This window comes from Caulobacter sp. GW821-FHT10C03, from assembly GCF_059415485.1.
This window is the reverse complement of sequence record NZ_JBWKNI010000009.1, coordinates 167,790-215,084: the sequence shown is the minus strand read 5'-3', so window position 1 is coordinate 215,084 and position 47,295 is coordinate 167,790. Positions and strand designations below refer to the sequence as shown.

Here is a 47,295-nt window from a genome sequence, read left to right as displayed (position 1 = left end):
CTCCGCCCGGCCGCTCCGCGCCTCCCCGACCTAACGCGCCTTCGCGCGGGAGATCGCAAACCCGTGTCCCTCTCCCCCTGCGGGAGAGGGTGGCCTCCCGGAGGGAGGTCGGGTGAGGGGTCTCTCAGAACTGAAAGCGTGTGCAGCGGTCAGGCCGGGTGGAGGCGTCCCATGTCTGAGAAACCCCTCATCCGTCGGCTTCGCCGCCACCTTCTCCCGCAAGGGGAGAAGGATTTCCTCACCATCCCAGCGCCGCTTCCCCTCGCAGGATCGCTTCCGCCGCCGCCGAATGCTTGCCGCCCTCCCGGTCGTGCATGACCAGCGCCGGCAGCAGCACCAGCGGCGCCTTGCCGGTCTTCACCGCCCGCACCAGCACGCGCTTGGCCGGCGTATCCGAAAACGGCTGCACCGGGCGGATGCGGAACGAGCCGGCCTTGGGGGCCAGCAAGGCCAGCATGTCGGCCAGGCGGTCGGCGCGGTGGATCAGGGTGATGGTCCCGCCCTCGCGCACCGCCTTCAGGGCGAAGGCGGTCCAGGCCGAAAGGCCCGCGTCGGCCATCCAGGCTCCGGACTTTTCGGGGGAGGGCGCGCGCAGGGCCTTGGGGTCGTCGAAGAACGGCGGATTGCTGATCATCGCGTCGAACACCGGCAGCCCCAGCGCCCGGAAACCGGCGGCGACGTCGCCCTCGAATATCTCCACCCGATCGGCCAGCTGGTTGAGATCCGCGTTCTCCCGCGCCAGGGCGGCGGCGGCCGGATCGCGCTCCAGCCCGACGAATCGCGCGCCGGATCGGCGGGTCGCGGCGGCCAGCAGGGCCCCGCCGACCCCGCAGCCGGCCTCGATCACGCGATCGCCGTCGCTCGCGTCGCAGGCGGCCGCCAGCAGGGCCGCGTCGAGCCCGGCCCGGTATCCCGCCGCCGATTGGCGAAGCTTGACGCGGCCGTCCAGCACGCGATCTTCGGTGACGGAGGGAACTGAGGAGGGGTCTGACAACGTTTCGGGCCTTGTGCTCGCCTTGACCCTGACCTATCCCGCCACCATTGTCGCTCGCAACGGTCCTGGCGCCGCGCGTGGCGTCGCCTGAGGAGTACATGGTCTTGGACGCAGCTGCAGCGACCCTCGCCCGACAACCGGGATCGGTGGATCGTCTCGTGCGCCTGGCCTCCGCCGACATGGCGGGCGTCGACAGCCTGATCACCGATCGCATGCAGAGCGACGTGCCGGTGATCCCGGCCCTGGCCGAGCACCTGATCGCCGCCGGCGGCAAGCGCCTGCGCCCGCTGCTGACCGTGGCCGCCGCGCGCCTGGCCGGTTCCGATAACGACCACTGCCTGAAGCTGGCCGCGGCCGTCGAGTTCATCCACACCGCCACCCTGCTGCATGACGACGTGGTCGACGGCAGCCAGCTGCGTCGCGGCAAGGTCGCCGCTCACCTTATCTGGGGCGCGGCCCAAAGCGTGCTGGTCGGCGACTTCCTTTTCGCCCGCGCCTTCGAGCTGATGGTCGAGACCGACTCGATGCGCGCCCTTCAGATCCTGGCCCAGGCCAGCCGCGTCATCGCCGAGGGCGAGGTGATGCAGCTGATGCGCAGCCACGACCTCAACCTGTCGCAGGCGCTCTATCTCGAGATCATCGCGGCCAAGACCGCCGAGCTGTTCGCCGCCGCCGCCGAGGCGGGTGCGGTGTCGGCCGGCGTCGACGCCGAAAAGTCCAAGGCCCTGCGCGACTACGGCATGAGCCTGGGTCTGGCCTTCCAGCTGGCCGACGACGCCCTCGACTACGGCGGCGCCACCGAGACCCTGGGCAAGAACGCCGGCGACGACTTCCGCGAAGGCAAGGCCACCCTGCCGCTGCTGCTGGCCATCGCCCGCTCCGGCCCGCGCGAGGCCGAGTTCTGGGAACGCGCCATCGGCCGTCGCGAACAGACCGAAGCCGACTTCCGCCGCGCCCGCGAGCTGATCATCGGCACCGGCGCCCTGGACGCCACCCTCGATCTGGCCGCCGAGCACGCCGACAAGGCCAAGGCGGCCCTGGCGGTGTTCCCGCAGAACGACTGGCGCGAGAGCCTCGAAAGCCTCGCCGACTTCGCGGTCAGCCGCCGGGCCTGATGGCGCAAGGCTACAACCCCTCCGGCGACCCCCACGGTCACGACCGTCACCACGGCGCCCACGCGGCCGGCGAGGCGGCGGGCAAGGTGATCGGCGGCGGCGTCGGGGTGCTGGTCGGCTTCGCCCTGATCCTGCTGTTCTTCGGCCCGCTGCTGTGGGCCCCGGTCTTCGCCGGTCTCGGCGCGGCGCGCTTCACGTCCGGCGCCTGGCAGCCCTGGCTGGCCGGGCTCGCTGCCGCCGGCGCGGCGCTGTTCGTCCAGTTCCTGCTGCTCGTCCAGAAGAGCCCCGTGCTGCGCTACCCCGTCGTTGCGCTGTTCTCGGTCGCCTGGGTTGGCGGCCTGTGGCTGGAGCTGACCGCTCCGCCGCACGACTGGCTGACCACGGCGCCGACCTGGCATGCGCCCGGCCCCTGGAGCTGGGCCCTGATCGGCCTGGGCGTCGTCGTCTATGCCGGCCTCTACCTCCTGGCCCTGTCGCGCTTCGGCAAGGGCCGGTGGGCCAAGCGCTGGCAACTGCTGCGGTGAATTCGCCGTAAGGTCGCGTCCGCAAGCTCGACAACGGCGCGACGACGTCCCAAATCTCGGGCGGAGACGAAAGGACCGCGATGATCCGCTTCATCCTCAACCTGCTCTGGTTCTTCCTCGGCGGCTGGCTGTCGGGCCTGCTGTGGCTGCTGGGCGGCCTTTTGCTGGCCATCACCATCGTCGGCCTGCCCTATGCGGGCGCGGCCTGGCGTATCGCCGGCTTCGCCTTCTGGCCGTTCGGTAAGGAGGTCGTCAGCCGCGACCTCGTCACGGGGCGCGGCGACCTGGGCACCGGCCCGCTGGGCTTCGTGCTGAACGTGATCTGGTTCGTGCTGGGCGGCTGGTACATCGCGTTGAGCCACCTGCTGATCGCCGTGGCCGAAGCCATCAGCATCATCGGCATCCCCTTCGCCATCAAGGACCTGCAACTGGCCTGGATCGCCCTGGCCCCGATCGGCCGCACGGTGGTCAAGCGCTAGAGCATTTTCCGACGAAGTGGATACCGGTTCGTCGTGAGAAAATGCGCCAAGACAGAAGATCTGAGCTTCCGGCCTGACGCAGTAAGGACGGAGGCTCAGAAGCCGGTGAACAGCCGGTCGAGCGCGCGGCGAATGGCGTCTTCGTGGTGCGCGGCCGAACCGATACGGCGGCGCAGATCAACCTGACGGAGCGCTGTCATACTGGTCATGCTGATCAACAGGACCTCGTCATCGCGCACAAAGGCGATTTCAAACGCGCTGATAGGAGTCTCCCGTCCTCTCAAGACGGGAGCGACGATGGTTTCTGTAAGTCCCACGGCGTGATGTGACGACAGGATCACAACGAAAGGCACCGCCTTTCGCATGGCTGAGATCGGGTTCTCGTAGAGGTCGAACTGTCGCAATCACCAGGTCCGGAAATGATCCGAGATCAAACCATGCTCCTCAATGAAGCGATTGTGTTCGGCGATTGCTTCGGCGTTTTCTTCGGCCCAACGGCGGGCGCGTTCCTCGGCGCCGGCCGGGTCCACCTTCTGCAAGTGCAGCCGCAGCTGCGTCTCGCTCATGCCGGCGACCGAAATCCCCAGCCGCTGCGCCTGCGCCAGCAGTTCCGGATCGACGCCCCCAGGCGTGATGTCGAGTTCGGGCTTGCCCATGGCCCAAGGCTATCACGCCTCGTCGTCGCTCGACAGCAGCACGTCCAGGAAGGTGTGGCGGCGGTTGAGGAAGTTGCGAGTCACCTGGAAGTGCTCGGTGTCCTCGTACTCCACCCTCTCAAGCCCGCGTTCGGAGGCCTGGTAGATCCAGGCGTCCGGATAGCCCAGCAGGATTGGCGAGTGGGTGGCGATGATGAACTGCGAGCGCGCCAGCACCAGTTCATGCAGCCGCGCCAGAAACGACAACTGCCGGGTGGGCGACAAGGCCGCTTCCGGTTCGTCGAGGATGTAGAGGCCGTCGCCGCGGAAGCGGTTGTCGAAGAGCGAGAAGAAGGCTTCGCTGTGCGACTGCTCGTGCAACGGAACCGCGCCGTAGCCCGACACGCCGACTTCCTCGATGTAGCTGGCGACGTTGAAGAAGCTTTCGGCGCGCAGGAAATAGCCGTCGATCGGCCGCAGATGTCCTCGGACGCGGCGAATGTGCTGGCTGAGTTGGGAGTGCGAGGCGCGGGTGGAGAAGTTGACGTTCGCCGAGCCGCCCTCGGCGTTGAAGCCCCAGGCCACGGCCAGGGCCTCGATCAGGGTCGACTTGCCCGAGCCGTTCTCACCGACCAGGAAGGTCACACGCGGGTGGAAGGCCAGGGTGTCGAGACCGCGCACGACCGGCAGGTTGAACGGATAGGCGGACGGGTTCCAGCCCTCGCGCCGTTCGAAACGGGCTTCGATCCAGTAGGGGCGGTCGAGAGCGGTCATGCGACCTTTCGCATAGCATCGCCGTGGCGCAACCGGGAGACGCCGTGGCCCATACGAAAGCGGGGCGGTCGCGAAATGCGCCGCCCCGTTGCGTCAGTCGATCAAGCTCAGCCCGGCGAGACCATGTTTTCCGGGCGGACGTACTGGTCGAACTCTTCGTTCGTCAGGTAGCCGCCGCCGACGGCTTCGTCGCGCAGGGTGGTGCCGTTCTTGTGGGCGGTCTTGGCGATCTTGGCGCAGATGTCGTAGCCCAGGCGGCCGTTCAGGGCCGTGACCAGCATCAGCGAGTTCTCGACGCCCTTCTGGATGTTGTCGATGCGCGGCTCGATGCCGACCACACAGTTGTCGGTGAAGCTGATCGCCGCGTCGGCCAGCAGGCGCACCGACTGCAGGAAGTTGTAGGCCATCACCGGGTTGAAGACGTTCAACTCGAAGTGGCCTTGGCTGCCGGCGAAGGTCAGGGCGGCGTGGTTGCCGAACACCTGCACGCAGACCTGGGTGAGGGCTTCACACTGGGTCGGGTTGACCTTGCCCGGCATGATCGACGAGCCCGGCTCGTTTTCCGGCAGGGCCAGTTCGCCCAGACCCGCGCGCGGGCCCGAGCCCAGGAAGCGGATGTCGTTGGCGATCTTGAACAGCGAGGCGGCGACCGTGTTGATGGCACCGTGGCTGAACACCATGGCGTCATGGGCGGCCAGGGCCTCGAACTTGTTCGGGGCGGTGGTGAAGGGCAGGCCGGTGATGGCGGCGATGGCTTCGGCCACGCCTTCGGCGAAGCCGATCGGGGCGTTCAGGCCGGTGCCGACGGCGGTGCCGCCCTGGGCCAGCTGCATCAGCTTGGGCAGGGTCTGCTCGATACGCTCGATGCCGTTCTCGACCTGCTGGGTGTAGCCGCCGAACTCCTGGCCCAGCGTCAGCGGGGTGGCGTCCTGGGTGTGGGTGCGGCCGATCTTGATGATCTGCGCCCAGGCTTCCGACTTGGCCTTCAGGGCCGCGTGCAGGTGCTTCAGCGCCGGCAGCAGGTCCGAGACGATCTGCTCGGCGCAGGCCACGTGCATCGCCGTCGGATAGGTGTCGTTCGACGACTGGCTCATGTTGACGTGGTCGTTCGGATGGACGGGCTTCTTCGTGCCCATCTCGCCGCCCAGGATCTCGATCGCGCGGTTCGAGATCACCTCGTTGGCGTTCATGTTCGACTGGGTGCCCGAGCCGGTCTGCCAGACGACCAGCGGGAAGTGGTCGTTCAGCTTGCCTTCGATGACCTCGTTGGCCGCCTGGACGATGGCGTCCTTGATGGCCGCGTCGAGCTTGCCGAGCTTGTGGTTGGTCTCGGCGGCGGCGCGCTTGACGATGCCCAGGGCCCGGACGACCGGAAGCGGCTGCTTCTCCCAGCCAATCTTGAAGTTGCCCAGGCTGCGCTGGGCTTGCGCGCCCCAGTAGCGGTCGGCGGCGACTTCGATGGGACCGAAGGTGTCGGTCTCGGTGCGCGTGGCGGTCATGCGGCGGATCCTCAAGCGATGATGCGGGCGGTCTACCCCCCGAGGGCCGCCTTCGCAACGCCATGGTGCGCCGCAACGACGTTAGTTATACCGGCGGACCTCAGGAGGATCCCATGCTCGTCGCCACCACCAACGATCTGCCCGGCTATCGCGTCGTCGAACATCTCGGCCTGGTGCGGGGCGTGACCGCCCGTTCGCGCAGCGTGATCGGCAATATCGGCGGCTCGATCCAGCAGATCTTCGGCGGCAACCTGTCGATCTACACCAAGCTGGCCGAGACGGCCCGGCAGGAGGCCTACGAGCTTCTGGTGCAGCACGCCCGCGAACTGGGGGCCGACGCCGTGATCGCCATGCGCTACGACGCCAACGAGATCATGGAAGGGGTCACCGAGGTCCTGGCCTACGGCACCGCCGTGAAGGTCGAAAAGCTCTGAGCGTGGCCGAGCTCGACCGGGACGACTGGGTCCATCACGGCAAGGTCAGGGCGCGCGAGGCTGGCGGCGAGCTGACCATCGTCGTCGACGGCCTGACCACCCAGGCCAAGTACTACAAGCCGCTGATCTACGAGTTCTTCCGCAAGACCTGGCGCGGCTCACGGCCGGCCTGGGGCGAATTCTCGGTCGAGATCGGCATGGAGTTCGTCGGCGAGCCGCCGTGGCTGGATCTCGACAACCTGGCCAAGGCGCTGCTCGACGCCATCAAGGGCTACGCCTTCCACGACGACGCCCAGGTCGCCCGTCTGCTGGTCGAGCGGCGTCCGGGCGAGCGCGAGCGGATCGTGATCGTGGTGCGGAAGCTAGAGTCGCGCTTTCTGCGGGGCACGCTCGAGGGCTGACGCGCCGATCGAGATGTAGAGCACGATCAGGAAGGCCAGGTATCGGCCCAGGCTGGACGGCTCGGCGTCCGGCGCCAGGGGCACGAAGCCCAGCAGGATCAGGTTGGCGGCCGCCGCGCCCGGCAGGGCGAAGGCCATGGCCGGATAGAGCCGCCGGCTGCGGGGAATGCGCAGCAGTCTTGCTGTGGCCTGGAAGGCGAAGGTGACCAGCGCCGCCGCCAGGAAGGCGTTGGCCGCGTAGAACCAGAAGGCGCGCTCGATCAGCTCGGCCCCGAAGGCGCCGTAGAACAGCGTGACCGCCAGCCAGGCGCCCAGGCCCGCTCCGGCCAGGATGCAGACGTTCCGTTTCGACACGCGCGAACTCCCCCAGTATCGCTACTGGGGGAAAGCCTGCACGGGCCGTGCCGGATCAGGTGTTCCAGAATTCCAGGAAGCCCCAGGCCGCCAGCACGATGGAGAAGCTGGTGAAGATCAGGGCGGTGACGGTGAAGGCCAGCTTGCGCAGGTCGCTCCAGCTGTCGACGCGACGGCCGCCGCGCCAGATCACCGGCGCCATGATCAGGGTGAAGAGGCTCAGCACCGTGGCGATGAAGGCGCAGGCCGAGGCCGTCAGCAGCCAGCCGCTGGGCCAGCCGAAGACCACCGCGGCCACGTCTCCCGAGCCTGCCGCAAAGGCGGCCACGCAGGCGATGGCCACCAGCCACAGCACGGCTTGGGTGGTCTGCAGCAGGCTGGCGCGGGCCTGGCTGGTGGTCTGGCGGGTATCGCGACGGCTGCGGACGAAGACGCCGGCCAGGGTGGCGATCGAGGCCAGGGCCGCCAGGAGGGTCGCGCCGGCCAGTACGCTGGTGCGGAGAAGCGCACCGACCCGTTCGTAGGCGGCCGCGCCCGATGGCGCGAAGAAGCGCGCGGGCGCGCCGTCCTGGCGCTGGAACACCAGCAGGTCGGCGCCGTCGGCGGCCTTGAAGACGTCCTGGCGGTCGGTCGGGATCCAGAGGCGGGTGCGGCCGTCGCTGGTGATCGCCAGGCCGCCCTGGGCGCTGGCGCGGACCTTGGCGACGCCGATCAGGCGATCGACGAAGCCTTCCAGCCCGCCATAGGCGCGGCGGTCGGTCAGGTAGTCGCCTTCATAGGCCAGCGCTGCTTCCGGGCTCAGGGGCGTGAACGCGGGCACGGCGCGGGCCGGCGCGTAGAAGCGCTCGACGATCGAGGCGGGCAGGGTGGCGGGCAGGTCCTGGCCGGTGTCGGTGTTGACCGAGATGAACACGCCGAGGCCAAGGTCGGGGACCAGCACCATGTTGGAATGGAACCACAGGGTCGCGCCGGCGTGGCCGAAGCCGCGGCGGCCGCCGGGCAGGGGGATGTCCTGGAAGCCGGCGTTCCAGCCGGCGGCGCCGGCGGCCGGGCGATAGCCGGCCGTGCGGAAGGCCTGGGCGGCGCGCTGCGAGAAGACGGTGCGGCCGTCGATCGTCCCGCCGTTCAGCAGCAGGGTCATGTAGCGGGCCATGTCGGCCGCGGTGCTGGAGGCCGAGCCGGCCGGCGCGATCTGGCCGACGAACTCCACCGGCTGGGCCTCCAGGCCCAGCGGCGTCCAGCGGTAGCCTTCGGCCAAGTCGGCGGCCAGGGCCGGGGCCATGGGCGCGGGCAGGTCGTCGCGCCAGGCGCGCGGCTCGCGGAAGGTGGTGCGTTGCAGGCCGGCCGGCACGATCACCCGCTCGGCGATCAGGTCTTCGAACGGCTTGGCGCCGGTGTTGGCCAGGGCCGCGCCGACGAGGGCGACGCCGTAGTTGGAATAGGCCGGCAGCACGCCGGGCTCGCGCACCCGGTTGGGCCGCTCCTGGCGCAGATAGACGTCGAGCGGGCGCACGCGGCGCTCCTCGCGCTCGAACAGCTGGCCCAGGACCCGGTCCTCGAACCCGGCGGTGTGGGTGTAGAGGTCGCGCACCCGGATCGGCGTCTTCTTGCCCTGGTCGCGCACCTGCAGCTTCTCGGGCAGGTAGACGTTGATCGGCGCGTCGGGACGGATGCGGCCGGCGTCGATCTCGTTCTGCAACGCGATCCAGGTGAAGGTCTTGGAGATCGAGCCGATGCGGAACAGCGTGCGGTCCGGATCGACCGGCCGGCCACGCGCCAGGCTGGCCGCGCCATAGCCCTTCTTCAGCACCACCTGGCCGTTCTGGACAACCGAGATGGTGACCCCGGCGATGTGATCCTCGGCCATGGCCCGGCGCACCGCGCCGTCGACGAAGGCTTCGAGCTCGGGGGCGGGCAGGGGCGTGACGCCTGGAACGGCGGCGGCCGGAGGCGGCGTGATCGGGGCGACAGGCGTCGCTGGCGCACGGCGGAAGGTCGGCCTGGGCGGTGTGGCGGCGGGAACTGAGGGAGCCGTGGGCGCGGGCGTCGCGGTCGCCGTCGGCGCGGCGTCCTGACTGGTGGCGGCGTTCGCCCCCATGAGCCAGAGGCCGACGATCGCCGCGCACCGCACGGCCTTGGACGACATACGCAACGTCACGAACCCCACCTCTTCGGCTAACGCGTCAGAAGGGTCTTCTTAGGCCAATTCGTCAGGCGAGGGACACCGGCGTCGGGAAGAAAATCACGACAAGCAGTGTGCAGCTGTTCAATTTTCCGCCGATGGCGGCGCGGCGTTCGGCGCGGGCGCCGGTTTGCGGGCCTTGGCGAAGGTGTAGAGGGGCAGCAGCGGCCGTAGTTCGGGGCCGATCCACAGCTGCGGCTCCGAGGGCGGGCTGGCGCCGGTGTCGATCTCCTTGCGGGCAACGCAGGCCTGAACCGCTCGTCCCAGGACGGCGAAGTCGCGCGCCTTGCCGATCTCGCCCAGGAAGCAGTCGTCGAAATAGGGGTAGCGGTCGCTCTCGCCGCAGCCGAACGAGGTGCGGTCGGGCCGGGCGGCGGTCAGGATCATCCGGTCGTCGCGTTCGAGCGAGGGCACGAAGACGCCGGAGAAGCAGGCCGAGATCACCACGATCGACGGCCGGCCGGGGCAGGCGCCGTCGACCATCGCCGCCAGTTCCTGCGGGCGCAGCAGCTTCTTGCCCATGATCACGCCCTGAGGCGCGCCGTGCGAGGTGATGTAGACCAGGCAGCCGCCGGTCGAGGTCTTGGCCGCCGATCTCAGGCCGTCCTCGATCGCCTTGGCGTTCGAGACGTTCAGTGTCTGGTTGCGATAGCGCTTGGGGCGGACCGAGAACTGCGTCGGCGTCGGGAAGCCCAGGCCGACCAGGTTTTCGGCGACATCGCGGCGGGCGTTGTCGAAGGCCTCGGTCGAGCCGCCTCCGTGGGCGCGCCAGTCGCCGGCGATCACCACCGAGGCCCAGTGGTCGAAGGGGCTCTCGGCCCGAGCCGGCGCGATCGCCAGACAGGCCAGGACCAGTCCGACCAGAAAGCCCGCCGCTCGCCCCATTCCGCGTGATCCCTATTTCTTGAACTTGGCGAAGGGCGTCGGCAGGGCCGTGCCCGTGGAGGTCGCCAGCAGGCGGCCCTCGGCGTCATGGAGTTCGCCTTCCATGAAGCAGACCGTACGGCCCCACTTCACCACCCGGCCGACGCCGAGCAACGGGCCGGGCAGGGCCGGCCGCAGGAAGCTGGTCTTCATCTCGAGGGTGGGCACGACGTGGGTCATGCCCGAGGTGATCAGACCGGCCACCGACATGCATTCGTCGAGCATCGCGCAGACGAAGCCGCCCTGGATCTGGCCCATCGGATTGGCCAGCAGGTCGGCGCGAGCGTCGAAGGCGATCTCGACGCGGCGCTCGGCCTGGCTGACGGCGATGAGCCTGAAGCCCAGCGTCAGGGCGCTGGGCGGTGCGTTCTTCGAGGCGTTGAAACGCGCGAGGATCGCCTCGTCGGTAAGAGTGGACCGCTCCTCCGAGACGACGTCGTTCAAGGCCTACTTCTTCCGGAACTGGTCGAGAGAGATGATCTTCGGCGCTTCGTCGCCATCGGCCGGAGGCGGGGTCGGCTCGGGTTCCGGCTCGACCGGGGCCGGCTCGATCTCCGGGGCCTCGAACTGCAGGGCGAACTGCACCGACGGATCGTAGAAGCGGGTCACGGCCGAATAGGGGATCGACAGGCGCTTGGGCTGGCCGCCGAACTTCAGGGTCACCGAGAAGAAGGTCTCGCCGGGGGCGAGGTCCCAGTACTGGTGCTGCAGGATGATCGTCATCTCGTCGGGATACTTGCCGAGCAGGTCCTGCGGGGCCGAGACGCCGGCCGCCTGGGTCTTGAAGGTGATGTAGAGGTGGTGCGGCTCGGGCAGGCCGCCGGGCGCAGCGGCTTTCTTCAGCGCAGCCTTTACGACGCCGCGCAGGGCGTCCTGGGCCATGGCCTCGTACTGCATCAGGTCTTCGGTCGGAGGAGTGCGGGCCATGGATCTTCGATTAAGCAAAAACGAAATTCGAAGGGCCAGCGTAACCCGTCGCGAGCCTCCGGCAAAGGCGCCCGCATGCGGTAGGCGCATACTATTTTAGAGAGTGTCGCATCTGGCCCGGCCGTCGAAGGTCCCGGCCGTCGGGAGCCTGGCCGCAATGCTCCTGCCTCGCGAGAGTTGAGCCCGACGCAAGACGCGCCGAACGAGCGGGTGATCAAATTTCAGGATGAGCAGGAAAGTGGAGGGATTCTGTTGCCAGGCTCCCTCCGGGCCCCGCCTAAGGATCTGAACCCCTAGGACTTAAGAGGCGAATTCACCTGCACCGCATTACGCAGCGACGGCGAACTCTTCAGCGAAGTTATCGTTCGCATTTAGTTTAATGGCCCGAAACGGTGGGCCAAGCCGAGAGAAAGCATACACCTTTACACGTCTGTCGATGCTGATCGGCCCCATGCAGTCCCGTGATAACTCGGGAAAGATTTGGTGGAGCCGCCGGGAATCGCACCCGGGTCCAGTCCGCTTATTACGTGCGCGTTTATCCCCATAGTTCGGCCGAAGCCGGACAATCCCAATATAGGGCTTCGCACCCCAGGAGGGAAGGGGAAGCGTCAAACGCTCCCCAGGCTGAGGCGGCCTTCGGCCAGGCGTCCGGTGACGACCGCGCCGTGGTCCTCGAATAGTTTCAACGTCTCGCCGACCAGGACGTAGGCGCCGGTGAAGACGCCGCTGGGCTCGGCGTGCACCTCGACGAAGCGGCCGTTGGGGCGAAGCTCCAGGCTGTAGCGGCCGTCGGGCGAGGACCAGACGCCGGAAACGGGGAGGTGGTCGATCATCATGGCAGGATCCTCCAGGCGGTAGCGGACGAGAACAGGGCGGGCAGGGCGGTCGCGACGGCGGCGGCCGCCAGCAGGGCGGCGGCGAACCAACGCGGAGCCGCCGTCGCGCGACGGGGCGTGTGGCGGGTCATGGCCTGGCTTTGATTTGGGGCTTTGGTTTTGGGGGAGCGCCGCAGGCGGCTGCGGCGGTACGAGGCCACTATGCCCCGGCCGGCCGTCCAGTCGGTAGAGTGATGCTCCGCATTGATTGCACGATCCTACGGATCAGCGCGGCGGGGCGGCGGCTTCCGGAGGCGTGACGGGCGTGACGGGCGGCGGTTCTGGCTCGTCGTCATCGACCACCGGCACGGCCGGCGGCTGCGGGCGGTTGGAGGTTCCGGCCTTCAGCTGGCCGCCCTGGGCGATCAGGTCGGCGTAGGCCTTGGACTGGCGCGAGAAGTCGCCGCCGCGCGGCAGCACCGCGTCGAACAGCGGATCGCGTCCGGCCGCCGCTCCGACGACCGCCGAGAGCACGCCGGCGATCGAACCGACCTCGGCGTCGTCGCAGGCGCGGCGCAAATGGCGGGCCTGGCCGGGGACCAGCAGGGTGACGTCCCAGGAGACGCCGTCGACGCACAGGGCTTCGATCGAGCCGCCGCCATAGTCGACGATCACGCTGCGGGGTTGGCTCCAGGCGCGGTCGCCGGCCAGGGCCTTGAAAGCGGCGATGCGTTCGCCTGGCAGTTCGGCGTTGATGTCGACCCGGCGGCCGATCTCGGGGGTGCAGCAGCCCAGGCCAGCGCGGGCCTGGACGAAGGCGCGGCCGTCGCGGCGCACGGTGACGCGGATGACGGCCTGGCGCACGCCGCGGGCGGGGCGGGCCCAGGCCTCCAGAACCAGTTCGCCGCGACGGACCAGCTGGATCTGCAGCGGCTGCAGGCCCCACAGGCGGTAGAGCAGGGGATCGACGCCGTTGTCGACGGGAACGGGCTGTTCCTTGCGTCCCAGCCGTCGGCCCGACAGCGGCTCGACCTCGGAGGCGGGGCGGGGGATCTCGTTCGACCACCAGACCGCCGGATCGGGCGGCGGTGGGGCAGGGGCAGGGGCAGGGGCGACGGGCGCGACCGGCTGGGTCTGGACGGAAAGCATCAGGGCTCCCGCTAAGACGGCCGGTCCGATCACGCCCATGGCCCGTTACATCCCTTCGACGCCCCGCTCGATGGAAAGGACGCCCGTGCGGGAAAGTTCCACCAGGCCGAGCGGGCGCATCAGATCGAGGAACTTGTCGATCTTCGACGGCGCGCCGGAAATCTCGAACACGAAGCTTTCCAGCGTGGTGTCCACCGGCTTGGCGCGGAAGATCTCGGCGATGCGCAGGGCCTCGACGCGGTTGGGACCCGAGCCGCGCACCTTGACCAGGGCCAGCTCGCGCTCGACGCCGTTGGGGTCGCGGGTCACGTCGTGCACGCGGCGCACGTTGACCACCTTGTTCAGCTGGGCCTCGATCTGGTCGAGCACCTGGCGCGTGCCGCGGGTGACCACGGTGATGCGGCTGGTGTGGGCCTTGCGGTCGGTCTCGGCGACCGTGAGGCTTTCGATGTTGTAGCCGCGCGCGGCGAACAGGCCGACCACGCGATGCAGCACGCCCGGCTCGTTGTCGACCAGCAGGGCGAAGGTCGCCGTCTGCTCGGCCTGCTCGTTGGGGCTGAGGTCGTAGGCCGAGGCGGGGGCGGGTTGGACGTTGGCGGTCATCAGGCGCGCTTCTTTTCTGCTTTGGCCACGTACTGGCGGAGCACGCGGTTGATTTCGGTCTGATAGGGCTTGCCGCCCGCGTGTTCCTTGAACCAGCCCACGATGTCGGCGTCGAGCGCTACCGCGTCCGGGTGGGCCAGGGCCTGACCTTGCCCTGGACGCCGCGCCAGGCGGGCGTTTTCATGCGGCGCTTCGGGAATGTCCGTCGTGTCGATCAGGTCGTCGGGCAAAGCGTCCAACCTAGCCAGTCGTTCGCGTTGCTCTTCGCTAAGCGTTGTCTTGTTCATAGACCTTGCGCTCCCAGGGAGTCGCCTTTCGCGCGCTGATGATGCGAACGCGTTCCGCGCCAGCATCGCCGACATAGATGTGAACCACCAGCAGCACCGTCACAAGACCGACTACGCCCACGGCATGCCAGCGTTGTTCGTAGTCGACCACCCTATCCGGGTAGATCACGTGCAGCGGGTCCGTCCAGACCATGGTCGCGTCCTCGAAGGCTACGTCATGCTTGGAAAAGTTGGACTTCGCCTTTTCCGGATCCCACTCGAATATCGGCATGGGCGCATTTTCACTCAATGCGCCCATGAATTGTAAAGCTTAGACCAGCCCCGCGCCGTCCTCGCCTATGACGTTACCGATGTCCTCGACCTCGCCCATGATCATCTCATTGTGGGCCTTGCCCGAGGGGATCATCGGCAGGCAGTTTTCGTGCTTCTCGACGCGGCAGTCGAAGATCACCGGCTTGTCGCTGTTGATCATCTCCAGGATCTTGGCGTCCAGCTCGGCCGGGTCCGAGCAGCGGATGCCGACGGCGCCGTAGGCCTCGGCCAGCTTCACGAAGTCGGGCAGGCTGTCGGAATAGGAGTGGCTGTAGCGCTCGCCGTGCAGCAGCTGCTGCCACTGGCGGACCATGCCCATCCATTCGTTGTTCAGGATGAAGATCTTGACCGGCAGATCGAACTGGATCGCCGTCGACAGTTCCTGGATGCACATCTGGATCGAGGCTTCGCCGGCGATGTCGACGACCAGGCTCTTGGGGTGGGCCAGCTGCACGCCCAGGGCGGCGGGCAGGCCGTAGCCCATGGTGCCCAAACCACCGGAGGTCATCCAGTGGTTCGGCTCCTCGAAGCGGAAGAACTGGGCGGCCCACATCTGATGCTGGCCGACTTCCGTGGTGATGTAGACGTCCTTGTCCTTGGACAGTTCGTACAGGCGCTGGATGGCGTACTGCGGCTTGATGACCGTCTCGGAGCGCTTGTAGGACAGGCACTGGCGGGCGCGCCAGGCGTCGATCTGGGCCCACCAGTCTGTCAGGGCGCCCTTGTTGGGCTGGTGACCGGCGGCCTTCCAGGCTTCGATCAGGTCTTCCAGAACGCTGCCGGCGTCGCCGACGATCGGCAGATCGACGCGGACGTTCTTGTTGATCGACGAGGCGTCGATGTCGATGTGGATCTTCTTGCTGCCCGGCGAGAACGCGTCCAGGCGGCCGGTGACGCGGTCGTCGAACCGGGCGCCGACGCAGATCATGACGTCGCAATCGTGCATGGCGTTGTTGGCTTCGAACGTGCCGTGCATGCCCAGCATGCCCAGCCACGCCGGATCGGCGGCCGGGAAGGCGCCCAGGCCCATCAGGGTCGAGGTGACCGGCGCGCCGGTCAGGGCCTGGAACTCACGCAGCGCCTGGCTGGCCTTGGGGCCGGCGTTGATGACGCCGCCGCCGGTATAGAAGATCGGCCGGCGGGCGCCCGCGATGATCCGGGCGGCCTCGGCGATGCGGCTGGCGTCGCCCTTGATGCGCGGCGAATAGGCGTGGCTCGAGGCGACTTCGGACGGGCCGTAGTATTCGCCCTTGGCGAACTGGACGTCCTTGGGGATGTCGATCAGCACCGGGCCCGGACGGCCGGTGGTGGCGATCTTGAAGGCCTCGTGGATGATCTGGGGCAGGTCGCGGACGTCTTTGACCAGGTAGTTGTGCTTGGTGCACGAGCGGGTCATGCCGACGGTGTCGGCTTCCTGGAAGGCGTCGGTGCCGATCAGGTGGGTGGGGACCTGGCCGGTGATGACGACCATCGGGATCGAGTCCATCAGGGCGTCCATGATGCCGGTGATGGCGTTGGTCGCGCCCGGGCCAGAGGTGACCAGGACGACGCCCGGCTTGCCCGAGCTGCGCGCGTAGCCCTCGGCGGCGTGGGTCGCGCCCTGTTCATGGCGAACCAGGATGTGCTGCAGGCGCGGCTCGTGGAACAGCGCGTCGTAGATCGGCAGGACCGCGCCGCCCGGATAGCCGAACAGGACTTCGACGCCCTGGTCCACGAGGCCGCGAACCACGATCTCGGCGCCGGTCATGGCGCGGTTGGCGGCATCGGCGGGAGCGTTGCTCTCGATGGTCTGATGGGCGGTCATGGCGGAAGTCCCGGATGGACGTGGAAAGCTGGGCTTTGGGGTGCGGCGAAAAAGAAAAAAGGCCCCGAAGGACCTTTGTGCGCGCGACCGATCTATCAACGTGACTTCGAGGTCACGCCGTGAACGGCCGCTCCATAAGTACGATCATGGTGGTGCGCACGAGTGTTGCTCCAAATGGATGATCGGGGAATGCCATGCTCGCCTGAGGGCGTCAAGGCGCGGTTTGACGCAAGAAACGACCCGTGGCGGATAAGTCGCAATGGGTCTGGCGCGAATTTCAGCCCAACGTCTCAAGAAGCAGGGCAAGAGCTTGCTCGGCGAAGCGCTGCATGTTCGCCCGCCGATCATCCATCCCGGTCTCGATGGTAAGACTGACCTCTCGCTCCTGGCCTACGACCGCGAAGCAGGCATGCCCCGCCGCGTCGCCGTAGCGATTGCCCTCAGGCCCGGCGGCGCCGGTCTCCGACAGGCCCCAGGTCGCCTTCAGGTTCTTGCCGGCCACGCGGGCCAGGAGAATGGCGTAGGGTTCGCTGGCCGAGCGCAGCCCGTCCATGGCCTTCTGCGGAATGTCGAGCAGGGTGAGGCGCGCTCGGGCCGTGTAGACGACCGCGCCGCCGGCGTAGAACTTCGAGGCCCCCGGCGTCGCCAGCAGCGCCGACGAGATCAACCCGCCGGCGGAAGACTCGGCGACGGCCACGGTCTCGCCGCGCTCGGTCAGACGAGCGGCGACGGCGGCGGCGAGGCGGGCGAGTTCGGTCATCGGAAAATCCTGTGGCGGGCTGGTCCAGGCCCTTACGCCAAGTCGCCCGGATCCTGCGAGCCTTTGTGCAGTGGGTCGAGCTTTCGCCAGTCCGGCGTCTGGTTCCTGAACCAGGTGAGTTGGCGCTTGGCGTAGCGCCGGGTCTCCTGGCGGGCGGCGTCCAGGGCCTGGTCCAGGCTGGTCTCGCCGCGCAGGTGGGCGGCCAGTTCGCGATAGCCGACGGCCTTGAGGGCGGGCAGGGCGGGATCCAGGCCCCGCGTCTCCATGGCCGAGACTTCTTCGAGGGCGCCGTTCTCGACCATCAGGGTCAGACGCGCATCGCAGCGGGCGTAGAGCTCGGCGCGGGGCGGGTCGAGGACCACGCCGCGCCATTCGCCGGCCTGCAGGACGGGCCGGGTGTCGGCCTGCCATTCCGACAGCGCCCGGCCGGTGGCCACGGCCACGGCGTGCGCGCGGACCAGCCGCTGGCGGTCGCCGCTTTCGATGCGAGCCTCGGCGGCGGGGTCCAGAGGGCGCAGCAGGTCGCGGAAACCCGCCTCGCCCTGGGCGGCGTAGAGCAGGCCCGAGATTTCCCGCTGGCTTTCTGGCACCGGCGGCACCTCGGCCAGGCCGTGGGTCAGGGCGCGGAAGTAGAGGCCGGTGCCGCCGACGACGATGGCGGGCCGGCCGCGAGCGGCGATGTCGTGCAGGACCCTGACGGCGGCCGCCTGCCAGCGCCCGACCGACCAGCCGTCGGCCACGTCGGCGACGCCGAACAGGTGATGCGGCGCGCGGGCTTCCTCCTCGGGCGAGGGGGCGGCGGTCAGCACCCGCAGGCCGGCGTAGATCTGCATGGAGTCGGCGTTGACGATCTCGCCGCCGGTGCGTTCGGCCAGATCGAGGGCATAGGCCGACTTGCCGCTGGCCGTCGGTCCGGCGATCATCCAGACGCGCGAGTCGTCAGCGAAGGGCGTTGCGACGGTTGCGTATGGGGCGGCTTGGTCCATGAAGCGTACATACATGATTGCGGCCGCGATGGTCGCCTCCCTGACGGCCGGTCCGGCGTTGGCCGCGGTCACGCCCAACAAGCCCAAGGCTCCCTCGGCCGCCGCCGCCGCCATGGCGGCCACGCCGGCGCCCGACCTGACGCCTCAGGAGAAGGCTGGCTGCGGCGCGGTGCTGGTGATCCTGGGCAAGGTGGCGACCAGCTATCCGCAGGTCTTCGCCAGCAAGGGCGCCGACGGGCGCGGCATGCAGTTCGTGCTCGAAGCCTTCGGGGCCAAGGGGCGCACGATGATGGACGAGGCCTTCGAGGACGGCGCCGAGAAGGGCGTCAAGGCGAGCAAGGTCTACGAGGACGGGCTCGACTTCCTGTTCGAGAACGTCAAGCCGGCGCCGGGCGAATCCGCCGAGACGGCCGGTAAGCGCGCGGGCGTCGCCCTGCTGCAGCGCTGCACCGGGATCGAGGCGGGCTGAGCGGGTTCGCTCTGCAAGTTGCTTGACGGGGCGGGGCGACTGGCTTAGCCGCCCCGTTCATGCACGTCCTGACCCTCGTCGGCCCGGAGGCCGAAATCCTCGCCGCAGCTCTGTCGCTCGGCGAGGTCGTCGCGCTCGGCCCCGACGCGATCGACGTGACCTTCGACGTCGATCCGGCCCAGGTCCGCGAGCGCGTGATCGCCGCCATCGCCGACAAGCCCGTCGACTTCGCCATCCAGCCGGCCCTGAACCGCAGGAAGCGCCTGCTGATCGCCGACATGGACTCGACGATCATCAACGTCGAATGCCTGGACGAGCTGGCCGACTTCGCCGGCGTCAAGGACCAGGTCTCCGAGATCACCGAGCGCGCCATGCGCGGAGAGCTGGCCTTCGAGGGCGCGCTGCGCGAGCGGGTCGGCATGCTGAAGGGCCTGGCGACCACGGCCCTGCAGACCTGTTTCGACGAGCGCGTGCGGCTCAACCCCGGCGCCGAGACGCTGGTGAAGACCATGGCCGCGCACGGCGCCCGCTGCGCCCTGGTCTCGGGCGGTTTCACCTTCTTCACGAGCCGGGTGGCGCAGGCCGCCGGCTTCCACCTGAACCGGGCCAATACGCTGATCGAGGCCGACGACGCCCTGACCGGCGAGGTCGGCGATCCGATCCTCGGCAAGGAGGCCAAGCTGGCCGCCCTCAACGAGGAGACCGCCGCCCTGGGTCTGACCCCGGCCGACGCCCTGGCCGTGGGCGACGGCGCCAACGACCTGGCGATGATCGAGGCCGCCGGCCTGGGCGTCGCCTATCGCGCCAAGCCGATCGTGGCGGCCCGGGCCCACGCGAAGGTCGATCATGCCGACCTGACGGCGCTGCTCTACTTCCAGGGCTATCGCGCCGAGGAGTTCGCCCAGTGAGCTTCCCGCGCCGCGTCGAAGCGGTGGTCTTCGACATGGATGGCCTGCTGCTCGACACCGAGACCGTCTATCGCGCCGCGATGATCGACGCCGGCAAGGTGTTCGGCGCGCCGATCACGGCGGCGACCTACGCCTCGATGGTCGGCAAGACCAATCCCGAGTGCGCGGTGATGCTGCGCGAGCTTTATGGCGAGGACTTCCCCGTGAAGCCGTTCTTCGAGCGGCTGTGGACCGACGTCGAGCTGCTGCTCGAAGCCGAGATCCGGCTGAAGGACGGCGTCGAGGAGATCCTCGATCACCTGGACGACCTGGGCCTGCCACGCGCCATCGCCACCTCGAACGGCCTGCCGGCGGTGGAGCGGTATCTGGGCCGCTTCGACCTGCTGCCCCGTTTCCACGCGGTGGTCGCGCACCATGACGTGACGCGGCACAAGCCGTTCCCGGACCCGTACCTGCTGGCCGCCGAGCGGCTGGGCGTCGATCCTACGCTGTGCCTGGCGCTGGAGGATTCCCATCCCGGCGTCCGCGCGGCGCACGGGGCGGGGATGATGACGATCATGGTCCCGGACATCCTCGATCCGACCGAGGAGATGCACGAGAAGTGCGTCCACATCGCCGACAGCCTGCACGTCGTGCTCGACCTGCTGAAGCGACAGGCCTGAAGGTTCAGGCTTTCTTGGCCTGGGGATCGGCCGCCTCTTCCTCGGCGCCCCAGGCGGCCAGGAACTCGGTGAGCGCCGGCAGGCCCATCGGCCGGGCGATGTGATAGCCCTGGGCGATGTCGCAGCCCATGACCTGCAGCATGGCCAGAGCCTCGCGCGACTCCACGCCCTCGGCGACGACCTTGAGGCCCAGGCTGTGGGCCAGGTCGACGGTCGACTTGACCAGCAGGGCGTCCTTGGCTTCGCGATCCATGCCCATGACGAAGGCCTTGTCGATCTTCAGTTCGTCGGCGCGGATCTGCTTGAGATAGGCCAGGGACGACAGGCCCGAGCCGTAGTCGTCGATCGACACGGCGACGCCGGCGGCGGCGAACTGCTCCAGCACCTGCAGCGCCACGGCGGCGTTGCCGACCACGGCCGTCTCGGTGATCTCGAAGCACATGCGCGCGCCGGCCTGGGTGACGCGCTCGATAGCCTGACGGGCGAAGCCGAGGTCGTCGATCAGTCGGCCGGAGATATTGACCGACATCAGCAGGTCGTGGCCGGCGGCGCGCAGCACCTGCTGGTCGGCGATGGCCTGGTCGATGACGTAGTCGGTGAGGGCGCGGATGTGACCGGTCTCCTCGGCCATGCCGACGAAGAGGTCGGGACCCAGGAAGCCGCGGGTGGGGTGGATCCAGCGCACCAGGGCCTCGGCCCCGGTGATCGCGCCGGTGCGCAGATCGAGCTTAGGCTGGTGGTTGAGGAAGAGGGCGCCGGTGCGCACGGCCTCCAGCATCTCGCTCATCAGGGAGAGGTTGCTGGCCGGATCGCCATAGGCCGTCTCGTCGAAGGCGGCGGCCTTTTTGCCGGCGTCGCGGGCCTGGTCCAGGGCGATCATCGCCTGCTCGATCAGGCGGTGTGGGTCGCTTTCGCCCTGGCGGCCGGCGGCCAGGCCGTTGCTGACGTGGATGTCCACGAGGTCGCCGCCCAGGCGCACGGGCGCTTCCAGGATCGGCGTTGCCGAGGTCACGACGGCGACCGCCTCGTCGAGATCGGTGAAGCTGGAGACGACGCAGAGGGTCGAGGTGGTCAGCCGCCCGACCATGACGTCGGGATTGTGCGACCGGACCCGCTCGCCGATCTCGACGATTAGTTCGGTGGCCAGGGCGTAGCCGATGGCCCCGCGCACGAAGGTGAAGCGGTCCAGGCCCAGGGCGCCGATGATCACCGGCTGGCTCGGATCGGCGGCCATGCGGGCGGCGATCTCGGTTTCCAGGGCGTGGCGGTTGGCCAGGCCCGTCTCGGCGTCGTGCATGGCCAGGTGGGTGATCCGCGCCTCGCGGTCGCGGATGCCGTCGGCCATGCGGTTGAAGCTTTCGGCCAGGCGGCCGATCTCGTCGCGGGTCTGGACGGCGACCTGGACCTCGCGGCCCTGTTCCAGCTCCCGGGCGGCGGCGTCGAGCTCGGCGATGGGGCGGGCGAGGCCCCGCGAGAGCATCCAGCTGGCGGCGATCACTAGGGCCGCGCCGACCAGGCCGGCCAGCGCCACGGCGGCCAGCAGCAGCCGATAGGGCGCCAGGGCGAGGGCGAGGGGATAGCGCAGCACCAGGGCCGAGGCGCCGCCGCCCAGCGCCTTCAGCGGCTTGGCCAGCACCAGTTCGTCGCCGGCCGGACCCTGGACGCGGCCGGGGGCGCCGTCGCCCTTCAGGGCCTGGGCGACGAAGGCGGTGAGGGCCGGGGTCTGGCGGTCGGCGTCCTGGGCGCGCCACGGCTCGCCGTCGCGCGCCGTGGCGCGGCTGAAGACGTCGGCGTCGAGGCGGATCGCCGACAGCCGTTCCAGCGCCCGCATCTCACGGTCGTCGAGGCGGACGCCGAACACGACCCAGCCGGTGAGGGTGGGCGACAGGATCGGCGCCGAGATCAGCTGGTAGGGCTCGCCGCCGACCATGAAGACGCCGCCGGCGCCATCCTCGGCGTCGAGGGCGGTCCACAGGCGTTCGACGTCGAGCTTGGACGGATCGACGCCGGTCAGCTCGCCGTCGACGTTCATCATCACGGCGAGGTCCAGGCCCATGCGGCCGCGCAGGTTGGCCAGGGCGGACGTGATGGTCGGGGCGTCGCGGGTGGCGACGGCGGCGCGGAAGCCGAAGTCGCGCGACAGCAGGTCGGCGCCGTCGCGCAGGCGCTGGGTGCGCAGCGCCCAGACGCGGTCGAACACGCCGCCGGTGGCGGCCAGCTCCTGGCGCACCGCCTGCTGGGCCGTGGCCGCGATCGTCAGGTAGACGGTGACCGCGATCGCTCCCAGCGCCAGGGCGAAGAGCCCGGCGTAGAGGACGGTCAGTCTGGTCTGCAGACGGTGGAACATCGGGCGGCCCTAGTGGCTCATCGCCGCCGGGGCGCGCAGCTCGACCGAGACGTCCTGCGAGACCGCGCCGCGCAGGGCGGCGACCGGGACGGTCTTTTCGTTCTTGGGCGCGCGCAGATAGGGATGCCAGACCTTGACCACGACCGGGCCGTCCGGCGCGCCGCGGATCACGGCCTTGCCCGAGGCGTCGGTCTTGGCGGCGTACTGGGTGTCGACCACCTTGATGAAGCCGACCATCTGGTCGTGGATGTTGCAGCCGATGGCCGCCACGCCGACGGCGGGCATGCGCACGACCCGGTTCTCCTCGCGGCCGTAGAGCTTCAGCTCGAACTTGTTGCCGGCCGAGAACGAATAGACGTGGTGGCGCACCTTATCGAGGTTGGGGAACGAGACCTCGGCGCCGACCGGGGCGATCAGCACGAACGGGTTGAACTGGATGTTTTGCTGGGCGACGCGGTAAGGCCAATCGAACTTGATCGGCCCCTTGGTCGGCTGGCCGCCCGGGTAGACGGTGACGACGGCGTCGGCCACGGGCTTGCCGTCGCTCCCGCGCACCGCGAGCGTGAGGTCCGCCGCCATGGCGTGCGTCGAGAAAATCGCAACCGAAAATAGTATTGAGGCGATCTTGATCGAGCCGGCGACGATCTTGCGCATGATTTCCCCGAAGCTGAAGGACAAATTGTCGCAGCGCTGAAGTCTAACCATAGGCGAGATGTTCTAACGATTACGTAAAGTCTTGCCCCTAGCGTCGCCCGCATGGATTTCGGGGATCGGGGCGGCATGGGCGGGACGAAGACGGCGGTGCTGGCGGGCGCGGGTTGCGCCATGACGCTGGGGTGCGCGCTGTGGGGCGGATCGGCCCTGGCCGGCGAGATGGAGCCCGGGGGCAAGCTGCTGCTGACCGGCGGCGTCAGCGCCCTGGAAGGCAGCGCCGGCGGCGGCTTGTCGACCTGGGCGGTGATCGCCGGCAACGAGACCTCGCGCGGCGTCGGCGGCAAGGTCCACGCCACCTATGTCAACGTGCCCGACTACGAACTGCGCGCCTATGGCGGGGCGGTGGGGCTGTTCGACCGGGTCGAGCTGTCGCTCGCTCGCCAGGAATTCGACACTGGAGCGACGGGCGCCAAGCTGGGCCTCGGCAAAGGCTTCACCTTCAAGCAGGACGTGGTCGGCGTGAAGGTGCGGGTGCTGGGCGATCTGGTCTATGACCAGGACACCTGGGTTCCGCAGGTGGCCGTCGGCGCCCAGTGGAAGAAGAACGACCAGGGCGCGATCGTGCGGGCCGTGGGCGGCAAGGACGACAGCGGCGTCGACTACTACGCGGCCGCCACCAAGCTGCTGCTCGACAAGAGCCTGATCCTCAACGGCACGGTGCGGCTGACCAAGGCCAACCAGACGGGGCTGCTGGGCTTCGGCGGCGACAGGAACGACAGCTACCGGGCCCAGTTCGAGGGCTCGGCAGGCTGGCTGGTCAGCAAGCGCCTGGCGCTGGGGGCCGAGTACCGCACCAAGCCTGACAACCTGGGCTTCGCCAAGGAAAGCGACTGGGTCGACGTCTTCGCCGCCTACGCCGTCAACAAGACCGTCTCGGTGACCGTGGCCTATGTCGACCTGGGCGACATCGCCACCTTCAAGGACCAGCGCGGGCTCTATGTCTCGCTGCAGGCCGGCTTCTAGGAGCGCCAGATCATGATCCGCCACAACGCCCTCCGCGCGGCCCTGGCCGCTGGTTTCGCCCTCGGCTTCTCGAGCCTCGCCCAGGCCCAGGACGCCGCCGTTCCGCCCGGCGAGCAGCCGGTCGACCCTTACGTCCAGTCCAACGCCAACGCCGGGGCGACGCCGATGAGCGACAGGGCGGTGTTCGAGGCCTTCCACGGCCGCGAAGGCCTGGCCCGGATCACCAGCGATCTGGTGGACCGCAACCTCGCCGACCCCCGCATCAAGGACATCTTCGCCACCGCCGACGTCGTGCGCCTGAAGCGGACCCTGACAGAGCAGTTCTGCTACGTGCTGGGCGGCGGCTGCGACTACACCGGCAAGGACATGACCCAGGCCCACAAGGACCAGGGCATCACGCCCCGCGACTTCAACGCCCTGGTCGAGAACCTGCAGTGGGCGATGGACAAGGAAGGCGTGCCCTTCGCCGCCCAGAACAAGCTGCTCGCCAAGCTGGCCCCGATGGCGCGCCAGACGGTGGAGCGGCGGTAGTCGCCTACGGCGACCCCCTCCGGCCCTCCGGGCCACCTCCCCCAGAGGGGGAGGATCTGGTTGGCGCGGCGCTCTTCAAGATGCTCCCCCTCTGGGGGAGCTGTCGCGGAGCGACTGAGGGGGTAAGCACGGCGCTTCGTCCCCGCGCTTTCGCTGCGAGTGGATGAAGGGGAGCGGAGCGCCCGGGCGACGCCCGGAGGTGCTTTGTGTTGTTACCGTTTCGACGAAGCCAAGGCGCTCCGCGCGGTCGTTTGGCTGCCGGCTTCCCGGGCGGCGGCGCTCTTAACGCCTTACCAGGACCGCCTTCGAGGTTTCCCTGTCGGGCGGCGACGAGGAGAGGGGTGCTCTGTAATCCTCGCCCAAGCCGACGACGGGCGGGCCTGGCCAGCGCCAGGTCCCCGGACGCGACGGATCTTCCCAATCCGCCCCAATCCCGCTCGATCGCATCCCGCCGCCGCATGGTCGCTGGCCGCGCGCCCCTTCGGTGCGGCGAGACGGGGTTATTATGCGGGTGGTTTGAGCGCGTCTGATCCAGAGCGGTGAGAAAGTTGTAAGCGGCTGGATTTGTTGGGGTTTGGTTCGCCCCGGACGGGGGGGCAGCTTCGTCTGTCCCCGTCAGCCCCAATCCAAACTCCGTAAAATCCCCGCGAAAGCGGGGACCCAGGCTTTTTCTGAAACCTACGGCGCTCGACGATAAAACACCTGGGTCCCCGCTTTCGCGGGGATTTTACGGGAGAAGGGATGCGCTGAGCCCAGTCTCGCCCCCTCCGTCACGCTGCGTATCCGCAGCGCGCCACCTCCCCCGTTTCACGGGGGAGGAGCGAACTCGGCGGACAGGTCTGAGAGACCCCTCACCCGACCTCGCTCCGCGAGGCCACCCTCTCCCGCAAGGGGAGAGGGGTTACCCTGCCGGGCCCTTGTCGAAGTACTTGAAGAAGGCGCTGTCGGGGGAGAGCACCAGGGTGGTGTCGCCCTGGCCCAGCGATTGCTCGTAGGCCTGCATCGAGCGGTAGAAGGCGGCGAAGGAGGGGTCGCGGCCGAAGCTGGAGGCGAACAGCTGGGCGCGCTGGGCGTCGGCTTCGCCTCGGATCTTTTCGGCTTCCTCATAGGCGGTGGCGACGATCTCGCGGCGCTGCTGGTCGCCGATGGCGCGCAGTTCGGCGGCCTCCTGCTTGCGGGCCGTCTGCATGCGCTCGAACACCGCCTGCTGGTTGGGCTCGGGCAGGTCGGCGCGCTTGATGCGCACGTCGATGATCTCGAGCCCCAGCTGCGAGCCGGCGACCTGGCGGGCGACCTCGGTGCGGATGTCGGCCATGATCTCGGCGCGCTTGCCGGCGATCACGTCCTCGGAGTTCCGCCGGCCGATCTGCTCGCGCAGGGCGGCGTTGACGATGCGGTCGAGGCGATCGCGGGCCACGCTCTCGCGGCCGAGCTTGCGGTAGAACTGGCGCGGATCGGAGATGCGGTAGCGGACGAAGGCGTCGACGACGAGCTTCTCCTGGTCGGCGGCCGTGACCTCTTCCTGGTTGGCGGCGATGTCGATGTTGCGCTTGTCGAAGCGCAGCACCTTGTCGATCGGGGCCTTCAGGTGGAGGCCGGGGTCGAGGACCACGCGCACGGGATCGCCGAAGCGCACCACCAGGGCCTGTTGGCGCTGGTCGACCTGGTAGACGGTGGTCGACAGCAGGATCAGGGCGGCGAAGGCCGTGGCGCCGGCCGCGATCAGCGGGGTGTTGGGATTGCGGACGCGGCTCATCGGGCGGCTCCATCGACGGGCGCGGGAGCGACGCGCGGACGGAAGGTGTCGGACGGCAGGATCACCGGGGCGTTGGCGCCCTTGCTGTCGATGATGACCTTGTTGGACTTGGCCAGCACGCGCTGCATGGTCTCGATGTAGAGGCGCTCGCGGGTGACGCCGGGAGCCAGCTTGTACTGCTCGTAGACCTGGTTGAAGCGGGCCGCGTCGCCGGCGGCCTCGCGCACCACCTGCTCGCGGTAGCCCTTGGCCTGCTGGATGACGGTGGCCGCTTCGCCGCGGGCGATGTTGGCCGCCGACTGGGCGTTCTGGGCCGCGCGCTGCACGTCGCGGAACGCGTCGAGCACCGGGGCGGGGGTGGTGGCGACCTGGATGCGGACGCCTTCGATGCGCACGCCGATGTTGTAGCGGTCCAGAGTCTGCTGCATCAGCGCGCGGGTCTGGCTTTCGACCTGGCCGCGGCCGTTGGTGAGGATCGGGGTGAGGGCGGTCTTGCCGACCACCTCGCGCATGGCGCTTTCGGCCACGTCCTTGATCACGGCGTCGGGGGCGCGGACGTTGAACACGAACTTGCCGGCGTCCGACACGCTCCACTGGATGGTGAAGGACAGGTCGACGATGTTCTCGTCGCCGGTCAGCATCAGGCGCTCGGCCGGGACTTCCGCGCCGGGCACGCCGCCGACGTCGAGGGTCTGGATCGAGGTGACGGGCACGCGCTCGACGTCCTCGATGGGCCAGGGCAGGCGGTAGCGCAGGCCAGGATCGCTGGTGCGGCTGTAGGCGCCGAAGGTGGTGACCACGCCCTGCTGGTTGGGCTGGACGACATAGACGCCGGAGACCAGCCACAGGCCGACCACGGCTGCGGCGCCCAGCGCGATGGCCTTGCCGCGACCGGGGCCGCCGAAGGTCTCTCGCAGGCGGCCGGTCAGGCGATCGACCAGTTCGGCGACGTCGATAGGCGGCGGCGGAACGCCGGGCGGGCCGGGGGGGCGGCGTGTCGGGTCGGACTTGCGCCCGCCGTCGTTCTTGTCGTCGCCCGGCGGGGGCGAGCCCCAGGGGCCGGGTCCGGCGTTGTCGTTCCAGGGCATGGGCGGCGCTGTCTTCCCGTCGCTCGTTCTTGTTGGCGGAGGTTGCGGGCAACCTCCTTGGGCTTGTTGGTCCGGAGGCCGCGGGGCGACCTCCTCAGGCTTGTTGGCTGGCGGGGTTGTAAAACAAACCCCGCACGCGGATATGAGGACCCCCACGCGACAAGGCAAGACACTGACGTGACCGCAAGCTCTTCTGCAACTCCCGATGACGCCCGCGAGGCCCTCGATCGCATCGAGGATCCGGCCACGGGGCTGGGCCTGGTGAAGGCCGGCCTGGTGCAGGGGCTGGTGGTGCGCGAGGGCAAGGCCGGCTTCGTGCTGGAGGTGCCGGCCTCACGCGTGGGCGGCTACGCGCCGGTGCGCGAGGCGGCCGAGAAGGCGCTGGCGGCGCTGCCGGGGATCACCCGGGCCCAGGTGGTGCTCACCGCCCAGGCCCCGGCCGAGACGACCCGCGTGCGCAAGGGCGCGCGGGTGGCCGACGACCCGCAGGCCCAGGTCGCCCCGCCGCCGGCCTCGGAAAAGCCCGCCCACGTGCGCCACGTGATCGCCGTGGCCTCGGGCAAGGGCGGGGTGGGCAAGTCCACCGTCTCGACGAACCTCGCCTGCGCCCTGGCGGGCCTCGGCCTGAAGGTCGGGCTGCTGGACGCCGACATCTACGGCCCCTCGGCGCCCCGGATGATGGGCGTCGACGGCGAGCCGACCTTCGAAGACAAGAAGCTGCTGCCGCTCGAGGCCCACGGCGTGAAGCTGATGTCGATCGGCTTCATGGTCGACGAGGGCAGGGCGATGATCTGGCGCGGGCCGATGGCCTCGTCGGCGGTGCGCCAGCTGATCCACGACGTGGCCTGGGGTTCCGAGGCCGAGCCGCTGGACGTGATGGTGGTCGATCTGCCGCCGGGCACCGGCGATATCCACCTGACCCTGGTGCAGAAGCTGCGGATCGACGGCGTGGTGCTGGTCACCACCCCGCAGGAGATCGCCCTGATCGACGCCCGCCGGGCGGCGGCGATGTTCGCCAAGACCGCGACGCCGATCCTGGGCCTGATCGAGAACATGGCCTTCTTCGCCGACCCGGCGACCGGCGCGCCGATCCCGATCTTCGGCTCGGGCGGCGGGGTCGCGGAGGCGGAGGCGCTGGGCGTGCCGGTGCTGGCCCAGGTTCCGATCGAGATGGCCGTGCGCGAGGCCGGCGATGCGGGCCGGCCGGTGGTGCTGGCCGCGCCGGACAGCGCGGCGACCAAGGCGTTCGTGCAGGCGGCCAAGGCGGTTTGGGCGACGGTCGGGGGCTAAAACCCCCTCAGTCGCTCCGCGACAGCTCCCCCAGAGGGGGAGCATCTGCGCGGCGTAGATCCTCCCCCTCTGGGGGAGGTGGCCCAGAGGGCCGGAGGGGGTCTCCCCCGGACAAACAAAAAGGCCGCCCGGAGCGATCCGGGCGGCCTTTCCGTTTCAGAGGCTGGAAAGCCTTAGAAGGTCCAGCGGACGCCGGTCGAGAGCACGGCGCCCGAACCGGTGGCTTCGCCCTTCAGGACGGTCGTCGTGGCCGCGGCGGTGCCGGCGTACGAGACGTCGGTGCGGGTGATCACGGCCTTGTCGAAGTCGATGTAGCTGGCGCCGACGTCGAGCATCAGGTTCGGCTTGGCGGCCCAGGTGGCGCCGACGGCGTAGAGCATGCGGTCGCCGTCCGGCACGCGGGCGGTGCGGCCGTTTTCCGGCGTCGGGGTCGGGTCCTTCTGGACGCCGCCGCGCAGGGTCAGGCGAGGGGTCAGCTGGTGATCGACGCCGATGGCGATGGTCGTGATGTCCTTGTAGTCCTGGTCGATCACGGTGGTGCCGGCAGCGCGGGTGACGCGGATGGCGTCGAACTCGCTCCAGCCGATGCGGCTGACCGAGGCGTTCAGGGTGGTCTTCGGGGTCACGGCCCAGCGGGCGCCCAGGGTGGCCATCCACGGGGTGGTGATGGTGGCTTCACCGTCGAACGAACCGTTGCTGGCGGCCAGGACGCTGCTCAGGCCCGCGATCGTCACCTGGCCCTTCAGGGTGTGTTCGATCTTCGAGCGGTAGCTGGCGCCGACGGTCAGGGTCGAGGTCGGGCGGAACTGGCCGCCGACGGTCCAGCCGTAGTCCCAGCCGTCGCCGGTCAGCGACTGGCGGCCGGTGTCGGCCAGCAGCGGCGAGACCTGCGGCAGGGCGTTGGTCAGGTTCGCGTCGGCGTATTCGGCGCTGACGCCGACGCCCAGGTCGATCTGGTCGGTCAGGCGGTAGGCCACCGTGCCCTGGATGTCGATCGAGGTCAGGCGCGACTTCAGGGCGTCGTAGCGGGCGAAGTTGCCTTCACCGTACTTGGTGGTGAAGTTGTACGGGGCGGCGGTCGACAGGCCGACGACGATCTTGTCGTTCAGGCGCCAGGCGCCGGCGAAGTTCGGCAGCAGGCCGTTCAGGATCGGGTTGCTCTCGCGGGTTTCGCCGCTGATGGCGGTGGTCGCCTGGCCCGGACGGGTGATGGTCGAACCGGTGTTCTTGACGTCCGAGTTGACCAGGATGGCGTGCAGGCCGCCATAGACTTCGGCGTGCTCGACGCTGGCGATGGCGGCCGGGTTCCACCACAGGCTGGCGGCGCCGGTGTCGGCGACTTCGCCCGAATAGGCGCGGCCCGAACCGCGGACCGATTGTTCCTGCAGGTAGAAGCCCGAAGCCGAGGCTTGCGAGGCGGCGGCGAGGGCGACGACGGCCGCGCCGGCGGCCAGGAGCTTACGCGAGAGAGACATGACTGACGCACCTTCTAAGGGAGCTTGGGGAGGCTGTTCGGTCCGCCAAACGCCTTGCAGCGCTGGAGGTTGCTGTCGCCTCTAACTGATCTTTTCAAAAAACGTTGCTATTTATTCGCTTCGCGGTGAATTTTGTTCATCGCGTCAAAGAAATGGCGGCTTTTAGGCCTCACTCTATTCGTCGTTACGTCAGAAACGCCGGCTTCCCTTAGGTAAAGCCATGTATTCGCCTAAATCGCGAATGGCGCTCTTTTGACAATTTTGTCAGCTTTGAAAAGCGACGGGCGCGAGACCTGGATCCCGCGCCCGCGCCGTAATGCTTTACCTTAGGGAAGCTTCAGCCGCCGGCGAGCTTTCTGAAGAACTTCTGGCCCTGCTCGCCGCCGTTGAAATAGGCCTGCTGGCCCGGCTCGGCGGTGATCTGCTCCCAGCTGTCGCGAACTTCCTCGGCCGACAGCCCGCCTTCGCCCAGATAGACGCCTTCGGTCTCGAAGATCCGCGAGAGGGCGAAGGCGCCGGCGCCGGCGGTCAGGATCGCGCCGGTCGGGGCGTCTTCCGACACCAGGTAGACGACGCCGGGGGTGACGTATTCCGGCTTCAGCTTCTCCAGCACTTCCGGCGGCATCAGGCCCTCGGTCATGCGGGTGGCGGCCACGGGGCTGATGGCGTTGATCTTGACGTTGTTCTTGGCGCCTTCGAGCTTCAGCGTGTTCATCAGGCCCAACACCGCCATCTTGGCCGCGCCGTAGTTGGACTGGCCGAAGTTGCCGTACATGCCCGAGGACGAGGTGGTGACGACGATGCGGCCGTAGTTCTGGGCCTTCATGATGTCCCAGACGGCCTTGATCGGCTTGAAGGTGCCGAAGACGTGGACCTGGATCACGGCCTCGAAGTCGGCCAGCTCCATCTTGGTCAGGGTCTTGTCGCGCAGGATGCCGGCGTTGGCGACCAGGATGTCGATGCGGCCCCAGGTGTCGATCGTGGTCTTCACCAGGTCGGCGACGCCGGCGTCGTCGGTCACCGAGGCGCCGTGGGCGATGGCCTGCCCGCCGAAGGCCTCGATCTCGGCCACCACGGCCTTGGCGGCGTCGGACGAGCCGCCCGAGCCGTCGACGGATCCGCCCAGGTCGTTGACCACCACCTTGGCCCCGCGCCGGGCCAGCTCCAGGGCGTGCTGACGCCCGAGCCCGCCGCCCGCGCCCGTGACGATCGCCACCTGACCGTCGAAGCGAATGTCGTCCGCCATGCCCTAAGTCTCCCTCAAACGCGTGTTTGGTTTGGCGCGTTTGTGCGACCGCCGGGAGAGGGCGTCAAGGGCGCCCCCGCCTTGGGCTTCGTCGTCAGGTCTTCTTCGGCTTGGTCAGGCCGCCGGCCACCGGAGCGGTCGGCTTGTCGCGTTTGGTGCCGGCCTTCTTGCCGGGCTTCATGAACTTGACCAGCACGCGCTGGCCGACCAGCAGCGGGGCGCCGTCGGCGCTGACGACGACTTCGACGACGCGTTCGTCGCTGCGCTGGCTGGGGTCGTCGGAGGCCAGCTTGCGGGCGCCGAAGACGGCGGCGCGGCGCAGGACGCGGCCGACATAGACCTTGTCGGGGTCGCTCTCGGGCTGGATCTCGACCTCCTGTCCGGGCTTCACGTTGGGCAGGTCGGCCTCGACGATCTCGGCGCGGACGATGCGCTGGGTATCGGGCTCCAGATCGAACATCGAGGTGACGTTGAGGGTCGAGGCGCCGGCGCCGGGATTGGCGTAGCGGCGGGCGATGCGGCCGTTGGCCGGCGCGCGGATCACCGTCAGTTCTTGAGTGAAGTTGGCCTGGCCGACCTGGGCGGTGGCGACGGCGATGGCGGCCTGCTGGGCGCCGATATTGGCCTGGGCCTGGGCGATCTGGTCGCTGGCCTGGTCGAGGCGCTGGGCGGCGACGAAGTTTGAGGCCGACAGGTTCTGCAGGCGCTTGTACTCGCGCTGGGCGGTGCGCAGCTGCACCTGGTGCAGGGCCAGCTGGGCGCGGGCCGAGGCCAGGTTGGCGGCGGCGGTCTGGGCGGCCAGGCGCGGCTCGTCGTCCTCCTGCTTGGCGAGCGGCTGGCCGGCGACCACGACGTCGCCTTCCTGCACGAACACCTGGCGCACGATGCCCTGGCGGCGCGCGGCCACCTGGATCACGCCGCCCTCGACGTCGGCCTTGCCGTTGGCGATGGCCGCGTAGGGGGAGGGCTCTTCCTGGGCGGCGGCGACCTCGAGCTTCTTCTTTTTCTCGGCGGCCTGGCCCTTCACGTAGAAGAAGCCGCCCCCGAGCAGGCCGATGACGACGATGACGATCCAGAAGGCCGGACGGCGCAGGAACCTGGGCATGTGGAACTTCCCCCGGGAAATCAGTGGCTGAGCGGCGCGGGATCGGCGTCCGGCGTGCGGCGCACGTCGTCCAGGATCCGGCCGTCTTCGATGTGGATGACGCGGTCGGCATAGGCCTCGAGCCGCGGGTCGTGGGTCACGCAGATCACCGCCGCGCCGCGCTCGGTGGCGGCGGCGCGCAGCAGCTTGATCACCGTCTCGCCGCTCTTGCCGTCGAGGGCGGAGGTCGGTTCGTCGGCGAAGATCAGGTTGGGGTTCTTGGCGAGCGCCCGGGCGATGGCCACGCGCTGCTTCTCGCCGCCCGACAGTTCCGACGGGCGCTGGTTGACGCGGGGGCCAAGGCCCACGGACTCCAGCGCCGCCTGGGCGCGGCGGGCCGCCTCGCCCGGGCCGACGTCCTGGTACTTCAGCACCGTCATCACCTGCTGCTTGGCGGTGAGGGCGGGGAAGAGGTTGAAGCCCTGGAAGATGAAGCCGCAGTGATCCAGGCGGAAGCGGTCGATGCGGCCCGGCGGCAGCGCCCACAGGTCGTCGGCCTCCAGGGCCGAGACGTGGCCCTCGTCTGGCTTGAGCAGGCCCGACAGCGCCGCCACCAGGGTGGACTTGCCCGAGCCCGAGGGGCCCATGACCATGGTCACGTCGCCGTGGCGGGCGTTGAAGTCGACCCCCTTGAGCACCTCGATGAAGGTGCGGCCGGTCTTGAACCGCTTGACCAGGCCCTTGGCGGCCAGGGCGGTCTCGCCGCGCTTGTGGGCGTTGTTGTTTCCGCTCATCGCAGCAGGTCCGCGGGTTGGCTGTTCTTGAGGACGCCGAGCGACAGGAAGCCCGACAGCATGGCGATGACGACGAGGAAGACGGCGACGACCGCGACCAGCACCGGCGGGAAGTACATCGGCACGCCGCCGGCGACGGCCAGCAGGCTGACCAGCCAGGTCAGCAGGCCCGCGGCGAACACGCCGACGATCCCGACCCAGAAGGAAAGCTCCATGACGATGTTGCGCAGGTCGCCCATGGAGACGCCCAGGGCCCGCAGGGAGGCGAACTCCTTGATGTTGGCCATGATCGCCCCGCGCAGGGTCTGCCAGGTGATGGCCACGCCGATCAGCAGGCCCAGGAACGCCGAGAAGCCCAGCATGATGCCGATGATCTGGTCTTCCAGCATGGCCCCGGAATTGGCGTCGGCCAGTTCCTGGCGGGTCCAGGCGCGGAACTTGCCGTCGGCCTTCTTGTTGAGCTGGGCGGCGACGACCTCGGCGTGGGCCGGGTCGCGGATCTGCACCATCAGGGGACCGACGCGCTGGCCGGTGTCGGCCTCGCCCAGCATCCGCAGGGTGTCGCGCGACATGACCAGGGTGGGCTGGATGATGTTGGGATAGCCGGTGGTGACCACGCCGATGGTGATGGTCTTGCCGTTGTAGAGGGCCTTGTCGCCCTTCTTGACGCCCAGCCGCTTGAGCGCCGTCTGGTCGACGGCCACGGCGTAGGGGCGGCGCAGGGCCTCGATCATCGAACTGGTGTAGTCGGTCGGCACGGTCACATAGCCGGGGATGGCGTCGATGACGGTGACGTTGACGAACTCGGTCTTGCGGCCGTTGCCGCCCTTTTCGCCGCGCTTGGCGCGGGCCTCGGCCTTGGCCGTCTCCTCGGGCGAGAGGATGTTCTGGAAGCGGCCGCCCGAACCGTCGAGCGGGGCGACCTGGATCACCTCCGGGTGGCTGTAGACCAGCGGGATCATCCGGCGGGGCAGGCCCGAGGGGCCGCCGAACAGCGCCTTGGCGCCGGGGCCCAGCACCATGATGTCGGCGCGGGCGCGGTCGATCTGGGCGGTGAAGCCCTTGCCGATGCCGACGAACATGCCGACCTGCGCCAGCACCAGCAGGCCCGAGAAGGCCAGGGCGACGACGGCCGCCATGTATCGACGCCACTCGTACAGCAACGTGGCCAAGGCCAACGACATTACGGACTGCTCCCCCAATTCACGGTTGTAGGAGAACAGTGGGATCGCCGTGCGGCCAAGTTAAATCGGGGTAAGCTAAATCCCTTCGACGAAACGCCGTGCGCGAGCACGTTTGTTGCGTCGGCACGCCGACACCCGAAACAGGGCTGGCGAAACAGGGCTGGCGGCGGCGGTTCGGCTTGGTTATGAGGTGTTACATTGTACGCCGGTATCGGCATCGGCGACGCCCAGGTAATCATCCGCGTCAGGGACACGCGTTAGGCAAGGACGCCTCATGAAGATTTCGACTTTGGCCGCTTCGGCCCTGGTGCTCTCGTTCGCGGCCGCCGGCGCCGCCCAGGCCGACGAGGGGATGTGGACCTTCGACAACTTCCCCTCGGCCAAGGTCAAGCAGACCTACGGCGTCGACATCGACCAGAAGTGGCTCGACACCGTGCGCGCCTCGGCCGTGCGCCTGACCACCGGTTGCTCGGCCTCGGTGGTGTCGGGGCAGGGCCTCGTCCTGACCAACAACCACTGCGTGGCCGACTGTTCGCAGTCGCTGTCGAGCGAGGGCAAGGACTACGTCAAGGACGGCTTCCTGACCGGCGCGCGCGAGGAAGAACTGAAGTGCGCGGGCATGCAGGCCGAGGTGCTGCTGTCGATCGTCGACGTCACCGACCAGGTGAAGGCCGCGGGCGCGGGCAAGACCGGCCAGGACTTCGTCAAGGCGCGGGACGCCGCCTTCGCCACCGCCGAGCTGGCCGCCTGCGGCCAGGACAAGACCCTGCGCTGCCAGACCATCAGCTTCTACCGGGGCGGCCAGTACAAGGTGTACAAGTACCGCCGCTACGCCGACGTGCGCCTGGTGTTCGCGCCGGAATACGCCACGGCCTTCTTCGGCGGCGACCCGGACAACTTCAACTTCCCGCGCTTCAACCTCGATAGCGCCTTCCTGCGCCTGTACGAGGACGGCAAGCCGGCGGTGACCCCGAACCACCTGACCTGGCGCGCCACCGCCCCGGTCGAGGGCGAGCCGACCTTCGTGGCCGGCAATCCGGGCACCACCCAGCGCCAGCTGACCGTCTCGCAGCTGGAGACCAACCGCGACCTGATCATCCCGGTCGGCCAATTGCAGCGCTCGGAGATGCGCGGCCGCCTGATCCAGTTCGGCGAGCGGAGCGAAGAGAACAAGCGCATCGCCAACCAGCCGCTGGCCGGGGTGGAGAACAGCTTCAAGGTGTTCTTCGGCCAGCAGTTCGTGCTGAGCGACAAGAAGTTCATGGACGCCAAGCGCGCCGCCGAGACCGACCTGAAGGCCAAGGTCGCGGCCGATCCCAAGCTGTCGGCCGAGATCGGCGATCCGTGGGGCGAGATCGACAAGGCGCAGGTCGCCCTTGCCGACCAGTTCGTGGCCATGCGCCAGCTGGAGACCTCGGCCGGCGGCGGTTCGGACCTCTACGGCTACGCCCGCACCCTGGTGCGCGGCGCCCAGGAACGCGCCAAGCCCGCGGCCGAGCGCCTCCCGGAATATGCCGACACCCGCCTGCCGCTGGCCGAGAAGCGCCTGCTGGACGTCAAGCCGGTCGATGCGCCGCTGGAGCAGCTCTATCTGGAGCACTGGCTGCTGAAGACCCGCGAGTACCTGACCGCCGACGCGCCGGCGGTGAAGCTGCTGCTGGGCAAGGAAAGCCCCGAGGGCCTGTCGGCCCGCCTGGTCGCCGGCAGCAAGCTGGCCGATCCGGCCGTGCGTAAGGCGCTGTGGGACGGGGGGCTGGCCGCCGTTCAGGCCTCGGACGACCCGATGATCCAGTTCGTGCTGAAGACCGAAGGCGCGGGCCGCGAGGTGCGCAAGACCTACGAGGCCACCGTCACCGCGCCGACCGACGCGGCGGCCGAGCGCATCGCCAAGGCCCGTTTCGCGGTGCTGGGCGACAGCGTCTATCCGGACGCGACGTTCTCCCTGCGCCTGTCGTACGGCAAGGTCGCCGGCTGGACCCATCGCGGCCGCACGATCACGCCGTTCACCGACTTCGCCGGCTTCTACGACCGCGTCACCGGCGCCGAGCCCTTCGAGGCCGCGCCGCGCTGGATCGCCGCCAAGGACAAGCTGAACCCCAAGACGGTCTACGACTACGTCACCACCAACGACATCATCGGCGGCAATTCCGGCTCGCCGGTGATCGACGCCAAGGGCCGGGTGATCGGGGCCGCCTTCGACGGCAACATCCACTCGCTGGGCGGCGCCTTCGGCTATGACGGTTCGATCAACCGCACCGTGGTGGTCTCGACGGCGGCGATCACCGAGGCCCTGACCAAGGTCTACGGCCGCGAGGCGCTGGTGAAGGAACTGGTCTCGGGGAAATGATCCTGACCCCTCTCCCCTTGTGGGAGAGGGTGGCCTCCCGGAGGGAGGTCGGGTGAGGGGTCTCTCAGACATCGAACGCCGCGACAGCCGATCGGCCGTCGCGGCGTTTTGCGTTTGTGCGACCCCTCATCCGTCGGCCTTCGGCCGCCACCTTCTCCCGCAAGGGGAGAAGGATCGGGATGGTTCACATTTCATCACTGCAACACGCTGAAATGTGGAATGTTTTTCGCTGGTGTCGGAGCGCGCCCGGGGCAAGGGCGCGCGTTTCTCGCGCTTCGTGCGCGTCCACCGGCACCAGGAGAAATCGCCTTGAGCGTTTCCAGCCTGAGCAGTTCTTCGATCATGCAGCAGCTGCTGCAGTCGATGCGCAGCTCCTCAACGACGTCCGCGGCCAGCGCCACGTCGTCGTCCAGTGGCTCGTCCACTGGGCAAGAAATGCAGGTCGGCAGCGGTTCACCCCCGCCGCCGCCCCCGCCGGCCATGAGCTCGCAAGGCTCCAGCGGCGAAAGTTTCAGCTCCGAAACCCTCGGCTCGCTGCTTTCCATGCAGGAAGGCGGCACGAGCCAGATGGGGGGAATGGGCGGCGGGCAGGGGATCTTCGAATCCCTCGACACCGACGCCGACGGAACCCTGTCGAGCGACGAGCTGACCACGGCCCTGAGCAGCGCGCTCGGCGAGTCGGACGACGTGTCGTCGGCCGTCGAGAGCCTGATCTCGGACGGCGACAGCGACGGCGACGGCACGCTGTCGGGCGACGAGTTCGCGGCCCTGGCCCAGGCTTCGGGCGGCGCGGGCCCGATGGGCGGTCCGCCGCCCGGACCTCCGCCGAGCGAGAGCGCGGGCGGTGGTGAAGGCGGTGGTGGTGGCGGCGCCGGCGGCGCAGCCGCGGCCAGCCAGGTGTTCGACGCCCTCGACACCAACCAGGACGGCACCGTCTCGGCCGCTGAACTGGCCGCGGCCGACACCGACAGCAGCGACGCGGCCTCCGCCGCCTCCAGCCTGATCTCGGCCGCCGACAGCGACGGCGACGGCAGCCTGTCGAGCACGGAATTCTCCAGCCTGCTGGATCCGAGCTCCGACAGCGCTTCCAGCGTGATGGACACCTTGTCCAGCTCGAACCTGGCGTCCGAGATGATGCAGAAGCTGCTTCAGCAGCTGGCCGATGCGATGACCACCAGCACCGCCAGCGACGACAGCTCCAGCAGCTCGACCTCGACCCAGTCGGTGAACATCGCCGCCTGATCGGACTGAAGCCCTCCCCCTCGATGGGGGAGGGTTGGGTGGGGGTGGCTCGGGCCTTGCCGGCTGAACCGCCGCGTCACCCCCATCCCCGACCCTTCCCCCATCCGCCAACGGGAAGGGAGAGCGGACGTGACTGCAATTCGGCGGTGATTGTTCGCCCGGGAGGCGCCGGCGCCCGCGACGCCAAAGGTTAAGCAAGCCGCTTGCGCCGGACGCGCTTGTGTTGGACAAACTGGCCCCTTGGTCGGCGTCGCGGGGGCGTCGCTACATAATTCAAGGTTCTGCCGTTGCTTTTCCGTCCTGAGAACGTCCAGGCCCTCGCCGGCCTGGCGCTCACCCTGGGCCTCTGCTGGCTCGTCTCCGAAAATCGCAAGCGCTTCCCGTGGGTGCTGGCCGTCGGCGCCCTGATCATCCAGGTCGGCCTGGTGGTGCTCCTGTTCGGCCTGCCTCAGGCCCAGCAGATGCTGCGCGGCGTCAACGGCGCGGTCGAGGGCCTCGGCGCCTCCACCCAGGCCGGCACGGCCTTCGTGTTCGGCTTCCTGGCCGGCGGCGACCAGCCCTATCCGGTGAGCAATCCGGGCGCGGGCTTCATCTTCGCCTTCCGCGTCATGCCGGTGATCCTGGTGGTCTGCGCCCTGTCGGCGCTGCTGTGGCACTGGAAGATCCTGAAGTGGGCCGCCCAAGGCTTCGGCTTCGTGTTCCAGAAGACCCTGGGCCTGCGCGGCCCGCCGGCCCTGGCCACCGCCGCCACCATCTTCATGGGCCAGATCGAAGGCCCGATCTTCATCCGCGCCTATCTCGACAAGCTGAGCCGCTCGGAACTCTTCATGCTGATCACGGTCGGCATGGCCTGCGTCAGCGGCTCGACCATGGTGGCCTACGCCACCATCCTGGCCGACGTGCTGCCCAACGCCGCGGCCCACGTGCTGACCGCCTCGATCATCTCGGCCCCGGCCGGCGTGCTGCTGGCCCGCATCGTCGTGCCGTCGGATCCGCTGGAAAAGGGCGGCGATCTCGATCTCGCCACCGAGGACAAGACCTACGGCAGCTCGATCGACGCCGTGATGAAGGGCACCACCGACGGCCTGCAGATCGCGCTGAACGTCGGCGCGACCCTGATCGTGTTCGTGGCCCTGGCCACCATGCTCGACAAGTTCCTGGCCATGCTGCCGGCCATCGGCGGCCAGCCGCTGAGCCTGACGCGCGGCCTGGGCGTGGTGTTCTCGCCCCTGGCCTGGTCGATGGGCATTCCCTGGAAGGAAGCCGGCGCCGCCGGCGGCCTGCTGGGCACAAAGCTGATCCTCACCGAGTTCACCGCCTTCATCCAGATGGCCAAGACCGGCGCGGCCACGCTCGACGAGCGCTCGCGGATGATCATGACCTATGCGCTGTGCGGCTTCGCCAACATCGGCTCGGTCGGCATGAACGTCGCCGGCTTCTCGGTGCTGGTGCCCCAGCGTCGCCAGGAAGTGCTGAGCCTGGTGTGGAAGGCCATGCTGGCCGGCTTCCTGGCCACCTGCCTGACCGGTTCGCTGATCGGCCTGATGCCGCGGGCGCTGTTCGGGCTGTAAGGCTCTTTCCTTCCGCTACGAAAACGAACGATCCTCCCGGCCAAAACCGGGAGGATTTTTCGTTGAAGCTCTATGACAGCCGTCGCGCGCCCAATCCGCGCCGGGTGCGGTGGTTCATGGCCGAGAAAGGGATCGAGGACGTCGAGATCGTCGAGGTCGACATCTTCTCCGGCCAGCACCGCGCGCCCGACTACATGGCCAGGGCCGGCCTGCCCAACGTGCCCGCGCTGGAGATGGACGACGGGACCACGATCACCGAGTCGGTGGCCATCTGCCGCTATCTGGAAAGCGTCTATCCCGAGCCGAACCTGTTCGGCGCCGACCCGCGCGAGACGGCGATCATCGAGATGTGGGCGCGGCGGGCCGAGATGCTGGTGGCCACGCCCCTGATGCTGACCGTGCGCCACAGCCATCCGGCCCTGGCGGCGATCGAGACCCAGGTCCCCGAAGTGGCCGCCAACAACCGCGCCGCCGCCGAGAAGGGGATCAAGGTGCTGGACCGCCGGCTGGCCGACAGCCCGTTCATCGCCGGCGACCGGGTGACCATCGCCGACATCCTGGCGGTGACCGGCATCGACTTCGCGCGGATGGCTCGGTTCCGGCCGGATCCGGCGCTGGTCAACGTCAAGCGCTGGCTGGACGAGATGAACGCCCGCCCTGCGGCGAAGGCGGGGGTGTAGGTAAGGGGGCGAGGCGGAGCCTCCGTAGCCGGCCTTGCCGCCCCAAGTCTTTTCCGCTTGATTGCCCGCCGTCGCGCACGCTCAGCGTGCGGAGTTCGGAAGGTAGTCTTGGACATAGAGTTGCTGAACAGCGTGCCGGGCGGGCGCGAGCTTGCCTCATGGTTCGGCTACGCGCCGAGATTTCATGACGCGGAGGTTCTCGGACTCACGCTTGACCGGATGGGCGAGACTTGTTCGCTCCGGGTCCACGGCTTCGAAATGACCAGCGATGTTGACGCGGCAGGCTTCTATGTCTGTTCAAAACATGTGGTCGTCACGTTCCTGGTCGGCGACCTGACGACTCTGGAGCTCTATGATTTCAATCATCAGAACGCCTTGATGGGACTGTCCATCACGCGCGGTTCGGAAGGCGAGTTCCGGCTAGAATTGAATCCGGCGTACGGGCTTTCGGGCGTCATCGAGGGCCGAACCCTTGAGATCGCCCTCGAGCCCGGCATCCCGGCGGGCAGCCAACATCTGAAGCTTGGTTGACGCCAAGTCGCTTCGGCCCCGCTTGGCTCCGCCGCTGCATCCGGCGTAACCTCGTTCCATGGCCGTCTCGCTGTTCACCCACGCCGACATGCTCGACCACCGGCCGGGGCCTGGCCATGTGGAGAGCCCGGAGCGGCTGCGGGCGGTGATCGACGCGCTGGAGGACGAGGCGGGCCTCGATCTGGAGCCGTTCGAGGTGCCGCTGGTCGATCCGGCCGACCTGCTGCGCATCCATCCGGCCGTCTTCGTCGATTCGATCTTCGCCGCCGCGCCGCACGCGGGGATCCACGCCCTCGACCCCGACACGGTGATGTCCACGGGCAGCCTGATCGCCGCGCGGCGGGCGGCCGGGGCGGTGGCGGCGGCCGTGCGCCATGTGGCGAGCGGGGAGGGGAGCCGGGCCTTCTGCGCCGTGCGGCCGCCCGGCCACCACGCTGAGCCCGGCACGGCCATGGGGTTTTGCGTGTTCTCCAACGTGGCGGTGGCCGCCCGCGTCGCCCAGGCCAGCGGCCTGCAACGGGTGGCGATCGTCGATTTCGACGTCCATCACGGCAACGGCAGCCAGGCGGCGTTCGAGAACGACCCGACGGTGATGGTCGCCTCGATCCACCAGTCGCCGCTCTACCCCGGCACCGGCGATCCGTCGGAGACCGGGGTCGGCAACATCGTCAACGCCACGGTGGCGCCCGGCGCGGCCCGCGAATCCTGGCGCAAGGCGTTCGACGGGCTGATGGCGCGGGTCGACGCCTTCGCCCCCGACCTCGTGCTGGTCTCGGCCGGTTTCGACGCCCACCTACGTGATCCCTTGGCGCAGCAAAGCCTTGAGGCCGAAGACTTCGCCTGGGCGACGCGGGCCATCGTCGCCGTCGCGAACCGTCGATCCAGAGGGCGTATTGTCTCCTCGCTCGAGGGCGGGTACGACCTCGAAGCGCTGGGCCGTTCGGCCCAGGCGCATGTTCGAGCGCTTCAGGAAGGATAGGGACCCGGCGCCGCGCCCCGCGCGAGCCGGACCGTCGAGGAAAATGGCCGACGCACCGACCGCCGACCAGACCGCCTCGCCCGTGGTCCGCCCACCCGGGGCGATCGTCCTGGCGCGCCACGGCGAGCCCGCCTTGTCGCGCAAGATCCACTTCAGCGCCCAGGCCTATGGCGACTGGTGGGCGCTGTACGAGGAGGGCGGCCTGCTGGCCGGACAGACCCCGCCCGACTGCCTGCTCGACATCGCCCGCAAGGCCGACGTCATCATCTCCTCGACCCGCCGTCGCTCGATCGAGACCGCCCAGGCCATCGCCGGCGGCCGCGACTTCCCGCGCGATCCGATGTTCATCGAAGCGCCGCTGCCGCCGCCGCCCTGGCCCAGCTGGATCAAGCTGTCGCCCAAGAAGTGGGGCTTCTTCTCGCGTTTCTGGTGGTGGTTCTTCGATCACCACATGGGCCAGGAAAGCCGCAAGCAGGCCGAGGTGCGCGCCGACGCGGCCGCTGACGCCCTGATCGCCCTGTCGCAGGACGGCAGGAACGTGCTGCTGGTCGCTCATGGCTTCTTCAACACCATGATCGGCGTGGCGCTGCAGAAGCGCGGCCTGAAGAAGACGCTCGACCAGGGCTTCCAATACTGGTGCGTCAAGCGTTTCGAGCGCTCCTGAAGCCTCACAGCCGTTGCCCGCACGCGCCTGCCCAACTAGGGTGCCTGCTTCTCCCTGGAGTAGAAATGACCGACGCCGCTTCCCCTGCGCATGATCTCTCGGCCCTGAGCTTCGAGCAGGCCCTGGCCGAGCTGGAGAAGATCGTGTCCGAGCTGGAATCGGGCCAGGCGCCGCTGGAGCGGTCGATCGACATCTACGAGCGCGGCGCGGCCCTGAAGGCCCACTGCGAGAAGAAGCTGGAAGCCGCGCGCCTGAAGGTCGAGAAGATCGTGCTCGGCCAGGGCGGCGCCGCGGGCGTCGAGCCGGCCGAGTTCTCCTGATGGGTCAGGCCGCCGCGAAGATCTCGCCGACGATCGCGTTCGAGGATTTCGAGCGCGTGGACATCCGCGTCGGCACGATCACGCAGGCGCAGGCCTTTCCCGAAGCCCGCAAGCCGTCCTACAAGCTGACGATCGACTTCGGGCCCGCGATCGGCGTCAAGCGTTCGTCGGCCCAGGTGACCCGCCACTACGCGATCGACCAGCTGGTCGGACGCCGCGTGGCGGCGGTGGTGAACTTCAAGCCGCGCCAGATCGGCCCGTTCATGTCGGAGGTCCTTTGCCTGGGCTTTCCCGACGACGAGGGCGAAGTCGTCCTCGTGACGGTGGATCGCGCGGCGCCGAACGGGGGAAAGCTGTTTTGAGCGACCTTGGCAAGCGCATCGCCCAGGCGGCCGACATCGTCACCGTGGCGCTCGACGAGCTGCTGCCGCGCGCCGACGGGCCCGAAAGCCGGCTGACCGAGGCCATGCGCTACGCGGCGCTGGGTCCGGGCAAGCGCCTGCGGCCGTTCTTCGCGCTGGAAACCGGCAAGATGTTCGACCTGCCCGAGCGGCCGGTGCTGCGGGCGGCCTGCGCGCTGGAATGCATCCACGCCTACAGCCTGGTGCACGACGACCTGCCGGCGATGGACGACGACGACATGCGTCGCGGCCGTCCGACAGTGCACGTACAATATGACGAGGCGACCGCGATCCTGGCGGGCGACGCCCTGCAGACGGCGGCCTTCGAGATCATGGCCCACCCCGACACCCACGACGACGGCCATGTCCGCTCGGAGCTGGTGCGCAAGCTGGCCATCGCCTCGGGCGCGCGCGGCATGTGCGGCGGCCAGATGATCGACCTGCTGGGCGTTCGCGACGACCTGGGCGCGGTGGCGCGCATGCAGCGCCTGAAGACCGGCGCCCTGATCGCCTTCGCTTTCGAAATCCCGCTGATCATCGGCCGGGCCAAGGAAGCCGAGCGCGCGGCCCTGATGGGCTTCGCCCAGGACCTGGGTCTGGCCTACCAGATCGTCGACGACATTCTCGACGCCGAGGGCGACGTCGCCTTGCTGGGCAAGGCCGCGGGCGGCAAGGACGCGGTCAAGGGCAAGGCCAACTACGTCACCCTTCTGGGCCTCGAAGCCGCCAAGGAACGCGTGGAGCTTCTGGCCGCGCAGACCAAGGCTCATCTCGATATCTTTGGCGACAGGGCCGATCATCTGCGCGACAGCGTTGATTTCGTGCTGGACCGCCGCAACTGACCGCGCTTTCTACGAACATGCCGACGCAAACGCCTCTTCTCGACTCGATCACCTCGCCCGCCGACACGCGGGGTCTGTCGGTCGCCGAACTCAAGCAGCTGGCGCAGGAGGTCCGGGCCGAGACGATCGACGCCGTCTCCGCGACCGGCGGTCACCTGGGCGCGGGCCTGGGCGTGGTCGAACTGACCGTGGCCCTGCACCACGTCTACGAGACGCCCAAGGACATCCTGATCTGGGACGTCGGCCACCAGGCCTATCCGCACAAGATCCTCACCGGCCGCCGCGACCGCATCAAGACGCTGCGCCAGGGCGGGGGCCTGTCGGGCTTCACCAAGCGGGCCGAGAGCCAGTACGACCCGTTCGGCGCGGCCCACGCGGCCACCTCGATCTCGGCGGCGCTGGGCTTCTGCGCCGCGCGCGACGCGAAAGGCGAGGACAACGCCGTCGTGGCCGTGATCGGCGACGGCTCGCTGGGCGCGGGCATGGCCTATGAGGCGATGAACGCCGCCACCGACGCCACGCGCCAGCTGACCGTCATCCTCAACGACAACGACATGTCGATCGCCCCGCCGGTGGGCGGGATGAGCGCCTATCTCGCCAATCTCGTCTCGGGCGGCGCCTATCGCAAGGCGCGCAAGCTCGGCAAGACGGTGGTGGAAAAGCTGCCGACCCCGATCCGCGACGCGGCCCGCAAGGCCGAGGAATACGCCCGCGGCATGGTCACCGGCGGCACCTTCTTCGAGGAGCTGGGCTTCCACTATGTCGGCCCGATCGACGGCCACGACATGGACGCCCTGGTCTCGGTGCTGAAGAACGCCCGCGAATTCAAGGAAAAGCCGGTCCTCGTCCACGTCGTCACCCAGAAGGGCAAGGGCTACGCCCCGGCCGAGGGCGCGGCCGACAAGCTGCACGCCGTGGCCAAGTTCGACGTCGTCACCGGCCAGCAGCAGAAGGCGGCCGCCGGCCCGCCCAGCTACACCAAGGTGTTCGCCCAGGAACTGGTCAAGCAGGCGCAGCGCGACGACAAGATCGTCGCCATCACCGCCGCCATGCCTTCGGGCACGGGCCTCGACATCTTCGAGAAGGCCTTCCCGACCCGCACCTTCGACGTCGGCATCGCCGAGCAGCACGCGGTGACCTTCGCCGCGGGCCTGGCCGCCGACGGCATGAAGCCGTTCGCGGCGATCTATTCGACCTTCCTGCAGCGTGGCTACGACCAGGTGGTGCACGACGTGGCGATCCAGCGCCTGCCGGTGCGCTTCGCCATGGACCGCGCCGGTCTGGTGGGCGCCGACGGCCCCACGCACGCCGGCTCGTTCGACATCGGCTTCATGGGGGCTCTGCCCGGCATGGTGCTGATGGCCGCCGCTGACGAGCTGGAGCTGGCCCGCATGGTCGCCACCGCCGTCGAGATCGACGATCGCCCCAGCGCCTTCCGCTATCCGCGCGGTGAGGGCGTGGGCCTGGAGCTGCCGGCCGGTCCGGCCGAGCCGCTGGAGATCGGCAAGGGCCGCATCGTCCGCGAAGGGACCAGCGTCGCCATCGTCTCGTTCGGCACGCGCTTGTCGGAAAGCCTGAAGGCGGCCGACCTGCTGGCCGCGCGTGGTCTTTCGGCGACGGTCTGCGACGCCCGCTTCGCCAAGCCGCTGGATCTTGACCTGCTGCTGCGCCTGGCGCGCGAGCACGAGGCCATCGTCACGGTGGAGGAGGGGGCCATGGGCGGCTTCGGCGCCTTCGTGCTGCAGGCCCTGGCCCAGCACGGCGCGCTCGATCGCGGCCTGAAGATCCGCACGCTGGGCCTGCCCGACGTGTTCCAGGACCAGGACAAGCCCGACGTCATGTACGCCGAGGCCGGTCTCGACGCCGAAGGCATCCTGCACGGGGCGCTGTCGGCGCTGGGCATGGACAATGTCAGCGCCGCGGGGCGGCGGGCCTGACCTCTGATCCTTCTCCCCTTGCGGGAGAAGGTGGCGGCCCCCAGGGGCGGCCGGAGGCCGGCCCGAGGATAAACTCCTCCGCCGGATGAGGGGTCTCTCAGAAATCAGACGCCGCGAAAGCTGATCGGCTTTCGCGGCGTTTCTGTACGTGCGCCCCCTCACCCGACCTGCCTCGCAGGCCATCCTCTCCCGCAAGGCGAGATGGATCAGGCGTCGCAGGCCTCGAAGAACGCCTTCACGCGGCCGCGCTCGTCCCCGCTGGCGGAGATGCTGTGGCGCTTGCCGGCGTTAAGGATTGCAAGATCGCCCGTGCGGCGAAAATTGCCTAGCGCGGGGTCGCGCGGGGTCGTCCGGGCCAGCAGGAAGGGCCCGGTTCCGCCGTCGTCGGCGGTTTTCGCGGCCAGGCGCGACGTCTGGTCGCGGCTGGCGAGCGCTATGGCGCCGCCCGTGATCCCGCCGGCCGAGACCTCGACCGGCCCGCCCGCCGTCGGACAGGCCAGCATCAGCAGCACCTCGTCGCTGGAGGGGCGGCCGTAGGCCAGCTTGGGACCTTCGCCGGGCTCATTGAGATAGGCCCAGGCATAGGCGGAATTTGCCGCCCGCTCGTGCGCGCAGCCGGCCAGCCCGAGGGCGGTCAGCAGGGCGGCGGCGATCAGGCGGAACGACATGGCGGCGGATCTCCTTCGTCAGGAGAACGCTTCGCCGCCTAGGCGGTTTCTGCCGATCCCACCCGACCACCCTGCGGCGGTCGAGCGGGAGAGGCTTGTACGGGAAGGGCCGGACCTGTCCGGAACAGCCCCTCAGGTCATCAGAACGGCGAGAACTTCTCGACCAGGGCCTGGCCGGCCGGGGTCTTCTGCACGCGGCTGATGTCGCCGCGGCCGCCGTAGCTGATGCGGGCTTCGGCGATCTGGGTGTGCTTGATCGTGTTGGCCGAGGAGATGTCTTCCGGACGCACGATGCCGGCCACCGTCAGCTGGCGCAGCTCGTTGTTGGTCTTCACTTCCTGGGTGCCCTGGATGACCATGTTGCCGTTGGGCATGACCTGCGAGACGACCGCGGCGATGGTCAGGCTGATCTTTTCCGAGCGGCTGACGCTGCCGGCGCCGGCGTTGGAGAAGCCCGAGTTGCTGTTGACGGCGTTCGACGGGTCGAAACCGCCCGGCAGAACCTTGCCCAGGCTCGACTCCAGGCCGAAGAAGTTGCTGAGGCCCGCCGTGCCCGACGAGGTGCGCGAGGACTTGCTGGTGTTGGAGGTGCTGGCGCTGTCGTCGATCTCGATCAGCACGGTGACGATGTCGCCGACGCGGCT

At 68.9% G+C, this 47,295-nt stretch carries 53 protein-coding genes and 1 other RNA gene (1 of these 54 cut by a window edge); 22 read left to right on the top strand and 32 right to left on the bottom strand.

Annotated elements, in window-relative coordinates; translation table 11 throughout:
• Window positions 1-238: 238 nt before the first annotated feature.
• The gene (locus AC07NG_RS14325) at window positions 239-994 is read right to left on the bottom strand and encodes a tRNA1(Val) (adenine(37)-N6)-methyltransferase (protein ID WP_492857162.1); all 756 of its coding nucleotides are present in this window, start codon (window positions 992-994) and stop codon (window positions 239-241) included.
• A 104-nt stretch (window positions 995-1,098) separates the two neighbouring features.
• On the opposite strand from AC07NG_RS14325, the gene AC07NG_RS14320 reads away from it, so the two are divergent.
• From AC07NG_RS14320 to AC07NG_RS14310, 3 genes are all read left to right on the top strand, one after another.
• On the top strand, window positions 1,099-2,109 hold the full coding sequence (locus tag AC07NG_RS14320) for a polyprenyl synthetase family protein (protein WP_199228555.1): 1,011 nt from the start codon (window positions 1,099-1,101) through the stop codon (window positions 2,107-2,109).
• Window positions 2,109-2,633, top strand: coding sequence for a hypothetical protein (locus AC07NG_RS14315; RefSeq protein WP_494594685.1), 525 nt, complete (start codon window positions 2,109-2,111; stop codon window positions 2,631-2,633). Before AC07NG_RS14320 ends, AC07NG_RS14315 begins: the two co-directional genes overlap by 1 nt.
• An 80-nt stretch (window positions 2,634-2,713) precedes the next feature.
• Complete coding sequence (locus AC07NG_RS14310) at window positions 2,714-3,112, top strand: YccF domain-containing protein (protein WP_492857165.1); 399 nt, start codon at window positions 2,714-2,716, stop codon at window positions 3,110-3,112.
• 95 nt (window positions 3,113-3,207) lie between these two features.
• Here the strand turns inward: AC07NG_RS14310 and AC07NG_RS14305 are convergent, their stop codons facing one another.
• The 4 genes from AC07NG_RS14305 to fumC all read right to left on the bottom strand — a co-directional run bounded on the left by AC07NG_RS14305 (window position 3,208) and on the right by fumC (window position 6,020).
• A complete protein-coding gene (locus AC07NG_RS14305) occupies window positions 3,208-3,516 on the bottom strand; it encodes a CcdB family protein (RefSeq protein ID WP_494594683.1) in 309 nt (102 codons plus the stop codon).
• Complete coding sequence (locus tag AC07NG_RS14300) at window positions 3,517-3,768, bottom strand: type II toxin-antitoxin system CcdA family antitoxin (protein ID WP_494594681.1); 252 nt, start codon at window positions 3,766-3,768, stop codon at window positions 3,517-3,519.
• A gap of 12 nt (window positions 3,769-3,780) precedes the next feature.
• Window positions 3,781-4,521, bottom strand: a complete 741-nt coding sequence (locus tag AC07NG_RS14295; RefSeq protein WP_494594679.1) for an AAA family ATPase — start codon at window positions 4,519-4,521, stop codon at window positions 3,781-3,783.
• A 107-nt stretch (window positions 4,522-4,628) separates the two neighbouring features.
• Window positions 4,629-6,020 (bottom strand): class II fumarate hydratase, encoded by a 1,392-nt coding sequence (fumC, locus tag AC07NG_RS14290; protein ID WP_492857170.1) that lies wholly within the window; start codon window positions 6,018-6,020, stop codon window positions 4,629-4,631.
• 113 nt (window positions 6,021-6,133) lie between these two features.
• On the opposite strand from fumC, the gene AC07NG_RS14285 reads away from it, so the two are divergent.
• Together AC07NG_RS14285 and AC07NG_RS14280 are read left to right on the top strand one after the other, a co-directional pair.
• On the top strand, window positions 6,134-6,454 hold the full coding sequence (locus AC07NG_RS14285) for a YbjQ family protein (RefSeq protein WP_110132722.1): 321 nt from the start codon (window positions 6,134-6,136) through the stop codon (window positions 6,452-6,454).
• 2 nt (window positions 6,455-6,456) lie between these two features.
• A complete protein-coding gene (locus AC07NG_RS14280; RefSeq protein ID WP_494594677.1) occupies window positions 6,457-6,855 on the top strand; it encodes a RusA family crossover junction endodeoxyribonuclease in 399 nt (132 codons plus the stop codon).
• On the opposite strand, the gene AC07NG_RS14275 is transcribed toward AC07NG_RS14280, so the two are convergent.
• The 16 genes from AC07NG_RS14275 to miaA all read right to left on the bottom strand — a co-directional run bounded on the left by AC07NG_RS14275 (window position 6,817) and on the right by miaA (window position 17,895).
• A complete protein-coding gene (locus AC07NG_RS14275) occupies window positions 6,817-7,209 on the bottom strand; it encodes a hypothetical protein (RefSeq protein ID WP_494594676.1) in 393 nt (130 codons plus the stop codon). The genes AC07NG_RS14280 and AC07NG_RS14275 overlap by 39 nt on opposite strands.
• 55 nt (window positions 7,210-7,264) lie before the next feature.
• On the bottom strand, window positions 7,265-9,367 hold the full coding sequence (locus AC07NG_RS14270; RefSeq protein WP_494594675.1) for a serine hydrolase domain-containing protein: 2,103 nt from the start codon (window positions 9,365-9,367) through the stop codon (window positions 7,265-7,267).
• A gap of 108 nt (window positions 9,368-9,475) precedes the next feature.
• On the bottom strand, window positions 9,476-10,276 hold the full coding sequence (locus tag AC07NG_RS14265) for a C13 family peptidase (protein ID WP_494594673.1): 801 nt from the start codon (window positions 10,274-10,276) through the stop codon (window positions 9,476-9,478).
• A 12-nt stretch (window positions 10,277-10,288) separates the two neighbouring features.
• Window positions 10,289-10,759: a PaaI family thioesterase gene (locus AC07NG_RS14260; protein ID WP_487289685.1), complete on the bottom strand. Its 471-nt coding sequence runs from the start codon at window positions 10,757-10,759 to the stop codon at window positions 10,289-10,291.
• A gap of 3 nt (window positions 10,760-10,762) precedes the next feature.
• Window positions 10,763-11,242, bottom strand: a complete 480-nt coding sequence (locus tag AC07NG_RS14255; RefSeq protein WP_110121058.1) for an SspB family protein — start codon at window positions 11,240-11,242, stop codon at window positions 10,763-10,765.
• 237 nt (window positions 11,243-11,479) lie between these two features.
• Window positions 11,480-11,845: a transfer-messenger RNA gene (ssrA, locus tag AC07NG_RS14250) on the bottom strand.
• A 5-nt stretch (window positions 11,846-11,850) separates the two neighbouring features.
• Entirely contained in the window at window positions 11,851-12,075 is a 225-nt protein-coding gene (locus AC07NG_RS14245; RefSeq protein ID WP_492857175.1) for an Atu4866 domain-containing protein, read from the bottom strand.
• Entirely contained in the window at window positions 12,075-12,209 is a 135-nt protein-coding gene (locus AC07NG_RS14240) for a hypothetical protein (RefSeq protein ID WP_255580265.1), read from the bottom strand. Before AC07NG_RS14240 ends, AC07NG_RS14245 begins: the two co-directional genes overlap by 1 nt.
• A 133-nt stretch (window positions 12,210-12,342) precedes the next feature.
• On the bottom strand, window positions 12,343-13,206 hold the full coding sequence (locus AC07NG_RS14235) for a hypothetical protein (RefSeq protein WP_494594670.1): 864 nt from the start codon (window positions 13,204-13,206) through the stop codon (window positions 12,343-12,345).
• A gap of 45 nt (window positions 13,207-13,251) precedes the next feature.
• Complete coding sequence (gene ilvN, locus AC07NG_RS14230; protein WP_492857178.1) at window positions 13,252-13,809, bottom strand: acetolactate synthase small subunit; 558 nt, start codon at window positions 13,807-13,809, stop codon at window positions 13,252-13,254.
• Window positions 13,809-14,096, bottom strand: a complete 288-nt coding sequence (locus AC07NG_RS14225; RefSeq protein ID WP_492857179.1) for a BrnA antitoxin family protein — start codon at window positions 14,094-14,096, stop codon at window positions 13,809-13,811. Before AC07NG_RS14225 ends, ilvN begins: the two co-directional genes overlap by 1 nt.
• Window positions 14,077-14,367: a BrnT family toxin gene (locus AC07NG_RS14220; protein WP_110121061.1), complete on the bottom strand. Its 291-nt coding sequence runs from the start codon at window positions 14,365-14,367 to the stop codon at window positions 14,077-14,079. The genes AC07NG_RS14225 and AC07NG_RS14220 overlap by 20 nt, the downstream gene beginning before the upstream one ends.
• Before the next feature lie 39 nt (window positions 14,368-14,406).
• A complete protein-coding gene (locus tag AC07NG_RS14215) occupies window positions 14,407-16,212 on the bottom strand; it encodes an acetolactate synthase 3 large subunit (RefSeq protein WP_494594667.1) in 1,806 nt (601 codons plus the stop codon).
• A 112-nt stretch (window positions 16,213-16,324) separates the two neighbouring features.
• Entirely contained in the window at window positions 16,325-16,372 is a 48-nt protein-coding gene (locus AC07NG_RS14210) for a hypothetical protein (protein WP_370444040.1), read from the bottom strand.
• 117 nt (window positions 16,373-16,489) lie between these two features.
• The gene (locus AC07NG_RS14205) at window positions 16,490-16,972 is read right to left on the bottom strand and encodes a CinA family protein (RefSeq protein WP_494594665.1); all 483 of its coding nucleotides are present in this window, start codon (window positions 16,970-16,972) and stop codon (window positions 16,490-16,492) included.
• Between the two features lie 32 nt (window positions 16,973-17,004).
• Entirely contained in the window at window positions 17,005-17,895 is an 891-nt protein-coding gene (miaA, locus tag AC07NG_RS14200; protein ID WP_494594691.1) for a tRNA (adenosine(37)-N6)-dimethylallyltransferase MiaA, read from the bottom strand.
• Between the two features lie 61 nt (window positions 17,896-17,956).
• Here miaA and AC07NG_RS14195 point away from each other — a divergent pair, with 61 nt between their 5' ends.
• The 3 genes from AC07NG_RS14195 to AC07NG_RS14185 are packed head-to-tail and all read left to right on the top strand — an operon-like array spanning window position 17,957 to window position 19,997.
• Window positions 17,957-18,427: a hypothetical protein gene (locus AC07NG_RS14195; protein ID WP_494594663.1), complete on the top strand. Its 471-nt coding sequence runs from the start codon at window positions 17,957-17,959 to the stop codon at window positions 18,425-18,427.
• 59 nt (window positions 18,428-18,486) lie between these two features.
• The gene (gene serB / locus AC07NG_RS14190; protein WP_492857184.1) at window positions 18,487-19,335 is read left to right on the top strand and encodes a phosphoserine phosphatase SerB; all 849 of its coding nucleotides are present in this window, start codon (window positions 18,487-18,489) and stop codon (window positions 19,333-19,335) included.
• Window positions 19,332-19,997, top strand: a complete 666-nt coding sequence (locus AC07NG_RS14185; RefSeq protein ID WP_494594662.1) for an HAD family hydrolase — start codon at window positions 19,332-19,334, stop codon at window positions 19,995-19,997. The genes serB and AC07NG_RS14185 overlap by 4 nt, the downstream gene beginning before the upstream one ends.
• A gap of 4 nt (window positions 19,998-20,001) precedes the next feature.
• Here the strand turns inward: AC07NG_RS14185 and AC07NG_RS14180 are convergent, their stop codons facing one another.
• Together AC07NG_RS14180 and AC07NG_RS14175 are read right to left on the bottom strand one after the other, a co-directional pair.
• Window positions 20,002-22,344 (bottom strand): putative bifunctional diguanylate cyclase/phosphodiesterase, encoded by a 2,343-nt coding sequence (locus tag AC07NG_RS14180; RefSeq protein WP_494594660.1) that lies wholly within the window; start codon window positions 22,342-22,344, stop codon window positions 20,002-20,004.
• Between the two features lie 9 nt (window positions 22,345-22,353).
• Window positions 22,354-22,998 carry a cupredoxin domain-containing protein gene (locus AC07NG_RS14175; protein ID WP_494594658.1) on the bottom strand — a complete coding sequence of 215 codons (645 nt, stop codon included), beginning with the start codon at window positions 22,996-22,998 and terminating at the stop codon, window positions 22,354-22,356.
• A 126-nt stretch (window positions 22,999-23,124) separates the two neighbouring features.
• Here AC07NG_RS14175 and AC07NG_RS14170 point away from each other — a divergent pair, with 126 nt between their 5' ends.
• Both AC07NG_RS14170 and AC07NG_RS14165 read left to right on the top strand, forming a co-directional pair.
• Window positions 23,125-24,021 (top strand): DUF3034 family protein, encoded by an 897-nt coding sequence (locus AC07NG_RS14170; RefSeq protein WP_494594656.1) that lies wholly within the window; start codon window positions 23,125-23,127, stop codon window positions 24,019-24,021.
• A 12-nt stretch (window positions 24,022-24,033) separates the two neighbouring features.
• Entirely contained in the window at window positions 24,034-24,552 is a 519-nt protein-coding gene (locus AC07NG_RS14165; protein WP_494594655.1) for a group I truncated hemoglobin, read from the top strand.
• A gap of 901 nt (window positions 24,553-25,453) precedes the next feature.
• Here AC07NG_RS14165 and hflC read toward each other — a convergent pair.
• Together hflC and hflK are read right to left on the bottom strand one after the other, a co-directional pair.
• Entirely contained in the window at window positions 25,454-26,308 is an 855-nt protein-coding gene (hflC, locus tag AC07NG_RS14160; protein ID WP_487289703.1) for a protease modulator HflC, read from the bottom strand.
• Window positions 26,305-27,396: an FtsH protease activity modulator HflK gene (gene hflK, locus AC07NG_RS14155; RefSeq protein WP_487289704.1), complete on the bottom strand. Its 1,092-nt coding sequence runs from the start codon at window positions 27,394-27,396 to the stop codon at window positions 26,305-26,307. The genes hflC and hflK overlap by 4 nt, the downstream gene beginning before the upstream one ends.
• Before the next feature lie 177 nt (window positions 27,397-27,573).
• Here hflK and AC07NG_RS14150 point away from each other — a divergent pair, with 177 nt between their 5' ends.
• Window positions 27,574-28,686 (top strand): Mrp/NBP35 family ATP-binding protein, encoded by a 1,113-nt coding sequence (locus tag AC07NG_RS14150; RefSeq protein WP_494594653.1) that lies wholly within the window; start codon window positions 27,574-27,576, stop codon window positions 28,684-28,686.
• Between the two features lie 173 nt (window positions 28,687-28,859).
• Here the strand turns inward: AC07NG_RS14150 and AC07NG_RS14145 are convergent, their stop codons facing one another.
• The 5 genes from AC07NG_RS14145 to AC07NG_RS14125 all read right to left on the bottom strand — a co-directional run bounded on the left by AC07NG_RS14145 (window position 28,860) and on the right by AC07NG_RS14125 (window position 34,469).
• A complete protein-coding gene (locus AC07NG_RS14145) occupies window positions 28,860-30,161 on the bottom strand; it encodes an outer membrane protein transport protein (protein ID WP_110120618.1) in 1,302 nt (433 codons plus the stop codon).
• Between the two features lie 337 nt (window positions 30,162-30,498).
• On the bottom strand, window positions 30,499-31,407 hold the full coding sequence (locus AC07NG_RS14140; RefSeq protein ID WP_487289707.1) for an SDR family NAD(P)-dependent oxidoreductase: 909 nt from the start codon (window positions 31,405-31,407) through the stop codon (window positions 30,499-30,501).
• A 94-nt stretch (window positions 31,408-31,501) separates the two neighbouring features.
• Window positions 31,502-32,512, bottom strand: coding sequence for an HlyD family secretion protein (locus AC07NG_RS14135; RefSeq protein WP_494594650.1), 1,011 nt, complete (start codon window positions 32,510-32,512; stop codon window positions 31,502-31,504).
• 20 nt (window positions 32,513-32,532) lie between these two features.
• Window positions 32,533-33,285 carry an ABC transporter ATP-binding protein gene (locus AC07NG_RS14130; RefSeq protein WP_492857196.1) on the bottom strand — a complete coding sequence of 251 codons (753 nt, stop codon included), beginning with the start codon at window positions 33,283-33,285 and terminating at the stop codon, window positions 32,533-32,535.
• Window positions 33,282-34,469, bottom strand: coding sequence for an ABC transporter permease (locus AC07NG_RS14125; RefSeq protein ID WP_487289710.1), 1,188 nt, complete (start codon window positions 34,467-34,469; stop codon window positions 33,282-33,284). The genes AC07NG_RS14130 and AC07NG_RS14125 overlap by 4 nt, the downstream gene beginning before the upstream one ends.
• Window positions 34,470-34,743: 274 nt before the next feature.
• On the opposite strand from AC07NG_RS14125, the gene AC07NG_RS14120 reads away from it, so the two are divergent.
• The 11 genes from AC07NG_RS14120 (at window position 34,744) to dxs (ending at window position 45,983) form a co-directional block, all read left to right on the top strand.
• Window positions 34,744-36,816 (top strand): S46 family peptidase, encoded by a 2,073-nt coding sequence (locus tag AC07NG_RS14120; protein ID WP_494594649.1) that lies wholly within the window; start codon window positions 34,744-34,746, stop codon window positions 36,814-36,816.
• A 309-nt stretch (window positions 36,817-37,125) separates the two neighbouring features.
• Window positions 37,126-38,058: an EF-hand domain-containing protein gene (locus AC07NG_RS14115; RefSeq protein WP_494594647.1), complete on the top strand. Its 933-nt coding sequence runs from the start codon at window positions 37,126-37,128 to the stop codon at window positions 38,056-38,058.
• A 287-nt stretch (window positions 38,059-38,345) separates the two neighbouring features.
• Entirely contained in the window at window positions 38,346-39,629 is a 1,284-nt protein-coding gene (locus AC07NG_RS14110; protein WP_110120624.1) for a NupC/NupG family nucleoside CNT transporter, read from the top strand.
• A 62-nt stretch (window positions 39,630-39,691) separates the two neighbouring features.
• Window positions 39,692-40,309, top strand: a complete 618-nt coding sequence (locus AC07NG_RS14105; protein WP_494594645.1) for a glutathione S-transferase family protein — start codon at window positions 39,692-39,694, stop codon at window positions 40,307-40,309.
• Window positions 40,310-40,417: 108 nt separating this feature from the next.
• Entirely contained in the window at window positions 40,418-40,840 is a 423-nt protein-coding gene (locus tag AC07NG_RS14100) for a hypothetical protein (RefSeq protein ID WP_494594644.1), read from the top strand.
• Between the two features lie 58 nt (window positions 40,841-40,898).
• Window positions 40,899-41,819: a histone deacetylase family protein gene (locus AC07NG_RS14095; protein ID WP_494594642.1), complete on the top strand. Its 921-nt coding sequence runs from the start codon at window positions 40,899-40,901 to the stop codon at window positions 41,817-41,819.
• Window positions 41,820-41,862: 43 nt separating this feature from the next.
• Window positions 41,863-42,483 (top strand): phosphoglycerate mutase family protein, encoded by a 621-nt coding sequence (locus AC07NG_RS14090; RefSeq protein ID WP_110120629.1) that lies wholly within the window; start codon window positions 41,863-41,865, stop codon window positions 42,481-42,483.
• Window positions 42,484-42,548: 65 nt separating this feature from the next.
• A complete protein-coding gene (locus AC07NG_RS14085) occupies window positions 42,549-42,803 on the top strand; it encodes an exodeoxyribonuclease VII small subunit (protein ID WP_109099095.1) in 255 nt (84 codons plus the stop codon).
• Window positions 42,803-43,165 carry a tRNA-binding protein gene (locus AC07NG_RS14080; protein ID WP_110120630.1) on the top strand — a complete coding sequence of 121 codons (363 nt, stop codon included), beginning with the start codon at window positions 42,803-42,805 and terminating at the stop codon, window positions 43,163-43,165. Before AC07NG_RS14085 ends, AC07NG_RS14080 begins: the two co-directional genes overlap by 1 nt.
• Entirely contained in the window at window positions 43,162-44,046 is an 885-nt protein-coding gene (locus tag AC07NG_RS14075; RefSeq protein ID WP_110120631.1) for a polyprenyl synthetase family protein, read from the top strand. Before AC07NG_RS14080 ends, AC07NG_RS14075 begins: the two co-directional genes overlap by 4 nt.
• A 17-nt stretch (window positions 44,047-44,063) precedes the next feature.
• Window positions 44,064-45,983, top strand: coding sequence for a 1-deoxy-D-xylulose-5-phosphate synthase (dxs, locus tag AC07NG_RS14070; RefSeq protein WP_494594639.1), 1,920 nt, complete (start codon window positions 44,064-44,066; stop codon window positions 45,981-45,983).
• A gap of 206 nt (window positions 45,984-46,189) precedes the next feature.
• Here dxs and AC07NG_RS14065 read toward each other — a convergent pair whose 3' ends face one another.
• Both AC07NG_RS14065 and flgH read right to left on the bottom strand, forming a co-directional pair.
• A complete protein-coding gene (locus AC07NG_RS14065) occupies window positions 46,190-46,651 on the bottom strand; it encodes a hypothetical protein (RefSeq protein WP_494594637.1) in 462 nt (153 codons plus the stop codon).
• Between the two features lie 140 nt (window positions 46,652-46,791).
• On the bottom strand, window positions 46,792-47,295 hold the 3' portion of the coding sequence (gene flgH / locus AC07NG_RS14060; RefSeq protein WP_492857276.1) for a flagellar basal body L-ring protein FlgH. It continues 225 nt past the right edge of the window; the window shows 504 of its 729 coding nt (coding positions 226-729); the start codon falls outside the window, past its right edge; its stop codon occupies window positions 46,792-46,794.

Coding starts and splice junctions, on each gene's coding strand:
- AC07NG_RS14315 (WP_494594685.1), top strand. CDS start 2,109: ATGGCGCAAGGCTACAACCCCTCCGGCGACCCCCACGGTCACGACCGT.
- AC07NG_RS14310 (WP_492857165.1), top strand. CDS start 2,714: ATGATCCGCTTCATCCTCAACCTGCTCTGGTTCTTCCTCGGCGGCTGG.
- AC07NG_RS14300 (WP_494594681.1), bottom strand. CDS start 3,768: ATGGGCAAGCCCGAACTCGACATCACGCCTGGGGGCGTCGATCCGGAA.
- AC07NG_RS14295 (WP_494594679.1), bottom strand. CDS start 4,521: ATGACCGCTCTCGACCGCCCCTACTGGATCGAAGCCCGTTTCGAACGG.
- fumC (WP_492857170.1), bottom strand. CDS start 6,020: ATGACCGCCACGCGCACCGAGACCGACACCTTCGGTCCCATCGAAGTC.
- AC07NG_RS14285 (WP_110132722.1), top strand. CDS start 6,134: ATGCTCGTCGCCACCACCAACGATCTGCCCGGCTATCGCGTCGTCGAA.
- AC07NG_RS14265 (WP_494594673.1), bottom strand. CDS start 10,276: ATGGGGCGAGCGGCGGGCTTTCTGGTCGGACTGGTCCTGGCCTGTCTG.
- AC07NG_RS14255 (WP_110121058.1), bottom strand. CDS start 11,242: ATGGCCCGCACTCCTCCGACCGAAGACCTGATGCAGTACGAGGCCATG.
- AC07NG_RS14245 (WP_492857175.1), bottom strand. CDS start 12,075: ATGATCGACCACCTCCCCGTTTCCGGCGTCTGGTCCTCGCCCGACGGC.
- AC07NG_RS14240 (WP_255580265.1), bottom strand. CDS start 12,209: ATGACCCGCCACACGCCCCGTCGCGCGACGGCGGCTCCGCGTTGGTTC.
- AC07NG_RS14235 (WP_494594670.1), bottom strand. CDS start 13,206: ATGCTTTCCGTCCAGACCCAGCCGGTCGCGCCCGTCGCCCCTGCCCCT.
- ilvN (WP_492857178.1), bottom strand. CDS start 13,809: ATGACCGCCAACGTCCAACCCGCCCCCGCCTCGGCCTACGACCTCAGC.
- AC07NG_RS14225 (WP_492857179.1), bottom strand. CDS start 14,096: ATGAACAAGACAACGCTTAGCGAAGAGCAACGCGAACGACTGGCTAGG.
- AC07NG_RS14220 (WP_110121061.1), bottom strand. CDS start 14,367: ATGCCGATATTCGAGTGGGATCCGGAAAAGGCGAAGTCCAACTTTTCC.
- AC07NG_RS14215 (WP_494594667.1), bottom strand. CDS start 16,212: ATGACCGCCCATCAGACCATCGAGAGCAACGCTCCCGCCGATGCCGCC.
- AC07NG_RS14205 (WP_494594665.1), bottom strand. CDS start 16,972: ATGACCGAACTCGCCCGCCTCGCCGCCGCCGTCGCCGCTCGTCTGACC.
- miaA (WP_494594691.1), bottom strand. CDS start 17,895: ATGATCGCCGGACCGACGGCCAGCGGCAAGTCGGCCTATGCCCTCGAT.
- AC07NG_RS14195 (WP_494594663.1), top strand. CDS start 17,957: ATGAAGCGTACATACATGATTGCGGCCGCGATGGTCGCCTCCCTGACG.
- serB (WP_492857184.1), top strand. CDS start 18,487: ATGCACGTCCTGACCCTCGTCGGCCCGGAGGCCGAAATCCTCGCCGCA.
- AC07NG_RS14180 (WP_494594660.1), bottom strand. CDS start 22,344: ATGTTCCACCGTCTGCAGACCAGACTGACCGTCCTCTACGCCGGGCTC.
- AC07NG_RS14175 (WP_494594658.1), bottom strand. CDS start 22,998: ATGCGCAAGATCGTCGCCGGCTCGATCAAGATCGCCTCAATACTATTT.
- AC07NG_RS14170 (WP_494594656.1), top strand. CDS start 23,125: ATGGGCGGGACGAAGACGGCGGTGCTGGCGGGCGCGGGTTGCGCCATG.
- AC07NG_RS14165 (WP_494594655.1), top strand. CDS start 24,034: ATGATCCGCCACAACGCCCTCCGCGCGGCCCTGGCCGCTGGTTTCGCC.
- hflC (WP_487289703.1), bottom strand. CDS start 26,308: ATGAGCCGCGTCCGCAATCCCAACACCCCGCTGATCGCGGCCGGCGCC.
- hflK (WP_487289704.1), bottom strand. CDS start 27,396: ATGCCCTGGAACGACAACGCCGGACCCGGCCCCTGGGGCTCGCCCCCG.
- AC07NG_RS14145 (WP_110120618.1), bottom strand. CDS start 30,161: ATGTCTCTCTCGCGTAAGCTCCTGGCCGCCGGCGCGGCCGTCGTCGCC.
- AC07NG_RS14140 (WP_487289707.1), bottom strand. CDS start 31,407: ATGGCGGACGACATTCGCTTCGACGGTCAGGTGGCGATCGTCACGGGC.
- AC07NG_RS14135 (WP_494594650.1), bottom strand. CDS start 32,512: ATGCCCAGGTTCCTGCGCCGTCCGGCCTTCTGGATCGTCATCGTCGTC.
- AC07NG_RS14130 (WP_492857196.1), bottom strand. CDS start 33,285: ATGAGCGGAAACAACAACGCCCACAAGCGCGGCGAGACCGCCCTGGCC.
- AC07NG_RS14125 (WP_487289710.1), bottom strand. CDS start 34,469: ATGTCGTTGGCCTTGGCCACGTTGCTGTACGAGTGGCGTCGATACATG.
- AC07NG_RS14120 (WP_494594649.1), top strand. CDS start 34,744: ATGAAGATTTCGACTTTGGCCGCTTCGGCCCTGGTGCTCTCGTTCGCG.
- AC07NG_RS14095 (WP_494594642.1), top strand. CDS start 40,899: ATGGCCGTCTCGCTGTTCACCCACGCCGACATGCTCGACCACCGGCCG.
- AC07NG_RS14090 (WP_110120629.1), top strand. CDS start 41,863: ATGGCCGACGCACCGACCGCCGACCAGACCGCCTCGCCCGTGGTCCGC.
- AC07NG_RS14085 (WP_109099095.1), top strand. CDS start 42,549: ATGACCGACGCCGCTTCCCCTGCGCATGATCTCTCGGCCCTGAGCTTC.
- AC07NG_RS14080 (WP_110120630.1), top strand. CDS start 42,803: ATGGGTCAGGCCGCCGCGAAGATCTCGCCGACGATCGCGTTCGAGGAT.
- dxs (WP_494594639.1), top strand. CDS start 44,064: ATGCCGACGCAAACGCCTCTTCTCGACTCGATCACCTCGCCCGCCGAC.
- AC07NG_RS14065 (WP_494594637.1), bottom strand. CDS start 46,651: ATGTCGTTCCGCCTGATCGCCGCCGCCCTGCTGACCGCCCTCGGGCTG.